Source organism: Gottfriedia acidiceleris (assembly GCF_050457485.1).
Classification (GTDB): domain Bacteria; phylum Bacillota; class Bacilli; order Bacillales; family Bacillaceae_G; genus Gottfriedia; species Gottfriedia acidiceleris_D.
This window is the reverse complement of sequence record NZ_JBCMJM010000010.1, coordinates 1-57,671: the sequence shown is the minus strand read 5'-3', so window position 1 is coordinate 57,671 and position 57,671 is coordinate 1. Positions and strand designations below refer to the sequence as shown.

Annotated in this window: 55 protein-coding genes, 7 tRNA genes, 2 riboswitches and 1 other annotated feature (1 of these 65 running past the window's edge); of the genes, 25 read left to right on the top strand and 37 right to left on the bottom strand. The window is 33.2% G+C overall.

Features of this window, described 5'->3' with window-relative positions:
• From leuS to ABEY15_RS11820, 4 genes are all read right to left on the bottom strand, one after another.
• Positions 1–1,320, bottom strand: the 5' portion of a protein-coding gene (gene leuS, locus ABEY15_RS11835; RefSeq protein ID WP_429890264.1) for a leucine--tRNA ligase. The gene continues 1,098 nt to the left of window position 1, outside the view; 1,320 of the gene's 2,418 nt are visible here — the first part of the coding sequence; its start codon is at positions 1,318–1,320; the stop codon falls past the left edge of the window.
• Positions 1,321–1,399: 79 nt separating this feature from the next.
• Positions 1,400–1,616, bottom strand: a binding site (T-box leader).
• Positions 1,617–1,681: 65 nt separating this feature from the next.
• Positions 1,682–2,881, bottom strand: coding sequence for an MDR family MFS transporter (locus tag ABEY15_RS11830; protein ID WP_429890263.1), 1,200 nt, complete (start codon positions 2,879–2,881; stop codon positions 1,682–1,684).
• 239 nt (positions 2,882–3,120) lie between these two features.
• Positions 3,121–3,270 (bottom strand): glycogen biosynthesis protein GlgD, encoded by a 150-nt coding sequence (locus ABEY15_RS11825; RefSeq protein WP_429890360.1) that lies wholly within the window; start codon positions 3,268–3,270, stop codon positions 3,121–3,123.
• A 61-nt stretch (positions 3,271–3,331) separates the two neighbouring features.
• The gene (locus ABEY15_RS11820) at positions 3,332–3,595 is read right to left on the bottom strand and encodes a DUF2524 family protein (protein WP_088013635.1); all 264 of its coding nucleotides are present in this window, start codon (positions 3,593–3,595) and stop codon (positions 3,332–3,334) included.
• A 192-nt stretch (positions 3,596–3,787) separates the two neighbouring features.
• On the opposite strand from ABEY15_RS11820, the gene ABEY15_RS11815 reads away from it, so the two are divergent.
• The 4 genes from ABEY15_RS11815 (at position 3,788) to ABEY15_RS11800 (ending at position 8,000) form a co-directional block, all read left to right on the top strand.
• Entirely contained in the window at positions 3,788–4,750 is a 963-nt protein-coding gene (locus ABEY15_RS11815; RefSeq protein WP_248268038.1) for a TIGR01212 family radical SAM protein, read from the top strand.
• A complete protein-coding gene (locus ABEY15_RS11810) occupies positions 4,747–5,322 on the top strand; it encodes a class I SAM-dependent methyltransferase (RefSeq protein WP_429890261.1) in 576 nt (191 codons plus the stop codon). Before ABEY15_RS11815 ends, ABEY15_RS11810 begins: the two co-directional genes overlap by 4 nt.
• 186 nt (positions 5,323–5,508) lie before the next feature.
• Positions 5,509–5,985, top strand: coding sequence for a hypothetical protein (locus ABEY15_RS11805; protein ID WP_429890260.1), 477 nt, complete (start codon positions 5,509–5,511; stop codon positions 5,983–5,985).
• 863 nt (positions 5,986–6,848) lie between these two features.
• Positions 6,849–8,000, top strand: coding sequence for a cation:proton antiporter (locus ABEY15_RS11800; protein WP_429890259.1), 1,152 nt, complete (start codon positions 6,849–6,851; stop codon positions 7,998–8,000).
• 57 nt (positions 8,001–8,057) lie between these two features.
• Here the strand turns inward: ABEY15_RS11800 and ABEY15_RS11795 are convergent, their stop codons facing one another.
• Entirely contained in the window at positions 8,058–9,152 is a 1,095-nt protein-coding gene (locus ABEY15_RS11795; RefSeq protein WP_429890258.1) for a tetraprenyl-beta-curcumene synthase family protein, read from the bottom strand.
• Positions 9,153–9,311: 159 nt separating this feature from the next.
• Between ABEY15_RS11795 and ABEY15_RS11790 the strand changes: the two genes are divergently transcribed.
• The 5 genes from ABEY15_RS11790 to speE all read left to right on the top strand — a co-directional run bounded on the left by ABEY15_RS11790 (position 9,312) and on the right by speE (position 15,285).
• Positions 9,312–9,839 carry a gamma carbonic anhydrase gene (locus ABEY15_RS11790; protein WP_429890359.1) on the top strand — a complete coding sequence of 176 codons (528 nt, stop codon included), beginning with the start codon at positions 9,312–9,314 and terminating at the stop codon, positions 9,837–9,839.
• Between the two features lie 374 nt (positions 9,840–10,213).
• On the top strand, positions 10,214–10,747 hold the full coding sequence (locus ABEY15_RS11785; protein ID WP_129691210.1) for a phosphatase PAP2 family protein: 534 nt from the start codon (positions 10,214–10,216) through the stop codon (positions 10,745–10,747).
• Positions 10,748–10,759: 12 nt separating this feature from the next.
• Entirely contained in the window at positions 10,760–11,911 is a 1,152-nt protein-coding gene (locus ABEY15_RS11780) for a glycosyltransferase family 4 protein (RefSeq protein WP_429890257.1), read from the top strand.
• A gap of 210 nt (positions 11,912–12,121) precedes the next feature.
• On the top strand, positions 12,122–12,958 hold the full coding sequence (gene speD / locus ABEY15_RS11775) for an adenosylmethionine decarboxylase (protein ID WP_069034739.1): 837 nt from the start codon (positions 12,122–12,124) through the stop codon (positions 12,956–12,958).
• On the top strand, positions 12,955–15,285 hold the full coding sequence (gene speE, locus ABEY15_RS11770) for a polyamine aminopropyltransferase (RefSeq protein ID WP_429890256.1): 2,331 nt from the start codon (positions 12,955–12,957) through the stop codon (positions 15,283–15,285). The genes speD and speE overlap by 4 nt, the downstream gene beginning before the upstream one ends.
• A gap of 89 nt (positions 15,286–15,374) precedes the next feature.
• Here the strand turns inward: speE and ABEY15_RS11765 are convergent, their stop codons facing one another.
• The 4 genes from ABEY15_RS11765 to ABEY15_RS11750 form a co-directional block, all read right to left on the bottom strand.
• Entirely contained in the window at positions 15,375–15,800 is a 426-nt protein-coding gene (locus tag ABEY15_RS11765) for an OsmC family protein (RefSeq protein ID WP_097979296.1), read from the bottom strand.
• Positions 15,801–15,838: 38 nt separating this feature from the next.
• A complete protein-coding gene (locus ABEY15_RS11760; protein ID WP_429890255.1) occupies positions 15,839–16,534 on the bottom strand; it encodes a pirin family protein in 696 nt (231 codons plus the stop codon).
• 202 nt (positions 16,535–16,736) lie between these two features.
• Positions 16,737–17,159, bottom strand: a complete 423-nt coding sequence (gene fosB, locus ABEY15_RS11755) for a metallothiol transferase FosB (RefSeq protein ID WP_429890253.1) — start codon at positions 17,157–17,159, stop codon at positions 16,737–16,739.
• 36 nt (positions 17,160–17,195) lie between these two features.
• Positions 17,196–18,233, bottom strand: a complete 1,038-nt coding sequence (locus tag ABEY15_RS11750; protein ID WP_429890358.1) for a DUF2332 domain-containing protein — start codon at positions 18,231–18,233, stop codon at positions 17,196–17,198.
• 119 nt (positions 18,234–18,352) lie between these two features.
• Here ABEY15_RS11750 and ABEY15_RS11745 point away from each other — a divergent pair, with 119 nt between their 5' ends.
• Positions 18,353–18,862: a DinB family protein gene (locus ABEY15_RS11745; protein ID WP_429890251.1), complete on the top strand. Its 510-nt coding sequence runs from the start codon at positions 18,353–18,355 to the stop codon at positions 18,860–18,862.
• A 51-nt stretch (positions 18,863–18,913) separates the two neighbouring features.
• Here the strand turns inward: ABEY15_RS11745 and ABEY15_RS11740 are convergent, their stop codons facing one another.
• The gene (locus tag ABEY15_RS11740) at positions 18,914–20,239 is read right to left on the bottom strand and encodes an amidohydrolase family protein (RefSeq protein WP_429890356.1); all 1,326 of its coding nucleotides are present in this window, start codon (positions 20,237–20,239) and stop codon (positions 18,914–18,916) included.
• A 55-nt stretch (positions 20,240–20,294) separates the two neighbouring features.
• A riboswitch (purine riboswitch) is annotated at positions 20,295–20,394 on the bottom strand.
• A gap of 87 nt (positions 20,395–20,481) precedes the next feature.
• Positions 20,482–20,937, bottom strand: a complete 456-nt coding sequence (locus tag ABEY15_RS11735; RefSeq protein WP_429890250.1) for a MarR family winged helix-turn-helix transcriptional regulator — start codon at positions 20,935–20,937, stop codon at positions 20,482–20,484.
• Positions 20,938–21,098: 161 nt separating this feature from the next.
• Here ABEY15_RS11735 and ABEY15_RS11730 point away from each other — a divergent pair, with 161 nt between their 5' ends.
• Positions 21,099–22,073, top strand: coding sequence for a hypothetical protein (locus tag ABEY15_RS11730; protein ID WP_429890249.1), 975 nt, complete (start codon positions 21,099–21,101; stop codon positions 22,071–22,073).
• Positions 22,074–22,174: 101 nt separating this feature from the next.
• The gene (locus tag ABEY15_RS11725) at positions 22,175–22,339 is read left to right on the top strand and encodes a hypothetical protein (RefSeq protein ID WP_175403511.1); all 165 of its coding nucleotides are present in this window, start codon (positions 22,175–22,177) and stop codon (positions 22,337–22,339) included.
• Between the two features lie 140 nt (positions 22,340–22,479).
• Here the strand turns inward: ABEY15_RS11725 and ABEY15_RS11720 are convergent, their stop codons facing one another.
• Complete coding sequence (locus tag ABEY15_RS11720; RefSeq protein ID WP_429890248.1) at positions 22,480–23,469, bottom strand: NAD(P)-dependent alcohol dehydrogenase; 990 nt, start codon at positions 23,467–23,469, stop codon at positions 22,480–22,482.
• A gap of 150 nt (positions 23,470–23,619) precedes the next feature.
• Entirely contained in the window at positions 23,620–24,816 is a 1,197-nt protein-coding gene (gene metK, locus ABEY15_RS11715; RefSeq protein WP_056473295.1) for a methionine adenosyltransferase, read from the bottom strand.
• Between the two features lie 209 nt (positions 24,817–25,025).
• Positions 25,026–25,139: riboswitch (SAM riboswitch) on the bottom strand.
• A gap of 312 nt (positions 25,140–25,451) precedes the next feature.
• Between metK and pckA the strand changes: the two genes are divergently transcribed.
• Both pckA and ABEY15_RS11705 read left to right on the top strand, forming a co-directional pair.
• A complete protein-coding gene (gene pckA / locus ABEY15_RS11710; RefSeq protein WP_429890247.1) occupies positions 25,452–27,038 on the top strand; it encodes a phosphoenolpyruvate carboxykinase (ATP) in 1,587 nt (528 codons plus the stop codon).
• Between the two features lie 205 nt (positions 27,039–27,243).
• A complete protein-coding gene (locus tag ABEY15_RS11705) occupies positions 27,244–27,771 on the top strand; it encodes a hypothetical protein (protein ID WP_429890246.1) in 528 nt (175 codons plus the stop codon).
• Positions 27,772–27,840: 69 nt separating this feature from the next.
• Here ABEY15_RS11705 and ABEY15_RS11700 read toward each other — a convergent pair whose 3' ends face one another.
• The gene (locus ABEY15_RS11700) at positions 27,841–28,284 is read right to left on the bottom strand and encodes a carboxymuconolactone decarboxylase family protein (RefSeq protein WP_429890245.1); all 444 of its coding nucleotides are present in this window, start codon (positions 28,282–28,284) and stop codon (positions 27,841–27,843) included.
• A 238-nt stretch (positions 28,285–28,522) separates the two neighbouring features.
• Between ABEY15_RS11700 and ABEY15_RS11695 the strand changes: the two genes are divergently transcribed.
• From ABEY15_RS11695 to ABEY15_RS11680, 4 genes are all read left to right on the top strand, one after another.
• The gene (locus ABEY15_RS11695) at positions 28,523–29,011 is read left to right on the top strand and encodes an RrF2 family transcriptional regulator (protein ID WP_429890244.1); all 489 of its coding nucleotides are present in this window, start codon (positions 28,523–28,525) and stop codon (positions 29,009–29,011) included.
• 179 nt (positions 29,012–29,190) lie between these two features.
• A complete protein-coding gene (locus tag ABEY15_RS11690) occupies positions 29,191–30,189 on the top strand; it encodes an ABC transporter substrate-binding protein (RefSeq protein WP_429890243.1) in 999 nt (332 codons plus the stop codon).
• 12 nt (positions 30,190–30,201) lie between these two features.
• Positions 30,202–30,966, top strand: a complete 765-nt coding sequence (locus ABEY15_RS11685; protein ID WP_429890242.1) for an ABC transporter ATP-binding protein — start codon at positions 30,202–30,204, stop codon at positions 30,964–30,966.
• The gene (locus tag ABEY15_RS11680; protein WP_429890240.1) at positions 30,959–31,765 is read left to right on the top strand and encodes an ABC transporter permease; all 807 of its coding nucleotides are present in this window, start codon (positions 30,959–30,961) and stop codon (positions 31,763–31,765) included. Before ABEY15_RS11685 ends, ABEY15_RS11680 begins: the two co-directional genes overlap by 8 nt.
• Before the next feature lie 391 nt (positions 31,766–32,156).
• Here the strand turns inward: ABEY15_RS11680 and ytkD are convergent, their stop codons facing one another.
• The gene (ytkD, locus tag ABEY15_RS11675) at positions 32,157–32,636 is read right to left on the bottom strand and encodes an RNA deprotection pyrophosphohydrolase (RefSeq protein ID WP_069034757.1); all 480 of its coding nucleotides are present in this window, start codon (positions 32,634–32,636) and stop codon (positions 32,157–32,159) included.
• Positions 32,637–32,802: 166 nt separating this feature from the next.
• On the opposite strand from ytkD, the gene ytzI reads away from it, so the two are divergent.
• Positions 32,803–32,949, top strand: coding sequence for a YtzI protein (gene ytzI, locus ABEY15_RS11670; protein WP_088013603.1), 147 nt, complete (start codon positions 32,803–32,805; stop codon positions 32,947–32,949).
• Between the two features lie 25 nt (positions 32,950–32,974).
• Positions 32,975–33,229, top strand: a complete 255-nt coding sequence (gene yidD, locus ABEY15_RS11665; RefSeq protein WP_429890239.1) for a membrane protein insertion efficiency factor YidD — start codon at positions 32,975–32,977, stop codon at positions 33,227–33,229.
• Positions 33,230–33,276: 47 nt separating this feature from the next.
• Here yidD and menC read toward each other — a convergent pair whose 3' ends face one another.
• From menC to ABEY15_RS11635, 6 genes are all read right to left on the bottom strand, one after another.
• The gene (gene menC, locus ABEY15_RS11660) at positions 33,277–34,386 is read right to left on the bottom strand and encodes an o-succinylbenzoate synthase (RefSeq protein WP_429890238.1); all 1,110 of its coding nucleotides are present in this window, start codon (positions 34,384–34,386) and stop codon (positions 33,277–33,279) included.
• An 11-nt stretch (positions 34,387–34,397) separates the two neighbouring features.
• Positions 34,398–35,840 (bottom strand): o-succinylbenzoate--CoA ligase, encoded by a 1,443-nt coding sequence (locus ABEY15_RS11655; protein ID WP_429890237.1) that lies wholly within the window; start codon positions 35,838–35,840, stop codon positions 34,398–34,400.
• Between the two features lie 207 nt (positions 35,841–36,047).
• Positions 36,048–36,866 carry a 1,4-dihydroxy-2-naphthoyl-CoA synthase gene (gene menB, locus ABEY15_RS11650; protein WP_056473277.1) on the bottom strand — a complete coding sequence of 273 codons (819 nt, stop codon included), beginning with the start codon at positions 36,864–36,866 and terminating at the stop codon, positions 36,048–36,050.
• Complete coding sequence (gene menH / locus ABEY15_RS11645; protein WP_429890236.1) at positions 36,863–37,690, bottom strand: 2-succinyl-6-hydroxy-2,4-cyclohexadiene-1-carboxylate synthase; 828 nt, start codon at positions 37,688–37,690, stop codon at positions 36,863–36,865. The genes menB and menH overlap by 4 nt, the downstream gene beginning before the upstream one ends.
• A gap of 18 nt (positions 37,691–37,708) precedes the next feature.
• Positions 37,709–39,448 (bottom strand): 2-succinyl-5-enolpyruvyl-6-hydroxy-3-cyclohexene-1-carboxylic-acid synthase, encoded by a 1,740-nt coding sequence (gene menD / locus ABEY15_RS11640; RefSeq protein WP_429890235.1) that lies wholly within the window; start codon positions 39,446–39,448, stop codon positions 37,709–37,711.
• On the bottom strand, positions 39,438–40,844 hold the full coding sequence (locus ABEY15_RS11635; protein ID WP_429890234.1) for an isochorismate synthase: 1,407 nt from the start codon (positions 40,842–40,844) through the stop codon (positions 39,438–39,440). The genes menD and ABEY15_RS11635 overlap by 11 nt, the downstream gene beginning before the upstream one ends.
• Positions 40,845–40,998: 154 nt before the next feature.
• Here ABEY15_RS11635 and ABEY15_RS11630 point away from each other — a divergent pair, with 154 nt between their 5' ends.
• The 3 genes from ABEY15_RS11630 (at position 40,999) to ABEY15_RS11620 (ending at position 43,344) form a co-directional block, all read left to right on the top strand.
• Complete coding sequence (locus tag ABEY15_RS11630) at positions 40,999–41,922, top strand: 1,4-dihydroxy-2-naphthoate polyprenyltransferase (protein ID WP_429890233.1); 924 nt, start codon at positions 40,999–41,001, stop codon at positions 41,920–41,922.
• A gap of 99 nt (positions 41,923–42,021) precedes the next feature.
• Positions 42,022–42,771 carry a TraR/DksA C4-type zinc finger protein gene (locus tag ABEY15_RS11625; protein WP_429890232.1) on the top strand — a complete coding sequence of 250 codons (750 nt, stop codon included), beginning with the start codon at positions 42,022–42,024 and terminating at the stop codon, positions 42,769–42,771.
• A 108-nt stretch (positions 42,772–42,879) separates the two neighbouring features.
• On the top strand, positions 42,880–43,344 hold the full coding sequence (locus ABEY15_RS11620) for a TspO/MBR family protein (RefSeq protein ID WP_429890231.1): 465 nt from the start codon (positions 42,880–42,882) through the stop codon (positions 43,342–43,344).
• Positions 43,345–43,403: 59 nt separating this feature from the next.
• Here the strand turns inward: ABEY15_RS11620 and ABEY15_RS11615 are convergent, their stop codons facing one another.
• Complete coding sequence (locus tag ABEY15_RS11615) at positions 43,404–43,604, bottom strand: cold-shock protein (protein ID WP_056473269.1); 201 nt, start codon at positions 43,602–43,604, stop codon at positions 43,404–43,406.
• A 474-nt stretch (positions 43,605–44,078) separates the two neighbouring features.
• Here ABEY15_RS11615 and ABEY15_RS11610 point away from each other — a divergent pair, with 474 nt between their 5' ends.
• Complete coding sequence (locus ABEY15_RS11610) at positions 44,079–44,867, top strand: TIGR00266 family protein (protein ID WP_429890230.1); 789 nt, start codon at positions 44,079–44,081, stop codon at positions 44,865–44,867.
• 81 nt (positions 44,868–44,948) lie between these two features.
• On the opposite strand, the gene ABEY15_RS11605 is transcribed toward ABEY15_RS11610, so the two are convergent.
• The 8 genes from ABEY15_RS11605 to ABEY15_RS11570 all read right to left on the bottom strand — a co-directional run bounded on the left by ABEY15_RS11605 (position 44,949) and on the right by ABEY15_RS11570 (position 55,882).
• Positions 44,949–45,743 carry a lipase family protein gene (locus ABEY15_RS11605; RefSeq protein ID WP_429890229.1) on the bottom strand — a complete coding sequence of 265 codons (795 nt, stop codon included), beginning with the start codon at positions 45,741–45,743 and terminating at the stop codon, positions 44,949–44,951.
• A gap of 63 nt (positions 45,744–45,806) precedes the next feature.
• Positions 45,807–48,215, bottom strand: coding sequence for a glycogen/starch/alpha-glucan phosphorylase (locus tag ABEY15_RS11600; protein ID WP_429890228.1), 2,409 nt, complete (start codon positions 48,213–48,215; stop codon positions 45,807–45,809).
• A 25-nt stretch (positions 48,216–48,240) separates the two neighbouring features.
• Complete coding sequence (gene glgA, locus ABEY15_RS11595) at positions 48,241–49,674, bottom strand: glycogen synthase GlgA (protein ID WP_429890227.1); 1,434 nt, start codon at positions 49,672–49,674, stop codon at positions 48,241–48,243.
• Positions 49,668–50,687 carry a sugar phosphate nucleotidyltransferase gene (locus ABEY15_RS11590; protein ID WP_429890226.1) on the bottom strand — a complete coding sequence of 340 codons (1,020 nt, stop codon included), beginning with the start codon at positions 50,685–50,687 and terminating at the stop codon, positions 49,668–49,670. The genes glgA and ABEY15_RS11590 overlap by 7 nt, the downstream gene beginning before the upstream one ends.
• 48 nt (positions 50,688–50,735) lie before the next feature.
• A complete protein-coding gene (locus ABEY15_RS11585; protein WP_069034771.1) occupies positions 50,736–51,863 on the bottom strand; it encodes a glucose-1-phosphate adenylyltransferase in 1,128 nt (375 codons plus the stop codon).
• Positions 51,811–53,742 carry a 1,4-alpha-glucan branching protein GlgB gene (gene glgB / locus ABEY15_RS11580; RefSeq protein WP_429890225.1) on the bottom strand — a complete coding sequence of 644 codons (1,932 nt, stop codon included), beginning with the start codon at positions 53,740–53,742 and terminating at the stop codon, positions 51,811–51,813. Before glgB ends, ABEY15_RS11585 begins: the two co-directional genes overlap by 53 nt.
• Positions 53,743–54,431: 689 nt before the next feature.
• On the bottom strand, positions 54,432–55,331 hold the full coding sequence (locus ABEY15_RS11575; RefSeq protein ID WP_429890224.1) for a DMT family transporter: 900 nt from the start codon (positions 55,329–55,331) through the stop codon (positions 54,432–54,434).
• The gene (locus ABEY15_RS11570; RefSeq protein WP_429890223.1) at positions 55,328–55,882 is read right to left on the bottom strand and encodes a bifunctional transcriptional activator/DNA repair enzyme AdaA; all 555 of its coding nucleotides are present in this window, start codon (positions 55,880–55,882) and stop codon (positions 55,328–55,330) included. The genes ABEY15_RS11575 and ABEY15_RS11570 overlap by 4 nt, the downstream gene beginning before the upstream one ends.
• 360 nt (positions 55,883–56,242) lie before the next feature.
• Between ABEY15_RS11570 and ABEY15_RS11565 the strand changes: the two genes are divergently transcribed.
• Positions 56,243–56,626, top strand: coding sequence for a hypothetical protein (locus tag ABEY15_RS11565; protein WP_429890222.1), 384 nt, complete (start codon positions 56,243–56,245; stop codon positions 56,624–56,626).
• A gap of 339 nt (positions 56,627–56,965) precedes the next feature.
• Here ABEY15_RS11565 and ABEY15_RS11560 read toward each other — a convergent pair.
• The 7 genes from ABEY15_RS11560 to ABEY15_RS11530 all read right to left on the bottom strand — a co-directional run bounded on the left by ABEY15_RS11560 (position 56,966) and on the right by ABEY15_RS11530 (position 57,568).
• Positions 56,966–57,037 (bottom strand) — tRNA-Glu (locus ABEY15_RS11560).
• Positions 57,038–57,048: 11 nt separating this feature from the next.
• Positions 57,049–57,139, bottom strand: a tRNA-Ser gene (locus ABEY15_RS11555).
• Positions 57,140–57,145: 6 nt separating this feature from the next.
• Positions 57,146–57,220 (bottom strand) — tRNA-Asn (locus ABEY15_RS11550).
• Between the two features lie 20 nt (positions 57,221–57,240).
• Positions 57,241–57,317: transfer RNA gene (locus ABEY15_RS11545), tRNA-Ile, on the bottom strand.
• A 16-nt stretch (positions 57,318–57,333) separates the two neighbouring features.
• Positions 57,334–57,404: transfer RNA gene (locus ABEY15_RS11540), tRNA-Gly, on the bottom strand.
• Between the two features lie 6 nt (positions 57,405–57,410).
• A tRNA-His gene (locus tag ABEY15_RS11535) sits at positions 57,411–57,486 on the bottom strand.
• A 9-nt stretch (positions 57,487–57,495) separates the two neighbouring features.
• Positions 57,496–57,568, bottom strand: a tRNA-Thr gene (locus ABEY15_RS11530).
• Positions 57,569–57,671 lie beyond the last annotated feature (103 nt).

Genomic DNA, 57,671 nt, shown 5'->3' with positions numbered 1-57,671 from the left:
AACAACTGTCATAGTACCATCTTCCCAGAAAATTACTGGAATTGGCTCGCCCCAATATCTTTGACGAGAGAATAACCAATCGCGTAGACGATACGTAATTTTTTTCTCACCTGCTTTTGAAGAATCTAACCATTCGATCATTTTTTCAAGTGCTTCTGCTTTATTTAAACCGTTTAAGAAACCAGAGTTAACATGTTTGCCATCTCCAGCGTAAGCTTCTTTTTGAACGTCTCCACCTTCAACAACTTCAACGATTGGTAATTTAAATTCAACTGCAAATTCGTGATCGCGCTCATCATGTCCTGGTACTGCCATAACTGCACCAGTTCCATAGCTTGCAAGTACATAATCAGCAATCCAAATTGGAAGCTTTTCGTTATTTACAGGGTTAATTGCATATGCTCCTGTGAAAACACCCGTTTTATTCTTCGCTAAATCAGTTCTCTCTAGATCACTTTTCGATTTAACTGAATCGATGTATGCTTCTACAGCATCTTTTTGATCAGCTGTTGTAATTTGATTAACTAAATCATGTTCTGGAGCTAATACTACATAAGTTGCACCAAATAATGTATCAGGACGTGTTGTAAATACAGTTACTTTTTCATCGAATCCATCAACATTAAAGTAAACTTCTGCACCTTCAGAACGGCCAATCCAGTTACGTTGCATTTCTTTTAAGCTTTCTGGCCAATCTAATTCTTCTAGATCTTCTAATAATCTATCAGCATAAGCTGTGATTTTTAAGATCCATTGCTTCATTGGACGACGCTCAACCGGATGTCCTCCGCGCTCACTTTTTCCATTGATTACTTCTTCATTAGCTAAAACTGTACCAAGAGCTGGGCACCAGTTAACTGGAATTTCATCTACATAAGCTAATCCTTTTTCAACCATTCTTACGAAAATCCATTGAGTCCATTTGTAATAATTAGGATCAGTTGTATTAATTTCACGATCCCAATCATATGAGAATCCTAGAGCCTGAATTTGATTACGGAAAGTATTAATATTCTTTTCAGTAAACTCAGCTGGATCATTACCTGTATCTAATGCATATTGTTCTGCAGGTAGACCAAATGCATCCCACCCCATTGGATGAAGTACATTATAGCCTTGCATTCTTTTCATTCTTGAAAGGATATCAGTAGCTGTGTACCCTTCTGGATGACCTACATGTAATCCCGCTCCAGATGGATAAGGGAACATATCAAGTGCATAAAATTTCGGCTTGCTTGTATCGTCAGTTGTTTTAAACGTTTTATTTTCTAACCAATACTTCTGCCATTTCTGTTCAATAGAACCATGATTAAAACTCATATTACTGCCTCCTTTTTTCATGTATAAATGGCTCGGCTGTGGCCCTAGCGGTCTACAAATAAAAAAATCCTCCCATCCCAAAAGGGACGAGAGGATTTCCCGCGGTACCACCCAAATTAATGTAAAAATACATTCACTTGTTTCCGTAACGTGGAACACGACATTTATTACTTGGTAAAAACCGTTCACAAATGTGGCTTATGGGCGAGTTCATGAATAGAATGGATTGACTTTCACCAACCGTCAACTCTCTAAACCTCTTCATATTCACTACTATTCCCAATCATTGCCGATCATTTAGATTTAATTTATACCATTTTATTATAACCAAAGAAAAAGGTCAATTATACATTGCCCATTTTTAAGAAGCAAAAGTTTGATTATCAGCTTTTACTACTTTTTTTGCTAATCTTTCATAAAGCACAGAGAAGACCATGCTTATTACTAAAAAGATAACTAATATGATAAATAATACCCTCATATTAAAAGTATCAACAAGTGCTCCTCCAATAACTGGTCCAAGCATTCTTCCAACCGTTGCTGCACTATTTACAATCCCTTGATACATCCCTATACGATCTTTTGGAGCAAGCATATTTGCAATAGTTGGTACTGCCGGCCAGACGAACATTTCTCCGATCGTTAAAATGACCATACCCGTCATAAACATTGAGAAATGATCGGCAGTGCTTACAAGAATAGTCGAAGCGATAAAGAATCCAATTCCAAACAACATTTGCTTTCTCATACTTAACTCAAATTTACGTATCGCAGTTGATACGATTGGTTGAGCTAAGACAATAAGCGCACCATTTACAGTCCATAACAGACTATATTTTTTTAATCCAATGTGTAGATTTTGCATTTCTGAAGCAATCGTAGTTTGCCATTGAACATAAACTAACCAACATAAAACATACGCAACACAAACAATCATCAGAGCCTTCATTGAAGGAGTAAATGAAAATTTTTGTTTCTCTGCTTTCTCTAAATGAGTTTCTTTTAATTGCTTAGGTTCACCAATATCTCTAAATCCAAATAAAGCTACTAAGAAGAAAATAATATATAATAGCAAATTAGCGGAGAAAATATAATTAATATTAGCAGCTGCAACAACGCCACCTAAAGCCGTACCAATCGCCACGCCAAGATTTTGAGCTACATAAATTGCATTAAAAGCTTTACGACCACCCTCTGGCCATGCCGCTCCAACCATTGCATACATTGATGGAAATACAATGCCAACACCAAATCCTAATATTACGAAGAAAAAACTGTAATATGTCCAAGAATGATTAATAACCAACCCTAATATCGACAAAAACGTAATACTAATACCAGTAAGGATTGACCTATATCCCCCAAATTTATCGAAAAGCCAGCCCCCTAGCATATTACCAAATACACCGGCCAATGAATTAAACATTAAAATAAGCCCTGCAACAGACAAGGACTTTCCTAAATAAATATGGATGTATACTGTATTGAATGGCCATAAAAAAGAATTACCTGTTACATTTAAAATCATACCGATTAACAAAAACCATAGTTTTTTTGGCATCCCTTACTCCCCTCAAAGCTGTCCCTTTTTATCTATTTTTATCTCGTTAACTCATTAATTGTAGAGGAGAATCTTCCTAGTTTCAAGAGGCACGCATTAAGTGAGGAAAGATAAGAAAGACAAAAAACCTAGAAAGTATAAGAAAAGCAATATACGAATCCTAAAATTACCAGGTGAAAAGAAAAAAGGAAGGCATGCCTTCCTTTTCTTTTGCTCTTCCTATTCCCTATTTTCTTGCCTTAACCTTGCTTTGATCTCTGTGGTTGACCTTTTTTAGAGTTATTTATTTTTACTTGATCTACTGCTGAAAGTTCACCTGAGAATTCTGTATTCGCTTTATTCTTTGTTGTTTGCTCAGGGTTATTACTTTTTGACTTCTTTTTTACCATTTTTGGTTTCCTCCCAAGGATTGCATATTCTTGTACATATTCTTGCATATTCTAATCTCCTTTAGTGCGGAGTAATAATCATCTGATGTTGTAGTTGTGTTAATTGTCTTCGCAATCGATAGAACTCATCTTTATTTTCTGCATTTGCAAGGTTTGCAACTTTTTCAAGCTCAATAAGTGCTTCTTCAATTCCTGCCTGTGCTTGTGAATATTCAATATCATTATAATGCTCTTGTCTCATACCAATTTCTAATTGCTCTACTGCGTAATCATAAGCTTCTTTTGCTTTTTGTACTTGTTCTTGTCCGAAATTGCGATCTGTTATTCCCAAGAAAATACCTCCTTCAGACTTTAATGAAGTATCCGATATGTAGGTTACCTCAAGGATAGTATTTCCGAACCTTTCAATCAGAGTACAATTATTTCTTTACAAATAAGAAAGGTTTTTCCATTTGGTTTTCTTTATAGAGCATGATAAAATCGATAATATTGACTTAAATTAAGGGAGGGATGAGGAATGACAAAAAACAATCCTTTTCCATATACAATAGATCATAAAAGATATCATTCGTGGAATTATCACTTAAGACAACAATTTGGCGAAAAAGTTTTTAAAGTTTCAATCGATGCTGGATTTGATTGTCCAAATAGAGATGGTACAGTTGCGTTTGGAGGTTGTACTTTTTGTAGCGCATCTGGTTCGGGCGACTTTGCAGGAGATCGAGCTGAAGATGTTGTAACTCAATTTCATAAAATAAAAGATAAAATGCATGAGAAATGGCAAAACGGAAAATACTTAGGCTATTTCCAAGCTTACACAAATACTCACGCACCAGTAGAAGTATTAAAACAAAAGTTCGAACCAATATTAGAGCAAGAAGGCGTTGTAGGTTTATCAATCGCAACAAGACCGGATTGTTTACCAGATGATGTTGTTGAATATCTTGCAGATTTAAATAAACGAACTTATTTATGGGTTGAATTAGGATTACAAACTGTTCACGAAAAAACTGCAAATATTATTAATCGTGCACATGATTATAAAACTTACGTAGAAGGCGTAGAAAAATTAAGAAAGCACAACATCCGTATTTGTTCACATATTATTAACGGGTTACCTCTTGAAACTCCAGAAATGATGATGGAAACTGCGATGGAAGTTGCTAAACTCGATATCCAAGGAATTAAAATTCACTTACTTCACCTATTAAAAGGTACTGCAATGATGAAGCAATATGAAAAAGGACTAGTTGAATTCATGGATTTTGACGCTTATATTAACTTAGTCGTTGATCAGCTTGAAATCATTCCAAGTGATGTAATCGTACATCGTATTACTGGAGACGGTCCACCTGACTTATTAATCGGACCAATGTGGAGCTTAAAAAAATGGGAAGTACTGAATGCAATTGATCGTGAGTTTGAACGTAGAAATAGCTGGCAAGGTAAATACGCAAATAATCGAGTACAATTAACATGATTCTAGATCGCATTTTACCGTACGCTAGAAAGCTTCTCCAATCAACTGTTAAAGAAGGTGATATTACCATTGATGCCACAATAGGTAATGGTCATGATACAGTATTTTTAGCAAAATTGGTTGGTGAAACTGGACATGTATACGGATTTGATATCCAAGTACTAGCGATTCAAAAGACGACCGAAAGAATAAATAATGAAAATTTAAGCAATCAAGTTACACTTTTGCAAAGAAGTCATGCAGAAGTAAAAAAAGTAATCCCAGCTTCATTACACGAGAAATTAAAAGGTGCAATTTTTAATCTTGGTTATTTACCTGGTAGTGATAAATCAGTTGTAACAGTACCCGAGTCTACCATTTCAGCAATAGAACAAATACTTGAAATGATGGCACCAGAAGGAATTATCGTAGTTGTAATTTATCATGGTCATGAAGGCGGAGAAATTGAAAAAGATGCATTAATGAACTTTGCTCAAAACCTCCCTCAAGACTTGGCACATGTACTAACTTATCGATTTATTAATCAAGCAAATAATCCTCCTTTTATATTAGCAATTGAAAAAAGAGCTTAAGAAAAAACTGTCTATTTTAAGACAGTTTTTTTATTTTGTCCTCAATTTCTCAATTATAGAATTTTGTTTTGACCTCCTCATAACCATTATGAACCTTAAAAATTCATTAAAAATTCATTAATGGTAAATTTTTCTTAGAGAATTGGTAAAGATAAGAAAATCAAAAAAAGAAAGAAGGTTTTCAAAATGAAAAAAGCAATTTTTGCAGGTGCAGTAGTTAGTCTTTTTACACTTAGTACAATTACAGTAAATGCCGAAAATATTACAGCAGCAAATTATTATGTACATCCCCATCATGATCATGATGCAACTACAGATGATGGTGAGCATCATAGACATCACCATCACCATAAAGCAAATAAAATGTTAGAAAAACACAAAAAAGAAGTTGTTAAATATATTTCAAATTATTTAAATCAGCCTGAAGCAAATATCAATAAAGCTGTTGAGCAACATAAAATGGAAATGAAGAATTTAATATTTATTGCAGTTGTATCAAAACTTTCAAATAAACCTTTAGAGAATATCATCGCTCAAAAAGGTAAAACAAAATCATTTAAAGAAATATTAGATAATAATAATATTAAACGTGAGCAATTTTTTGAAGAAATGAAAAGAGTTCATCGAGATATATTTACTCAAATTGAACCAACTAAAAATTAATTTAAACGGTGCGCCTCTTAAGTCATTGTACTTATTGGGCCTCTTTTTTTGTTTAAATTACATTTTCAATGAAGCTTCATAAACAGACACTCAAGTTTTTTATTAAGAACATATCCTCTTTAGATAAAACATAAAATTTATTTATCAAGTAACTTTATCTATCTATAAAAATTCACAAAAAATTATTAATAATACCTAATTACGGCGTATTCATGGAATCAATTGAATAGTATGTAAAGATATAACCACTTAATTGATGCGTTCATACAAACCAAATAGTAGTTGATCGATATCAACCAACTTGAGGGCGTGAAGAGTTGACTACAAACCTAAACAATTTGAATAAAATATTTCGTAATGTTTTTCAGTTCATTTTACGGAATTCGAATTGGATATTATTATTAATTGGATTAATTGCGTTCATCAATTACTGGTCAGTTTTTTACCTTGTTTCATTATATAGAGGATTTCATACAGAATCTTCACAAGTAAATCAGATGACCCTTTGGGTAATTTATGGTTATTTTTATGGTTTCTTCGGAAGTATGATTTTAATTTATTTGCACTCTTTCGTACTAAAACATCTGTTATGTTTTCGAAAAATTAAAAGTGCCATTTCGTTTATACTCCTTCATTTTGCTTATTTTATTTCACTTATTTTATTAATTCTACTAAACTAGGTTTCTGTTTAATTTGTTACCACTTAAATACTTAAACTTGTTTTCTATTTTAATTTTAGTTTATAATTAGATTAAATTTAATGCATTGTTCGGAGGAGCCTGTCACGATAGGGAGAAGTATGTAATTTACATACCCTATCGTGGTAGGTTCTTTTTTTATGCGTTCAGATAGGAGATGAGATTATGCTTTATGTGCAACTTGCAATTATATTGATTGCCTCTAAAGTTTTTGGGGATTTAAGTACAAAACTTGGTCAGCCTGCAGTTTTAGGAAAGCTATTAATAGGGATCATACTAGGTCCAGCTGTTCTTGGTATCATTACTGAAACTGAAACATTACATGAAATGAGCGAAATTGGCGTCATTTTACTTATGTTTATTGCAGGTTTAGAAACTGATCTAAATGAATTTAAACGAACTGGGAAAGCTTCTTCTTATGTAGGGGTTCTCGGAATACTATTCCCATTATTCTCAGGTTATCTTTATGGAATTTCCATAAACTTAAGTCAATTTGAAGCTATTTTTTTAGGGCTGATTCTTTCTGCTACTAGTGTAAGTATTTCTGTAGCTACATTAAAAGAAATGGGTAAACTTAAAACAAAAGATGGGGCAACCATTTTAGGGGCTGCCGTAATTGATGATATTGTTGTCATCATAGCATTAGCATTTGTTATGAGTTTCAGTGGTAGCGTCGTTAGTTTACCAATTCTTTTATTTAAAAAGTTTATATTTTTTACATTTGCCATATTAATCGGTTGGAAGATTGTCCCTTGGTTCCTAAAAAAGTTTATAAAACTCAACGTTTCAGAAACACTAATCTCTGCTGCTTTAATAATTTGCTTCTTATTCTCAGCCTTTGCAGACCAAACGGGTATTGCTGCAATAATCGGCGCTTATATCGCAGGAATTTCGATATCCGTTACTAAGTTTAAACAAGAGGTTTTTGAAAAGGTTGAAACTATAGCTTACTCTGTGTTTGTACCTGTGTTTTTCACCTTAATAGGCGTATCAGTTCAATTTACGGGGTTAAGTGATTCGATTCCGACTATTATTATGATAAGTATTATCGCTATTCTAACGAAACTAATTGGTGGAGCATTAGGAGCAAAACTGGCGGGATTTCCAACTAAAAATTCACTCGGAATTGGTTCAGCTATGGTATCACGCGGGGAAGTTGCCTTGATTATGGCATCAACAGGTTTAGCAAATAATCTTTTAAGTAAGGAAATGTTTGCGATTCTTGTTATAGTGGTACTAATCACAACAATTGTAACTCCACCACTTATGAAGTTATTTTTCACAGAAAAATGTGAAGCTTTAAATGAAAATGTGTAAATAAAAAAGGATAGTTTTATTTACTATCCTTTTTCATGTTTACCTGCTTATTCTTTTTTAAACTGATGCCTTCACTCTTCTATTGTTCGATTTTAATTCCTTAAATTTATAATATAACTTAGCATTTCCATAGAAAAAAATTGATGTTAATCCACCGTTTTTAACAATTCCTTTCTTAATCCCTTTCATTTCGTCTTGGCCTACCAATTTTTTATCAGCCAAGTAAATTCCAAGCAATCCTTGACAAATCATTCGATGAAAACGATAGTCTTTTAAATCTTTTAAAGCTTGATCACTTTTAGTGGAAAAATACTCTATTCGATTTAACATGACTTCTTTAGAAGGGTAATAACTACAAAAATTTAAATCCCCACCTTCTTCGTCTTCCTTTTGATCAATTACATAATCTAGTAGTATATGAAGACCTTGAACATATGGAAAATAACTCTTATAAACTTGTTCAAATAATTCTTTAGAAATCACTTCATTAAACGAATAAGAAACTAAACAAAAAATACCTAGAGTTGAACCTGCGCATGCAGAAAATTCATACCATTCTAAGTCAGAAAGCTCTGGTTGATATTTACTAAACCAATTCGTTAGTCTAGGAACTCGCTCTTCTTTTTTTACATGCTTATGTATTTGTAGCTTACAATAATAATCAGCAAGCTGAACTAAATACTCTTTAATTCCCTCATAATGCTTGGATTGGTTTAAGCTGCTATGACATTTCTCGACTAAAGCACGCAAATATCCACCATCATCTTGTTCTTCTCGGAAGCGATAATACATTTGATCTGATTTTTGACATTTTACTGCATCAATCATCGACTCATGTAGTGCTTCAAAATCAACTGGATCAAGCGAAGTACTACGATCACATAAATTATCTAAGTAATCACTAATCGTTTGATATGCAACGATGAACTCAATTATTGGTTTTAATTTTTTTTCAGAAAGTAATGCTAAAATTGCACCACCCTGACAATGGAATGTTTTAGTATCGATACTCATTAATGCTTGTTTTCTAAGTTCAGGATCGGGTATTGTCGTCGCAAAATTTCTCCAATAGTTTAATTCCTGATGCACAATAGGAAACACAGTCATAAAAACTTTCGGTACTAATTGTATTGGATTTTTAGGTAGTGACATTTTTTCACTCCTCCCTATTTTCATTAATTACATATTGGTAAAATAAGTTATACTCATATTGAAGTAAATATTATGGAGGTGAACTATGTTGCCTTGTTGTTTAGACAATTTCAACTAAACAATCAATCGTATTTTTTATATGCTTGGCAACGGTATAGTATGATATTACCATACAAAGGGAAGCAACCCAAAATCGAACCATCAGCTTTTATCGCTTCAACTGCAACTGTTACCGGTTCTGTCACAATTGGGGCAAATAGTAGTGTATTTTTTGGTGCAGTAATCCGTGGCGACGTTAATGATACAATCATTGGAAATGATGTAAACGTTCAAGATTTATCTGTTCTTCACCAAAGTCCAAAATGCCCTCTAATTTTAGAAGATGGCGTAACAATTGGACATAGTGTTATTTTACATAGCTGTACAGTTAAAAAGAATGCATTAGTTGGTATGGGTTCAATCGTTTTAGACGGTGCCGAAATCGGTGAAGGTGCAATGATTGGTGCAGGTAGCCTAGTTCCAGGAGGAAAAGTAATACCTCCTAACACATTAGCGTTTGGTAGACCTGCTAAAGTAGTACGTGAATTAACAGAGGAAGACATCATTGATATGGATCGAATTCGTAGAGAATATATTGAAAAAGGACAATTCTATAAAAAGGTAGAAGAAGAAAATCAGTCAAAATAATTAAGAGCGAATTTGAAGATTTAACTATAAATCAATCGTTACTTTTTCCACACTGAGAAGGGATTCATGCCTTCTCTTTTTATTTTCCTGACCTTGTTTCCTTTTGGTCTGCTCTGAATCTATTTTAAGTTTATTTCTTTCAATTTTAGTGCTTTCTGATCCATTTTTTTAGGATTAACTGTCTTATTTGCAGTTTGAGCGATTTTGCATTCTCAGACAAATGTGACGATCTCAGCGTACCTTATTCATCCCTGCTCCGATTCGTTTAATAAAAATTTACATATCTAAATTATTCATTTACAAAAGCTTCTATTTAAATCCATAAACCCTTTTTATAATGAAGTTACAAATATCAACATAATGGAGGATGAAAAATGAGCGCTATTCTTCAAAAGATTCACACATATGAATGTCAACTGTTTTATCGCGTTAATTCATTGTTCCAGAAGCGTTACTTGAATTTTTTCTTTCGTAATATTACACATCTTGGCGGAGCTACTTTTACAATTGCATCAGCACTTATTTTATTACTTTATTCCAAAGGTGAATTGCATGAAGCATCAATCTTATGTTGTTGTACCCTTTCTCTTAGCCATATTCCTGTTCATTTTCTTAAACGTTTTTATCCACGTAAAAGACCTTACCTAAAACTAGAAGGTACTTTTGTTCTAAAAAATCCTTTAAAAGATCATTCCTTCCCTTCTGGTCATACAACGGCAATTATTTCTGTTGCACTTCCTATTATGATTTATTTACCTTTTACAGCATTTATTTTACTTCCTTTAGTTTTGTGTGTCTCTTTCTCTCGAATTTATCTTGGCTTACATTATCCAACAGATGTGTTTTTCGGAATTTTACTTGGTATATTTACTACATTTATTTCACAATTTTTTATCTATCATTTGTAAGGAGGAGAAGTTATGAGAGTAGCTATTTTTACAGACACCTATATTCCTCAAGTGAATGGTGTTGCCAAAACCTTAAATCGATTTACAAATTACCTAAAAGATCATGGCCATTCATATCATGTTTTTGCGCCTGAAGACTACGGTTTATCATCGACACAAGAAGTAACAAGATTAAAATCTGTGCCATTTAAAATTTATCCAGAATGTAAAATTTCTTTTCCAAACCTTTCTAAAATGAAAAAGATGCTTAAAGAATTTAATCCTGATATTATTCATATCGCAACGCCATTTACGATTGGATTAAGTGGTCTCCATATTGCTAAAAAAATGAAAATTCCTTTAGTTGCTTCATACCACACAAATTTTGATCACTACCTTCAGTACTATAACTTAACGTTCTTAGAAAATATTTTATGGAAGTATTTAGATTGGTTTCATAAACCTACTCAAAAAATTTTTGTTCCTTCGAAGGATACATTCAATCATTTAGAGACAAAAGGTTTTAACAATCTCTCTATTTGGACCCATGGCGTTGACTGTTCGATCTTTCGTCCAACTTTGTATCATAATGAAATTAAACAAAAATATAATATTACTTCTAAATATACGGTTTGTTTTGTCGGCAGAATTGCACCCGAAAAGGATTTAGAAACCTTATCGAAAATAATAAACTACACTAAACAACGTTTTAACAAAAATTTAACTTGGTTAATCGTTGGAGATGGTCCCAAAAAAGAGGAAATGATTAAGAAAACTGGTACTGATCAAATTATTTATACAGGCTATCTTCAAAAAAAGGACTTAGTTGAAATTTATGGTGTGTCTGATTTAATGGTCTTCCCTTCTGATACTGAAACATTTGGAAATGTAGTACTCGAAGCAATGGCTTGTGGAACACCAGTTATTGGTGCAAATGCAGGCGGAGTTAAAAATATAATTAGAGATTATTCAACAGGTGTCCTTTGTGAGCCCCAAAATACATCTTCATTTTGCCAAGCAATTGAGGATTGCTTACATGGAAGCGAGATGTTAAAGCATATGTCAAAAAAAGCAAGAGACTATGCATTAACACAAGATTGGAATAGTATCTTTAAAAAATTAGTACAGGAATTTGAGCTAATCTTTTCACCACAACCACCGATCCTAATATCTAAGAAAGCTTAAAAATTTTTCGGAATTTTTATTTTCTGAATATTTTAAATAAAACAACAAAAACATTATCAATCAGTAACTCCTCAATCATCAACTTATGTGAATAATGAATAATTCAAAAACAAACAATATATATTGAGTAGTTACACTAGCGACTATTGTACAGTCGCTTTTACTTTTTCGTACGTACTTTTTTAATTTGTAAAATTAGGAGGACAATAGATGAATATTTCATCGTCAAATAATTTTCAACTTTATGGTTTTAACAACTTAACGAAATCTTTAAGTTTTAATATGTATGATATTTGCTTCACAAAAACAAAGGAAGAACGTGAAGCATATATTCAGTACATTGATGAACAATATAACGCTGACCGTTTAACAAAAATATTAACAGAAGTTACACATATAATTGGAGCGCACATTTTAAATGTAGCAAAACAAGATTATGATCCTCAAGGAGCAAGTGTTACGATTCTCGTTTCAGAAGGTCCGGTAGATAATCCTTCATCTGAAACTTTTTCCGAATCACCTGGCCCGTTACCGGAGCTAGTAGTAGCTGCTTTAGATAAAAGTCATATTACTGTTCACACCTACCCAGAATACCATCCGGATGATGGAATTAGTACGTTCAGAGCAGATATTGATGTATCTACTTGTGGAGAAATTTCTCCCTTAAAAGCCTTAAACTATTTGATTCATCAATTTGATGCCGATATTATGACAATTGATTATCGTGTTCGAGGATTTACTCGTGATGTTAGCGGTTATAAATTATTTATTGATCATGATATAAACTCAATCCAAAATTACATTCCTCAAAAAATAAAGGACATGTATCAAATGATTGATGTGAATGTGTTCCAAGAAAATATTTTTCATACGAAATGTAAGTTGAAACAATTTAATTTAGATAATTATCTTTTTGGCTACACAAAAGAAAAATTAGACGCGGATGAAATTTCACAAATAGAAGAAAAAGTTAAGTATGAGATGGATGAAATCTTTTACGGTAAAAATTTATGGAATGGTCCTGATGTGGAGGATATTGATGGATGATGGATCACAGTAAAACACCGCTTTTAACTGAATTAGTCCGTTATGCTAAGGAAGATATAACAAGCTTTGATGTTCCCGGGCATAAAAGAGGTAATTCACTCGAGGAATTAAGAGAGCTTTGGAGTGATATGGCTCTTAAAATGGATGTCAATTCTTCAAAGCGTGTTGATAACTTATCGCATCCAACAGGTGTAATCCAAGAAGCCGAAACTTTATTAGCAGATGCCTTTCATTCAGATAATGCTTATATGTTAGTAAATGGTTCGACTTCTGGAGTTCAATATATGATTATGAGCGCCCTTGAACATGGAGATAAAATTCTCCTACCAAGGAATGTACACAAATCCGCAATAAATGCATTAATCTTAGCAGGTGCTAAACCAGTATTTATTGAACCAGAAATCGATTATGAGTATGGAATTGTAAATGGCGTTTCAGTAAAATCTGTTCTTCATGCCCTAGATTTAAATTCGGATGTTAAAGCTATCCTGATTATAAATCCGACCTATTTTGGGGCTACTTCAGATTTAAAACAAATTATCGACATTGGTCATTCCAGGGGGATTCCTGTTTTAGTAGACCAAGCCCATGGTGCTCACTTTTCGTTCCACCCTGATTTACCAACTAACGCTGCCCTACTTGGTGCTGACCTTGTTACCCTTAGTTTGCATAAAACCGGTGGTGCTTTAACGCAAGCATCAGTTCTACTACATAATGAGGGGATCATTACTAAAAATAGAGTTCGATCTACAATTAATTTATTTCAAACAACATCTGCTTCCTATTTACTTATGTGTTCAATCGATGTTGCAAGAAAAAAATTAGTTTTAGAAGGTCAAGAGCGTTTTGACAAATTACTCAATTTAACAAGAAAAGCTAAAGAAGAAATTAACTCCATAAAAGGATTAAGATGTATTACGCAAGATTCATATCGAAATGGAGTTGGCGTATTCGATTACGATGAGTTAAAACTCGTTGTTAAAGTTTCAGATTTAGGAATGTCTGGTTTTAAAGTATATGACATGCTTGCAGATGAATACAAAATTCAAATCGAACTTGCTGAACCTAATGTCATTTTAGCAATTATCTCCCTAGGTGATAATGAAGACACCATTCAAACATTAATTGATGCATTAAGGGATATTAGTGACCGATATTACGGTAAACTTCCGAAACTTGAAACAGATATAAGTGTTGCATTAAAAAATCCTAAAATGGTCATGACTCCTAGAGAAGCTTACTATCATCCAAAACGTATTATTTCAATTCATGATGCTAGTGGATTAATTAGTGGTGAATCAATCATGATTTACCCTCCTGGTATCCCTCTTTGTATACCTGGCGAACTAATTTCAACCGAATTGATTCAGCATTATCTTTATTTAAAATCAGAAGGAACGATCACAATCAACGATGATGATGATCCTTATATAATAAAGGTCGTCGATCGAAGTTTGGAGGAAAATTTAATGGATTTATGGTATACAGAGAATCACCAGGAAGATACGAAGTTCTCCATAAAGGTTCAAGAACATATTCATTCTGAAAAAAGTGAATTTCAACAAATCGATTTCTTTAGAAGTGAAACATTTGGAACATTCTTTACTCTAGATGGTTATATGATGGTGACTGAAAAGGATGAATTTATCTACCATGATATGATTACGCACGTATCAATGGCCGTTAATCCAAACATTAAAAAAGTACTAATTATCGGTGGGGGCGACGGTGGTACTGCACGTGAAGTACTACGATACCCAGGTGTGGCAGTTGTTGATATGGTGGAAATTGATGAGCGAGTAGTAAGGCTATGCCAACAATACTTACCTTTAACAGCTTCAAAATTAGATCAAGATAATCGATTAACCTTATATTTCGAAGATGGACTAAAGTTCGTACAAGAAGCTGATGAAGGTTATTACGATCTGATTTTGGTAGATTCAACTGATCCTATTGGACCTGGTGAAGGGCTTTTTACAGTTGCTTTCTATAACAATTGCAAACGAGTATTAAGTGAAGAAGGTATTCTAATTAACCAGCATGAAAGTCCATATTACGCTAGTTACGCACACGAAATGAAACGTGCACATTCCAAAATTAAAGAAACATTTCCGATTTCAAAAGTCTATCAATTCCATATGCCAACTTATCCATCTGGTCATTGGTTATTCGGATTTGCTTCAAAAAAATACGACCCAATTAAAGACATTAAAGCTGATGAATGGAATAAGCTAGGGATCGAAACAAAATATTATAATACAGACCTACATGTTGGGTGCTTTATGCTTCCTACTTATGTAAAAAAACAATTAGATAATGAAGAGTAAATAAAAAACCAGCAAGTGCTGGTTTTTTTGAATTGCAATTAAAAAGGCTGCCTCAAAAGTACTTTAACTCTAGAGGCAGCTACATTTATTTAAAGTACTTCATCATCCTTTGTTCCATTTAAAGTGAAACTTGCTGTAATGTTAGCATTTAAAGAATGAGCTACTGAGCAATATTTATCCTTTGATAATTTGATCGCTTTTCGAACTTTTTCTGTATCTAACTCTCCACCTAAAATATAATGCAAGTGAATGTCAGTAAATCGCTTAGGATGCTCCTCAGCTCGTTCACCATTTACTTCAATTTCAAATGAAGTTAGTTTTAATCTCATTTTTTCAAGGATTAATACGATATCAATCGCTGTACATCCTGCGACTGCATTAATTAATAGTTCTACTGGTGTAGGTGCACTATTGTCTCCACCTAAAGACTCGGCAGTATCCATTTTTATCTCATGGCCAGATGGTGCAATTCCTGAAAAGGCTAACTTTCCATCCCATTTAATACTTGTTTTCATTACCTATTTCCCCTCCAATAATTAGATCATTTCATCTATTATTTTTTCATTTCTACTACTAAATAATGTGAAAAATCTTTTGATTTTATTTTAATATCTTCTTCAATTATTTTTGCAGCATCACTAGCTTCCATTAGTTCTCCATTCACAATGGCATTTCCTTCTAATAAGACTAAATACGCTTGTCGATCCTTTTTTATTTCAAAAGTAATTTCTTCATTTTCATTTAATGCAAGCGAATAAATATTTGCATCTTGGTGAATTTTAATTGGGGCACTCCCTTCAATAGGAGATACCATATGATACCATTTTCCTTCTCTCTCTTCCCAATCTGATATTAAGTCACCGTAATTTGGAGTATGACTTGCTTTGTCAGGAATAATCCATAATTGAATTAATCTTAATAAATCCTTGCCCATATTGTGTTCACTGTGATACACACCTGTTCCTGCACTCATGTACTGAATATCACCACGTCCGATTTCATGTTTATTCCCCATACTATCAGCATGAGTTAAATTCCCATTAATGACATATGTTATGATTTCCATATCACTATGTGGATGAGTACCAAATCCTCTGTGTGCTTTAATTAAATCATCATTTAATACTCTTAATACACCAAAGTTCATATTACTTGGATCATAATAATTTGCAAATGAAAAATGATGAATTGTTTTTAACCAACCGTGATCAGCCTGACCTAATTGTTTATTATTGATTTTTTCGAACATAGTTTATCGCTCCTTCTGTTTTTTTATCTCTAATTCGAGATATTAATTAAAGAATAATACATCTAGATTACTTATTAATTCGTTTGTTTAATACGATAATCCCTCTATCATTTTACCGAGCTCTTAACTATATTGTACCAAAAAATATCTTTAATTCAAGATATTTTTTCGTAGAAAGTTTATTTAAACTTTCTATCCAACACTAAATATAAAAATCCATATGTGGCTTTGTTTGCTTATAATATTCAATCCGATCTCGCAGGATACCAGTATGAAATTCAAATTTATGTCCATCTGAATCAGTAAAATAAATTGAATTTTTATCTCGTTTATCTCTTTCACGACCGTTCAATATATTCACCTTAAGTTTAACTAATTTATCATACATTTTTTCAAAGGAGTCTTCGTCTATTGTAAAAGCCAAATGGGTATATGAATGATGAATTTCATTTCTAGGAATAGCTTTCTCTTCATTTAATGCAAGCCATATTCCATTCAAATCAAAATAGGCTGTTGTTCTACCTTTCACTAAGAGAGTTGCATCAAATACGTTTCTATAAAAGTCGATCGCTAAATCAAGATTAGATACTGAAAACAACAAATGATTGATTCCTTTAATCTCCATTTTTACTCCCTCATTTCATTGTTATTTATTAATGTTTTAGTAAATCCTCCATTCAAACCATTTCCCATGACCTTCCGTTTCACCAATTACTTCTTCATGCTTTATCCCATCAATATAATAGTCAAGATGTAGCATTCGGTCCCAAATATTGTTATAAATATGAAACACATCCCTATTTTCACTAATACCTTCAATAGTTTTTAGTAAACTTTCTTTTCCCTTTACCGGTATTTGATTTGCGACATGTGTATGAAAAATACATACAATTGAATCATTTGATAATTGGTTGACTACTTCTGGAAGGATTTTAATACCGTCTGCTTCTATTAAATTGATTTCAATTTCCTTCATACATATAGCGGCTTTTTCAAATAATTCTCTTCGTTCAAAATGCTCCGGCCAAATTAAAGCTTTTAACCACAAAAAATCTTCTTCACTTGATAAATCATTTATGTGTAAATCTATTCCATATCGATCTACAACTGGAGGCACTTCGTCTAATAATGGGAGAATAGTTGGGTTTTTATCTTTTACCTCCGAATCGATAAGAACATTCGATTTTATATTCCCATAAATCGATTCGCTTGAGCTATAAGAATATTTATATTGATCAAATAATAGTTGAAGTCCAGCACTAGTTCCTATTTCTATTAACGAGATTGGTTTATTAACCTTTTGATAAATGTAGGAAAAGCATGGATAAAGATATGCACATCGTCTAACTTCATTTGTTTGAACAATTTTCGTTTGAATAAGCTGAATAATCTCGTTTCTAAATTTTTCACAAAAATCCTGAAAATATGGATAGGAATCTTCTACTTTCTTTGGTGTTTTTACTAGACTTGGATAGAACTCTCTTAAAGGATGATGCTTACCATTCATTAATAAATAATGAATCGAACCTAATAATAAATTTGGAATAGGCTGACCATCTTGCGCAAAAGTACATAAATCAAGAATCTTTTCGTCTTCTGCAATTTTTAATGATAAATATTCATATAATCTACTAGAATTTTCACATTCATTTATTGCAAATTGCGTAAAACGTTTCTTCAGCTGAATATTCATATTAATCCTCCTTACTATTTTTATTTTTCAAACTTCTATTTACAAAATTTTACCATTAGTTATAATTTCTTTATTGTACTACTTACTCTTTGAATCTTAAATAAATACTTTGGAGTGATTAATTGATGTCCAGACCAAATTCAAACGAATATAATCCACATTTTAAAGGTTATATTGAGCTAGTTCCTGAAGGGGACTTACAAACTATTTTGAAGAAGCAACTAGAGGAATCAATCAGTTTTTTTAAAGCAATCTCTAAAGAAAAATCCGAATATCGATATGCGGAAGGGAAATGGAGTATTAAGGAAGTTCTTGGACATTTAGTAGATACTGAAAGAATAATGTGCTATCGTCTTTTGGCAATCGCAAGAGGGGATCACAATCCTTTACCATCTTTTGATGAGAATGCCTATAATGAAAATGCAAATTTCAACCGACTTGAGCTAGAACAAATTATTTATGAATATCAAACTGTTCGTCAAGCGACTTTATCTATGCTAGAAAACTTATCTAATGAAACATTAGAAAATGAGGGAAATGTTCTAAATCACCCAACGACACCCCGTGCTATTGCTTATATTATTGCAGGTCATGAGTTACATCATTTAAAAATCATTAATGAACGATATTTTTAAATTAGAAAGAGCAGGACAATCCTTTTCCTGCTCTTCTTTGTATACTTGCTTTTAAGCAAATCTATTCTGTAATCGATTTACTTCTGCGATTACTTTTTCTTCATCAATTGTTAAACTAATACGGTCTTTTACAATTGCTTTCCCATCAATGAAAACATCACATACATCGCTACCACGTGCAGCGTATAGTAAGTGTGAATAGGCATTACTTAATGGTTGTAGATGCTCTTTATCAAATGGATAAATTGTAATAAAGTCTGCCTTTTTATTGACTTCAAGTGAGCCAGTATGTCCCATTCCTATAGCTTCTGCGCCACCTCGAGTAGCCAAAGTTAATGCAGTTTGTGCTGAGAATTTTGTCGCATCTTTATACATTCCTTTTTGTAGCAGTGCTGCTATTCTCACTTCTTCAAACATGTCAAGATTGTTATTAGATGCTGTACTATCTGTAGCTATACCCACTTTTACTCCGGCGTCTAATAAACTAACCACATCAGCAACCCCAGAGCCTAACTTTAAATTACTAATTGGATTATGAGCAACTCGTACATCATATTCCTTTAATATCGCTCTTTCTTCATCATTTAGAACTACACCGTGAGCCATTACTGTCGGCTGATTAAATACACCTAATTGGCGAAGATGTTCTACAGGTCGGTTTGAATAACGAGTTTCAATATCTTGAATTTCATAATCTGTTTCAGATACATGAATGTGCATCATTAATTCATTTTCTTTTGCAATACGTGCACTTTCAATTAAAGCTTCTGGTGTACATGCATATGGACTATGAGGTGCAACCATCGTTGTTAGACGGCCATCAGCAAACCTTTTGTAGTCTTTTGAAAATTGCTCAGCACCTTTAAGATTCAATCTTTGCTCTTCTTCTGTTCCAAAGCTAAATATTGAATATGAAAATGCTCCTCTAATTCCAGTTTCACCAATTGTCTCCATGACAACATTTGGATCGATTCCATTAGGGTTAAACATATCTGAGAATGTTGTAGTTCCCGATTTAACCATTTCTAAAATACCAAGCTGTGCACTTACAGAAGCAATTTCAGTTGTATATTGTCTTTCAATTGGCCATATTTTAGTTTCTAACCAAGGCTTTAGCAGCATGTCATCTCCTATACCACGTAAAAGCGTCATAAGAATATGAGAATGTGTATTTACAAGTCCTGGCATTACCCATTTCCCTTTAAGATTAACTACTTGATCCGCGTCATTCATTAGCTCATCAGAACGATTTCCGACATAAGTAATAAATTGATCTTGTACGATCATCATACCGTTATCAAAGATTTGGTTTTCCTTATCCATTGTAAAAAAAGTAGCATTTATATAGACTGTTTTCATTATTTTTTCCTCCCTAATCATTTTCAAAATTGTGCTAAAATAAAAAAAAATCCTGATTACGAAGAAGGATGTAATAAATTACATTCTTTTTCGTAATCAGGATTTTACGGTTCCTGGTAGAGACCCTCATACCATATCAATGAGGTTATACATTTTTGTATGTTGTTATATTAAAATATAATATACGATTAGTAAGTATTGTTCAAGGATTTCTATAATTTAACAAAAATAAGCATAGCCTAATCGGGATTCCTCCCTCTCTAATCTAATTTCCCAAGTATTTTTATGATTTTGTGCATTGAGTAGTCTAAATCAAGTAAGTCTTCCTCATCAAGCTGTCGGATCCGTTCACAAAAAATATGATAAAATTCTTCCCATCGTTTTGTGACAACTTTTTTTCCTTTTTCAGTAAGTATAATTTTTACACTTCGTTTATCATTCGGATCTTGAATTTTAGATACATATTCTTTTTCTTCTAATTTCATAATTAATGGAGTCATTTGCTGTTTAGAAATGCTTATATTTTGAGCTAGCTCTGTAATTGAAATTCCATCTACTGTTTGAAACAATTCTTCTAGTATATGACTTTGTAAATGAGTTAGCTCGGACTGCTTATTCTTTAAAGTATGTTTAGAGCCCGGCTTGTTAAACTTATTAAAAACTAGAGGAAGTAGTTGGATAAACTTCTCTGCGATTTGATTTGGATTTGAATTCATTTTATTACATACCTTTCTAGGAAAAAATTTCTAAATTGACATATAGTAAATAAAAGTTTATTATTTATTTGAGATATAATTCGATAATATCATAATTATATAAGTTAATCCAACTTAGTAAGTAAATAAATATTTACTATTTAACTAAAGGAGTGGTGTAGATGAATTCAACTGGATTAATTTTTGGTATCTATCCCCTTAGCGTAGCTGGTACACCTATAGGATTAGCTACTGGTCCAGATGATAATTATGTAAAAATAGCTTCTGCACTTAAAGAGCTACAGGGTAATACTAATCAGCTTTTACCAAGAATGTATGCTGTCTATATGGGACCTGAAACAGAAGAAAGAGTATTTAACGCTCTAAATCGATATAAAAACGCAGGTTTATTAGGTGATTTAACAATTGGGTGCCTCATGGATCCAAGCCTATCACTGGATTATTGGTTAAATTTTGTACGTAAAGTAATTAAAGAGTATGGTACCTTCCTTGATTCAATTCAAATCACGAATGAGCCTAATTTATCATTTATGGATGGCTCCAAACCATATGTATTAGAAGCGCTTGTACAAGGCGTTCTAACTGTAAAAGAAGAAATTGAAAAAAGCAATTTACCTATTAAAGTTGGATTTGGCTCGGTTCCTGAGGGAGAAAAAACAATTCCATATTTTTGGGAAAATTTAATGAAAATTGGTGGGGACGAATTAATTCACTCAATTGATTATGTAGGTCATAATTTTTATGTGGATGTATTTGAGGAACCATTAAAAATTGAGCAAGTTTCTGTTTCAGTAGAAAACATACTACGTAAATTTCGAGAAACATTGGATCGTAATGGTTTCCCGTCTACTCTTCCAATCCACATTACAGAGAATGGATGGCCTACAGGCAAAAATCCATTTATACAAATCGAAAGGTCATACAAGCAACAATCAATCGTACTTGAGGTAATTATTCGAACAGTCTATTCACTGCGCCAGGAACTAAATATTACTCATTATGAATTTTTTGGTTTAAGGGATGCTGATAGTTCAAAAGACGATCTATTTCATCAATTTGGAATTATGAAGGACGATTATACTATTAAGCCTGCTTATCTTACCTTTAAAAAATTAATAAGTGAATTAAGCGAGTAAATCAATTACTTCTTTAAATTTGAATGAAGTTAGTCAATTCGTTAAGACTAAAACAACGAGAGTTCCACCTACTTTCTACTATATATATGGAGGTAATAAAATTGAGCAAAAAAAATAACCCCATCAGAAACGAAGAGCAAATGAAAATACAAGCAGACCTTAATAATCTCGATCCAGGCCATTCCGTGGATGAGCACCGTAAAATTGAAACAGCCAATATAATATTAGCTGGAGAAGAAATCAGACAGCAAAATGAAAATCTATAAAAGAAATCCCTCAAAAGTTGATTTTGAGGGATTTCTTTGTGTAGATAAAAAGTTCGCTTATATTCCGAGACGAAAGAATAACTACAAATGATAATAAGCACCGCATATAGAGGCGAAGCAACAAAGAAAGTGACCATTTGTCAACAGTCTGAAATCCCTCGAATGTTAATAACGACATTCCCCTTCTTATGCCCTTTTTCTACGTAACGATGTGCTTCAACAATTTGTTCAAGCGAGTACTGTCGATCAATAACAGCTGTTAACTTATCTGCTTCAATAAGTGCTTTTATATAGTTTAAATCTTCATTATTCATATTTGCTATACCAAGTATGGCTTTTTTATTACTAATTAAATTACTCCATATAGCTTGAAAATAAACTGAAAGCTTCCATACAGCACTTAATAAATAGACGCCATCTTTGTTAAGCAATCTTTTACAATTAGAAAAGGAACTTTTACCTACCGTATCAAAAATAATATCATAAGTTTTCTTACTCTTAGCTAGATCTTCATTTGTATAATCGATTACTTCATTTGCGCCTAAAGCTCTTACCAATTCCAAATTTGATGTACTACATAATGCGGTAACTTCTGTACCAAAATATTTAGCTAGTTGGATTGCATATGTTCCAACACTTCCTGAAGCACCATAAATAAGTACTTTTTGTCCATTTTGAATAATACTTCTCCTTAGAAAGTGTAATGCAGTAAGCGCTCCAACAGGAACAGCTGTAGCTTGCTCAAATGACATATTTATTGGTTTTTTAGCTAGAACACTTTCCTCATGTAAAGAGATATATTCAGCATTAGCTCCAAAAGTAAATCCACTATATCCAAAAACTTGATCACCTGTTTTAAAATTTCTTACGTTTTTGCCAACTGTCACGATTTCTCCTGCAAGCTCACAACCTGGTATTTGATTTTTTGGTTTAGTAAGGCCAAACATAAGGCGTGAAGGCAGCCAATACATAAAAGGAAAATCAGAGCTTCGAAGTTTTACATCTCCTGCGGTCACAGTTGTTGCGTGTATTTTTATTAATACTTCATCATCTTTTATTTTTGGTTTTTCAACTTCTTTTATTTGTAGAACTTCTGGTGGACCATATTTTGTACATATAATCGCTTTCATAGGTTCCTCCATTACAAACTTTAATTTAGTCATTTAAACCTATGAAAAATGATTTTTAAGTATACCTATATGTAGAATAAAACAGTATGATTCTAACTAAACAAAAAAGACTGAATATAGCATATGCCATATTCAGCCTTAATCATTTTATTATAGACCTGCTTCAGTTTTTAAAACTTCTGCTTTATCAGTACGCTCCCAAGGAAGATCGATATCTGTACGGCCAAAGTGACCATAAGCAGCAGTTTGTTTGTAAATCGGACGACGTAGGTCAAGCATTTTAATAATTCCAGCTGGACGTAGGTCGAAGTTGTTACGAATTACTTCAACTAATTTTTCTTCTGAAACTTTACCTGTACCAAAAGTATCAATAGCGATTGAAACTGGTTTAGCTACACCAATTGCATATGCTAATTGAACTTCAGCTTTATCAGCTAAGCCAGCAGCTACGATGTTTTTCGCAACGTAACGTGCAGCGTAAGCAGCAGAACGGTCAACTTTAGTTGCATCTTTACCAGAGAATGCGCCACCACCGTGACGAGCATATCCACCGTAAGTATCAACAATAATTTTACGACCTGTTAAACCAGCATCCCCTTGAGGTCCACCGATTACGAAACGACCTGTTGGGTTGATAAAGAATTTTGTGTTTTCATCAATTAACTCAGCTGGTACAACTGGTTTAATTACAAGTTCTTTAATATCATTTTCAATTTGAGCTTGAGTAGCTTCTGGACCATGTTGTGTTGATACAACAATTGCATCAATACGAACTGGTTTGTTGTTTTCATCATACTCAACTGTTACTTGAGTTTTACCGTCTGGACGTAAGTAAGAAACTGTTTCATTTTTTCTAACTTCAGTTAAACGGCGAGCAATTTTGTGAGATAATGAAATTGGAAGTGGCATTAATTCAGGTGTTTCATTAACAGCAAAACCGAACATTAAACCTTGGTCTCCTGCACCGATTGCTTCAATTTCTTCATCTGTCATGCTACCTTCACGAGCTTCTAACGCTTGGTCTACACCTAGAGCGATATCTGCTGATTGCTCATCGATAGAAGTTAAAACTGCACATGTATCTGCATCAAATCCGTATTTTGCACGGTCATAACCGATTTCACGGATTGTTTCGCGAACGATTTTTGGGATATCTACATAAGTAGAAGTTGTAATTTCACCTGCAACAAGTACTAAACCTGTTGTAACTGAAGTTTCCGCTGCTACACGAGCATTCGGATCATTTGCTAAAATTGCATCAAGAATTGAATCTGAAATTTGGTCACAGATTTTATCTGGATGTCCTTCTGTAACTGATTCTGAAGTAAATAAACGACGTTGTGACATTGAGTCCCCTCCTAAATTGAATTGACGGATCTCTTTTTTCTCAACATAAGAATAAAAAGTTTGTTCCTATTCCTATGTTTCCCATTTAAGATAAAGATAACTCAGTGTAAATTACGAAATTGCCACTGTATTGAAGTTTTGAGCAAAAAAAAAGCCTTCCTCTTATCAAATATTACATGAGGAAAGGGTTCTTGGTTATTTGCCTTTCGCTCTTATCGTCCAAGACATAAAAAAAGTCTTGCATCAGGTTCAGCACCTTTCACTAAAAGTGAGGTTGCTGGGCTTCGTAGGGCCTGTATCCCTCCACCTACTCGGGATAAGAGAGTATCCGTATGAAAAGTATCATATTAAAAATTCACTTTCTTGTCAACAATTTTCATCATAACTTAGACATAATTCTACAATAACTTTATCTCTACATTCATTTCAATTTAATGGGAAATTACTAATTAATATACTTACATTTAAATAACTTACTTCATTTAATAAGTAAATTTTACTCAAATTTATTTTTTAATCAAATTCATAACACATTTTGCTAACTAATAGTATACACTATTAAAATAAATGTGTTATACTATTTATCGAGATACCTACATGGCAGACAAATTATATTTAAAGGATGGTATTAGTATATGAAGACAGTTGATGTAAACTTTGAATTAAACGAATTACTTACTAGTAATCAAGTGTATAACCAACTAAGCGTTTCTGAGTTAGTTGAAAAAGTCCTAACAAGACAAGAAGGAATTTTAACGTCAACAGGAGCAGTTAGCGTTTCAACAGGCAAATATACTGGACGTTCACCTAAAGATAAATTTATTGTTAAAGAGGCATCTGTTGAAAGTTTAATCGATTGGGGTTCAGTAAATCAACCAATCTCTGCTGACGTATTCGAAAAATTATATAGCAAAGTACTTAACTACTTAAAAGATCGTAACGAATTATTCTTATTTAAAGGATTTGCTGGTGCTGACACGGAGTATCGTTTACCTATCCAAGTAATTAACGAATTTGCATGGCACAACTTATTTGCTCATCAATTATTTATTCGCCCAACTGAGCAAGAGCTTCAAACTCATGAAGCAGAGTTTACAATTGTTTCTGCTCCGACATTTAAAGCAGACCCTGTAGTTGATGGAACAAATTCAGAGGCATTTGTTATTGTATCATTTGAAAAGAAAATTATTTTAATTGGTGGTACGGAATATGCTGGAGAAATGAAAAAATCTATTTTCTCAATCATGAATTTCCTATTACCACAAAATAATGTTTTACCAATGCACTGTTCTGCTAACGTTGGTAGCGAAGGCGATGTAGCATTATTCTTTGGACTTTCAGGAACTGGTAAAACAACATTATCTGCAGATGCAGACCGTAAGCTAATCGGTGATGACGAGCACGGCTGGTCAGATAATGGCGTATTCAATATCGAAGGCGGTTGCTACGCTAAATGTATCAATTTAACATTTGAAAAAGAGCCACAAATTTTCTCTGCAATTAAATTTGGTACAGTTTTAGAAAATGTAGTTGTTAAATCTGATAGCCGCTTAGCTGACTATGATGATACAACTTTAACAGAAAATACTCGTGCTGCATACCCAATGCAAGCAATTCAAAATATCATTGAGCCAAGCGTTGCTGGACATCCACACGCAATTATCTTTTTAACTGCTGATGCATTTGGAGTATTACCTCCAATCAGTAAATTAACAAAAGAGCAAGCTATGTACCACTTCTTAAGTGGATTTACTAGTAAATTAGCAGGTACTGAGCGTGGTGTTACTTCTCCACAAGTAACATTCTCAACATGTTTCGGATCACCATTCTTACCGCTTCCAGCTGTAGAATATGCAAAAATGCTTGGTGAAAAAATTGAAAAACATAATGTAAATGTATTCTTAGTAAACACTGGTTGGACTGGTGGAGAATACGGCGTAGGTAAACGTATGAATCTTTCTTACACAAGAGCAATGGTTCACGCTGCACTTGAAGGTGATTTAAATAACATTGAAACTACACAAGATGAGTTTTTCGGTTTAGCAATTCCAACTCATGTACCTGGTGTACCTGATAGCGTATTAGTTCCTTCAACAACTTGGGAAGACAAATCAGCTTATGATCAAAAAGCTCTTGAATTAGTAACTAAATTCAAAGAAAACTTCAAAAAATTTGAAGGCTTTGATGCTAAATTAGCTGAACTTGGTGGTCCTTTAAAATAATCTAATAAAGTAAGATGTAAGGGCTGTTCAAAAAGTCGGGGTTTCTGACTTTTTGGCAGCCTTTTTTTATTTAACAATCTCCAGATAACTCATTAAAAGGAAATTATTCACATTTAAAGAATAAGATTAAAGTAATTTTAAATTTAACTGAACATCATTAATAATCACCAGTTTTTAATCGAATTAGATGGAGGATTAAAATGAAATGAGATTAAAGATATTAACGCTGATTTTTTCATTTACTGCAATTTTATTAACTACCTTTTTTTTATATAATACTGGTTCCTCGTCTAAAAAATTAGATAAGCATGATTCACTATCTTCTAGAGAAAGCGAACCAAATATTGAATCATTATCCAAAAGATATTATGAGATCAAAGATTCTGTGGATAATCAATTACTGTATGGAGTTGATTATTATTTGGTCGTATCAGTACCAGATCGTTATAAAAACGATATAAAAAATGCTCGAATAGAAATCCTACTACCTAAAAAAGTCCAATCAATATTTGGAATCAGTATTGAAGAAATAAATCATAATGAAGTATATGAAATCATAAATGGTAGAGCCGTTTTTAATCTCTCTAGTTCTATTGCTACTTCAAATATAGCAATAGACCAAAAAAATTATATTAAAAATAATAATGATCTCTACACTATAAAAATTTATTCTAATAAAAATAAATTAATAAAAAGCGATGTTATAAAGGTACAAAATTTTAATAAGAATTGAAAAAATTACATAAAAAAATGAGCCAATCTTCGGCTCATTTTTTATTTTTTATCAAAGTTAATTAGAATCTTATTTTTCAGCTGGTCTATTCCCCATAGAAATAGAGATACGATTCCAACTGTTAATTTGATTGATTATGAATACAAGATTTACATATTCTTCTTCGCTAAAGTGTTTACTTACACGATTATATAGTTCTTCAGATACACCTTTATTCGAAATTTGTGTAATATGCTCAGTTAACTCTAAAGCTACTTTTTCTGCATCTGTGTAAAAATCGCAATCTCTCCATGCACTAATACAGTATAAACGTTGTTCCGTTTCTCCTATTTCTCTCGCTTCAGAGGTATGCATGTCAAGGCAAAATGCACAACTATTTATTTGTGAAGCGCGAATTTTTATAAGTTCACGAAGTTTATGGTCTATACCAGTTGATTTAATAAACTTTTCCATTTCCATCATTATTTTAAGTGCTACTGGTGCTAATTTTGAATAATTAATTTGTTTTTCCATTTTAATTCCCCCTAAAAAAGTTAATTCTAAAAATAATTGAAGTAATTGAAGTTTTTGGAAATATCAAATTGTCGACAAAGTTAATCGCCGATTTATATTATCTATATTAAATCGTTTATTTCATTATGTCAAACTTCTTTTTAACTTTGTATTGCTCCTAAAAGTAAATGTTTGACAAAGAAATAAAACATTTCTAAGATTAATTAAAAATAATCTCATTTATGAAGAAGGTGTTTTAATGCAGTATAGCGTTGGAGTTGAGTATGCACTTCACTGCCTTGTTTATCTTATTGACACTCCTGAAGATTCTCCGATTGGAATAAAAGACCTATCCTTCTTTCAAGGTGTTTCAGATACATATCTTTCAAAGATTTTTAGTAAGCTTTCTAAGGCCGGTATTGTCAGTTCAGTTCCAGGAGTTAAAGGTGGATTTAAACTAGCTAAATCTCCAGAAGAAATTTCTTTTTGGGATGTAATTGAAGCAATTGAAGGTTCTAAGCCTATATTTCAATGTAAAAATATTAAAGATAACGGCTATCTTTTTAGAGAAAAAGGTTGTACTCCAAGTGCCACCTGCACAATCAATTTAGTGATGCTCTCTGCAGAAGAAAAAATGCATGAGTATTTACGCAGTAAAACACTGTCATGGTTAAACAAAGAATTAGAAAGTGTTTTACCTAACGAAATACGTGAAGATACTCAAAAATATTTTTCAAAGAGTAGATAAAAACCTCTCTAATTTCCTAAAAAGGAAGTAAGAGAGGTTTTTCTTTATTTAACCATCTTTTCCTGTTCAACCTAGATAAACCATAAGTAACCGAGCGATTTTAGCACTGAGTACTCCGCATTCACCCATTTTCTCCTATTGCATAGGCTAATTGTATATTTTCGATTAGGAGGGATTAAATGAAAATCAAATGGCTCGTTATTTTGTTTTTATTAGTTGCTTCTATTTTAGGTGCATGTTCGAAAGATAAACCTAAAGATGGTACCACAAAGGTGAGAGTTGCAGAAGTAACGCATTCATTATTTTATGCACCTCAATATGTGGCTATTAGTGAAGGAATCTTCAAAAAGCATGGATTGGATGTTGAAATAACAACTACTGCTGGTGGAGATAAGACTATGACTGCTGTATTGTCAAACGGTGCAGATATAGGATTAGTTGGGCCAGAAACAACTATATATGTATACGCTCAAGGTGCAAATGACCCAGTAAAAAGCTTTGCCCAATTGACTCAAACTGATGGAACTTTTCTTGTAGCTAGAAATCAAACTGTACCATTTAATTGGGACCAACTAAAAGACAAAACATTTTTAGGTCAAAGAAAAGGTGGAATGCCACAAATGGTTGGCGAATATGTCCTAAGTAAACATGGGATCGATCCACATAAAGATTTGAACCTTATTCAGAATATTGACTTCGCAAATATCGCGAATGCATATGCTTCAGGTACTGGAGAGTATGTTCAATTGTTTGAACCTACAGCAAGTATTATGGAAAAAGAAGGAAGAGGTAAAATCGTTGCTTCATTCGGCTTGGAGTCTGGAAAAGTTCCTTACACTGCTTATATAGCAAAAGAAAGTTATTTAAACAAGAATGCGAAAACAGCTCAAAATTTTACAGATGCAATTTATGAAGCTGAACAATGGGTTGATACTCATTCTGCAGAAGAGATTGCAAAAAGCGTTGCACCATTCTTTAAAGATACTCCTTTAGACATTTCAATAAAAGTTATTGATCGTTATAAGTCTCAAAATTCTTATTCAACAAATCCAATATTAGAAGAAGATGAGTGGAATAATCTTCAAAAGATTATGAAGAACTCTGGTGTATTACCAAAAGAAGTTCCACACTCAGTTTTAGTTGATACAAAATTTGCCGAAAAATCTACGGAGAAGTAGTAGGTTAACAAAATGAGTTATCTAACAGTTAATAATATTTCTCATGTATTTTTATCGAAGGAAAAGGCAATTAAAATATTGGATGGCTTAACGTTTGAAGTTGAAAAAGGTGAATTTGTATCTGTTTTAGGTCCAAGTGGCTGTGGAAAAAGCACACTTTTATCGATCATTTCTTCATTGCTTACACCATATGACGGTTCAGTAAAGTTTAAAGGTAAGCCTTATGATATAAAATCGGGGGAAATTGGTTACATGCTTCAGCATGACTATTTATTCCCTTGGAAAACAATTAAAGAAAATATCTTTCTAGGTCTTCAGATTCTAGATAAGGATTCCGAAGAAAATAAAAATCGAACGCTAGAATTGCTAAATGAAGTTGGATTAAAGGATTATGAAAATGCGTACCCAAGAGAATTATCAGGTGGGATGAGACAACGCGTTGCATTAGTGAGAACTCTTTCTACAAGCCCTTCAATTGTATTATTAGATGAACCATTTTCCGCTCTAGACTATCAAAATAAAGTAAAGCTTGAAGAATTAGTTTTCAATTTATTTAAGAAGTTAAATACTACTGCTATCTTAGTAACTCACGATATTGAAGAAGCGGTAGCTATGTGTGATCGGGTTATTACCCTAACAAATGCTCCTACAAAAATATCAGAAATTTTCAATTTACCAGAAGAATTACGTATTCGCTCTCCTTTTGAAACACGACACAAATCACTCTTTTCTTCTTATGTTTCTGCGATTTGGAAGGAGTTGGAGAAACGTGGATAAAGTAAATGACGAACTAAAATCCTATCACGCCAGTATCGTCAAAAAAAATCGCCGTAAAAAGCTACTCATATTTTTCTTCCAACTATTAATTATTATTATCTTTTTTATAGTTTGGGAGCTTTTAAGTCATCGAAAACTAATTGATCCATTATTGTTTAGTTCACCTACTAAAATTTACGATTTACTCATCGCAAAATTGGGAGATGGCTCCATTTATCATGATGCTATGACTACAATCACTGAAACACTCGTTGGATTTATTTTAGGCACAATTATCGGGGTCGTTCTAGCAATCATCCTTTGGTGGTATCCATTTGCCTCAAAGGTACTTGATCCATTTTTAGTAGTCTTTAATGCCATGCCAAAAGTCGCGCTTGGACCAATTATCATTGTAATTTTTGGTCCCTCATATTCGTCCATAATTGCCATGGGGATCATAATAAGTTTTGTCATAACAGCGCTGGTTATTTATCAAGCCTTCTTACAGGTAGATGAAAATTATGTAAAAGTCATTAAAAGTTTTGGAGCTACAAAATCTCAAATCTTTAAAAATGTCATCTTTCCTGCTAGTATACCTACCGTCATTTCAACATTAAAAGTAAATGTCGGATTAGCTTGGGTAGGAGTGATTGTCGGAGAGTTCTTAGTTTCAAAAAACGGACTTGGCTATTTAATCGTTTATGGCTTCCAAGTATTTAATTTCACTCTTGTTCTAATGAGTGTATTAATCATAAGTGTATGTGCTGCTTTGATGTATATTATTGTTGAATATATTGAGAGAAAAACAATAAAGAAATAATTTGGTGTAATATGAGTTAAAGCTCACCTAATATAGTGAGCTTTTTTCACGTTGTTTTACCTTCCTCATGAGGAACCTGTTTTCTTTTTTTAGCTGTTTTCTTCCTCATGAACCCTTTATGAGGAACCTATTTTCTTTTTTGCGCTGTTTTACTTCCTCATGAATCCTTTATGAGGAACCTATTTTCTTTTTTGCGCTGTTTTACTTCCTCATGAATCCTTTATGAGGAACCTGTTTTCTTTTTTGCGCTGTTTTACTTACTCATGAACCTCTCATGAGTAACCTATTTTCTTTTTTACGCTGATTTACTTCTTCATGAACCCTTTATGAGTAATTTATTTTCTTTTTTACGCTGTTTTACTTACTCATGAAACTACAAAAAAAGCTCACATTATAAAAGTGAGCTTTTTTTAGTATTCAAGTAACTTAAACTTTGTGAAAATACTTCGTCGCGCATGATAAAACTAAATCGGCGATCTTTTTTTATGTTTGGTGGAAATTCGTCTAACAATACTGGGCCGTTTGTTTCAAAATAGTGCTTTTGTGTTAAAAGTTCTCCTATTTCGGCAAAATAAATATTTTTTATGATAATTTTATCCTTACCTGTAACACGGTATTGCCCTAAATAATTAATTTTAGATACATTTCCACCTGTTTCTTCTAAAACTTCACGTTTTGCTGCTTCTTCAGGTGATTCGCCTTCTTCGACTTTTCCGCCTGGGAATTCGTATCCTCTTCTTTGATGGTCTGTGAGTAACCATTGGTCATTGTATTTACATATAACCCAAACATGTTTTGGAGCGGGTGAAAATGGATGTTTCTCAAACGATAATTCAACTGTATTATGGTAAAAATCTTTAAATATGTACATTTTAACCTTCCTACATTCATACTTGTTTTTCCATTGTACTATTTCTATTAAAATGTTTCATCATTATTGAAATAATATTCCTGAAACTTTATGAAAATATTTGATTGCCTTGCATATTGGACAGTATACTATATCATAGTAGTATAACTATTTAGGAGGATATAGGATGACTGGAGTATTTGTTGTTAGTGGAATTATTATCGTTGTTGTATTCGGTGCTTTCGTACTTACTGTAAATAAAGGCTATGGTGTCCAACATAAAGTCGATAAGCTAGAAGATGTAAAAATGAAAAATAACCATGATGAGAAATAATTCTAGCAGACGAAAAGGTTTGTATATGAATAAAATTTTAATTGGAATCATTAGATTTTATCAAAAATGGATTTCACCTGCAACGCCACCATCATGTAGATTCTATCCTACTTGCTCTAATTATGGACTAGAGGCAATACAAACCCATGGTGCGCTTAAAGGAACTTATTTAACGACTAAAAGAATACTTAAGTGTCACCCACTACATCCAGGTGGATACGATCCTGTACCTGATAAAATAAATAAGGAATCAAAAAAAGATACGGTCAAAGAAACTTGAAACGAATAACAAGTTTAATTTGATCGTATTTTTTTATTTAGTTATTTCTATTGAAAAGTATATTTATAAATCTTTTTAGAAATGCTTTGGATTCGTTCTTCATCCACTTCTACCCCTAAGCCAGGGCTAACTGGTACTTTAACTTTTCCATTTATTAAAGCTACCTCTGGAATAATGAGATCATGCTCCCAATGTCTAGATGAAGCCGAAATATCTCCAGGTATTGTAAATCCCGGAAGAGATGCTAATGCAACGTTTTGAATTCTAGATATCCCGGTTTCAATCATACCTCCAACCCAAATTGGAATATTCTTTTCAACACAATAATCATGAATTTCAATTGATTTAGTTAATCCTCCGACTCTCCCAGGCTTTACAGTAATGATTTTGCATGCGTTTAATTCATACGCAATTTGAACATCCTCTAAGGAACATATACTTTCATCTAAGCAGACTGGAGTAGAAATTTCCTTTTGAAGAATAGCGTGCTCGATGAATTGGCGTTCGCCGAAGGGCTGTTCAATCATTAACAGATTAAATTCATCTAATTTTTTTAGTTTCGGAATGTCTTCAATTGAATAATCTGAATTGGCATCAATCATTAGAGGGATTGTTGGATAGCTATTTCGTATAGTTGATACAATTTCGTAATCATTTTCCTTTGAAACTTTAATTTTAAATCGTTCATATCCTTCCGCTACATATGCACTAATTTGTTTCAACATTTTTATTGGCTTGTCTATACTAATTACAACCCCTACTGGTATCTCTGCCTTATTGCCCCCTAAAGCTTGTGCTAAAGTGATTGAATTCAGTTTACTATACAAATCCCAATATGCACCTTCAAGCCCAGATTTAGCCATTTGATTGCCTTTAAATTGATTTAATTGTGTAGCGACTTCACTTGGATGATTAAACTTCTTTTTTAATAAGATCGGTATAAAGAAATCCTGTAAAGTATGAAGAGCTGTTTGAATCGTTTCCTCTGTATACCAAGGCTCTGAAAAAGCAACGACTTCTCCATAACCGCATATTCCGTTTGTATCTAAAATTTTAACAATTATACTTTCACGTTTTTCATATGTACCATAGCTTGTTTTAAAAGGTACTTTTAGAGGCTGTTCAATTAAAAATAATTCAATTTGCCTTATCAACATGTTTATTCCCCTTATAAAAGCTTAAGTAGCTCTCTTCTAACTAGCTTGTTTGTTGCATTTCTTGGTAGGTTGTCTACAAAAAATATTTCCTTTGGAATTTTATACCCTGCGATTTTATCTCGGCAAAACTCAATTAGTTCTACTTGAGACGGAGGATTAGAGGATTTACTAACAACAAATCCAATAGGTACTTTGCCCCAATTTGGGTCTTCTTTGCCTGTTACACCAGCTTCACTGATATCTGGATGCGATAATAATACTGATTCAATCTCTGCTGGATATATATTCTCTCCACCGGAAATAATTAGATCACTTCGACGATCAACTACAAATAAAAAACCATCCTCATCTACATAACCCAAATCTCCTGTATATAGATACTCAGACGAATCAGTTAACTTGGTAAGTTTATAATAACCTTTACTCACGTTCGGCCCCTTGACTACAATTTCTCCTACTTCTTTTGGTAAACATGTTCGTTGATCGTCTCTTATTTCTAGCGTACATCCAAATAAAGCTTTACCAGCCGAACCAATTTTAGAAAGCATATATTCAGGAGAAAGCGTTGCAATTTGTGAACAAGTTTCAGTCATTCCGTATGTTTGATAGACTGGCACATTTAATGCTCTTGCCTTTTGTAAAAGAGGTACCGGAGCGGGTCCTCCACCAAGTAAAGCTGCTCTTACGCTGTTTAAATCATTTGTACCCTCAACAATAGTTAATAAATCATTTAATACTTTTGTTACAACAGATAAAATTGTTACATTATGCTTTATGACACAGTCCTTAATGGTATGTGCATCAGCTTTATTCGTTAATACAATTTTCATGCCATAAATCGCACTTTTATATACTGTAGATAAACCACCCACATGGAACATTGGCAAACAGACTAGCCATACATCTTTATGATCTAATCCTAAATTTAATACTGAAGCAATTGCACTGCTCCAATGATTAAAATAAGTTTGTAAAACTGCTTTTGGGAAACCTGTTGTACCAGATGTGTACATCATAGTTGCAATTTTATCGCCATCAAAATTAGACTTAACCGGAAATTCCGTTGATTTACTGTTCTCTATTTCATTTATATTTAACAGTTTTATATTTTCAGGAATCTTCACCGTATTTGATTTCGCTACGATTAAAAATTCAGCATCACTATTTTCTAATTGATATACTATTTCGTCATCACTTAATCTTATATTCAGTAAAATTGTAGTTGCTCCGATATAATGAAGTGCATAAACAACTTCAATAAATTCAACGGAATTATTCATTAAAACCGAAACGTGAGATCCGTCTTTTATGCCAAAATGGTGAAATTTATATGCAAGATTTATAACTCGATCATGTAAATCCTTAAACGTAATTTCTTCTCCATCTGTTGCAATTGCTATTCGATTAGGAGTTAATCTGACTCTCTCAAGCAAAAAATTCGGAATTTGATTCATCAAAAACACTTCCTGACTATTATCAAAATTTACGAAAGTTCATTTTAAAAAAGCTCTCCGATTGGTGAGCCTTTAGACATAGAGAAGCGTAGTTGTCCTTATACTTAATTCATAAAATGAGCAACTACGTTAAGGTTTCTTCTCGTTGCAAATTTAATGTGCAAAAAAAGCTTGATGATTTCTCATCAAGCTTTATCTTCTTTCAAATCAAGGAAAACGTGGGAATTTATCGAAATCAGGTGTACGTTTTTCTTTAAATGCATCGCGGCCTTCTTTTGCTTCCTCAGTTGTGTAGTAAAGAAGTGTTGCATCTCCAGCTAGCTGTTGAAGTCCAGCTAAACCGTCTGTATCTGCATTCATTGCTGCTTTTAAGAAGCGAAGTGCAGTTGGACTTTTTTCAAGCATTTCCTCAGCCCATTTAACTGTTTCAGCTTCTAATTCTTCTAATGGTACTACTTTATTAACTAGGCCCATATCTAATGCTTCTTGTGCATTATATTGACGGCATAGGTACCAAATTTCACGAGCTTTTTTGTGCCCTACAATACGAGCTAAATAGCCTGAGCCATAACCAGCATCAAAGCTACCAACCTTAGGACCAGTTTGTCCAAATTTAGCGTTTTCAGCTGCGATTGTTAAGTCACATACTACGTTTAATACATTACCTCCACCAATTGCATAACCAGCTACCATTGCAATTACAGGTTTTGGAATAACGCGAATTAAGCGTTGTAAATCTAATACATTCAAGCGAGGAATGCGGTCTTGTCCAACATAACCACCGTGTCCGCGAACACTTTGGTCTCCTCCAGAACAGAATGCTTTTCCACCTTCACCTGTTAAAATAATAACACCAATTTTTTCGTCGTCTCTTGCATAAGCAAAAGCATCAATCATTTCTGATACTGTTAATGGTGTAAATGCGTTATGTACGTGTGGGCGATTGATTGAAATTTTAGCAATTCCATTATATGTAGAATATAAAATTTCTTCATATTTTCTTTCTTGTACCCATTCAATAGTCATGAAATTTCCTCCTTTTCACTTTTCAATAAAAACCCAATTACTATTGTAGCAAATTTTTCCGAATGTTCCACATGAATTGCATGCCCTGCATGTGGAATTTTAATAATTTCGCTATTTTCTAGCCTCTCGTTCATTTTCCCCATTATTAAGCAAAACTTTTCATCATATTCTCCACAAACTAATAATGTAGGTTTTTTAAATTGCTTCAAGTCACTCCATAAAGATGGTTGAATGCCCGTGCCCATCCCTTTTAGACTATTACTTAAGCCAATTGGTGACTGATTTAATCTTCCTTGTTTAATCTTTTGTTGTGACTCTGATGTCAAATTCTTTTGAGTTGAAAATAACGGAATGTTTTCCCAATAATTAACAAATACTTCAATACCTTCATTTAAGATCATTGAAGATAAATGTTTGTCTTGTTCGATTCGAGCTAATCTTCCATTTTCAGTTTTAAGACCAGCCGTGCAGCTTTCTAAAATAAGCGATTTAATTTTTGTTGGATAGGCTAAAGCGAAATAGAGGGCTAGTCTACCTCCCATCGAATAGCCTAATAGATGCACAGAATCAATTTGCTTTTGCTCTAAAAAATCATGTAAATCTTTAGCAGCAAATTCCATTCTGTACCGCTCATCATTAATTGGACAATCTGTATTTCCATGTCCTAATAAATCAATTGCTATTACATGATAATTTCGTTCTAGTTTACTTATTAAACTTCCCCATGTCTCCTTTGAACCTGTGAAACCATGCAATAATAATATAGTTTGCCCTTGGCCAGATTCAATGTATGAATATGTGACCTCATTTATTTTAATTTCCATGAACAAGAACACCTAATTTCATTTCTCGTATTCTGCTTTTACAAGTCTCCAAACTTTTTGATGAAGATCATAATTTTCTTTACGATTTGTCTGAATTTCAATTACATGTAATCCATTATTCTTTTTAGCTAATTCATCTTCAAGATCAAACCAATTATGAATTTTTGTATGAAGTCCACCAAAAAGGGCAGTTGCATGCTCGAATTCCAATCCTAGAGGAGTTCCGAATAAATCTTCGAAATGTTTTTCTTCTTTTGATTGAGGTAAAAATGAGAAGATTCCTCCCCCATCATTATTAACAAGGATAACTCTTAAAGGTAAATGATGTAGTTTAGAAAGGACTAGACTATTTAAATCATGATAGAAAGATAAATCTCCAATTAATAATGTGACACTCTCTCCAGCTGCTGCCATCCCTAATGCGGTTGCAATTGTCCCATCTATTCCATTTACCCCTCGATTACAAGCAATTTTTAACTTTTTAGATTGATTATGTAAAAACGTATCCACATCACGAATAGGCATACTGTTTGAAACAAATAATGTACTTTCTTCAAGTAAATTTTTTGCTAAAACTTGAACGATTTTCCCTTCAAAAAGTTCATCAAACTGTTCTGCTTGTTGTAGTCCATTTTTTGTTTTTTCATTAATTGTTTTCCATTTATTCAACCAATCTATTTCTAGACTACTTGTTTTCTGATATGACTCCAAAATTGCATTACAAAACTGGATATCATCACAAGAAACCATTTGAGTTGCTTTTAACGTCGGATCCCTCCATAAGTCTCCTTCATCAATTACAATTAGCTCGCAATCTTTTTGCTTTTGTATATATTGACTAAACGTTTTAGATACAGGCATTGCTCCGAATCGTACGATAACTTCAGAATCAAGCGAATCAACAATGTCTTCAAAACGAAGAAATGTATCATATGTATCAATTACATTCGAGTCTTCTTTACCACTAATCGTTCTTCCATTTGAAAGAGGATCACATAGAACTGGATAGTCTAATAAATTCCCTAAAGATTTAATCTTCTTTAAAGCTCCTTCTTCAACATAAGGACCACAAACTAATAAGCCTTTTCTTTTTGATTGAAAAAGCTTGGTGAACTCATTACTTGTTTCATTTGAAATTGTCGCAAGAGTTTCAGTAAGTATTGTACGAGCAGAATTTTTACGCTTTCCTGCTGAGAATAAGTCATCAATCGAAAAATTTGGAACCAATGGTTCTCGAAGTGGCACATTCATATGTACGGGCCCCATGGGAGCAGTCACACATGAACGGTACAGTCGATTAACGCTTGAACGCGCGTATTCGTACATAGCTTCCGAAGCCTCTGGTAAGGCTAGCTCAATGAATTTTTTTACAAATGAACCGTATAAACCAATTTGATTCATAGCTTGTGGTGCACCTATATCTCTAAGCTCGTGTGGTCGATCGGCTGTCAGTACGATTAGTGGGATTCTAGATTCCTTTGCTTCAGAAATAGCTGGCATATAATTAGCAGCAGCTGTTCCTGAAGTACAGATTAAAACTGTAGGTTGTTTCGTACTTTTAGCGATCCCTAAAGCAAAAAATGCCGCCCCTCTTTCGTCTACTGCAATATAAGACTTTAATTTTGGATGTTCATTTACTAACATCGATATTGGTGTAGAGCGTGATCCAGGACTTATTACAACGTTTTTAATATTTAATGCACTTATTTCATCTACAAGAGCACCAATATACTTTGTTAGTGCTTCATTATCTTTCATTTCGTAACCCTCCTAATGCATTTAGCATTGGCAGAAACTTTACACCAGTTTCAAAAAATTCTTCCTCTGGTTTTGAATCTTGTACAACACCACAACCGGCATATAATTTTGCTTTATCTTCTTTAATTAAGGCGCTACGTATGCCTACAGCAAAATCACCATTTCCGTTTAAATCAATCCACCCTATCGGTGCACCATACCATCCGCGGTCCACAGGTTCAAGTTCACGAATTAATTTACATGCCTCTTCCTTAGGAAATCCTCCAAGTGCAGGGGTTGGATGTAATGCTTGAATTAATTCAAATAAAGAAACATGATTATATAAATTCCCTTCAACTGGCGTAAATAAATGCAATAAGCTTTTAGTAGCCATTATTCTTGGTGTTGAAGGTATTGATAATTCATTACAATATTGTTGTAGCGTTTCTCGTATATAGTTTACAACAAAAGCATGTTCATCTTTATTTTTTTTACTATTTAATAACCAATTGGCCGCTTCTGTGTTTTCTTCCTTAGTTATTCCTTTTGCGGCAGATCCAGCAAGACACATCGAAGAAACTGTATTATTTTTCTTAGAAATTAATCGCTCGGGTGTAGCACTAATAAATACAGTATCTTTTAATTGATAAGAAATAACATAGTTAACATTTCTTGTTGCTTCTAATTCATAAATTACTTTTGTTGAATTTACTTCTGCAGAAAATGTTGCATTTAAAGTTCGATTTAAAACAACTTTTTCTAATTCTTCGTTTTTCATTTGATGAATTGCTTCTTTTACACTTTGAATCCATTCATTTGGTTCAAATTCATCTTTGTTAATACATTCTGATTGTGTAAAGCTTGGTTGCTTCATTCCAAACTTTTCTAAAAAGTCATCATATTCTTTATATTGAAGCAATAAATCCTCTACTGTAGTTTGTTCATTAATTTCATAATTAGAGGTGATGAATGTCCCTTCGTTTGTAACCGTCACCATTAATTTAGGTACATAGAAATGAGAGGTACCAAAATTCTTCCAATCTTGATCATTTTTATAGTTATCAAAAAAAGAGAAACCCCCAAGAGCTATCGATCCTGTACCAAAGCAATTTTCTTGCTCGATATACACTTGCTCTCCAAAGCGTTTCCATTCTTTTTCTATTGCAGAATACTGTTCTTCTGTACTATGATGAAAAGGAACTAAAGTACCAATTCCTGTGAGAATTAACGAGTTTTCTTGGTTTGACCAATAAAAGCGTTCAGTAAAACCCAATTCATGATAAAAATGGTAAACACTTAGGGGATGGATATTCATTATTTTTTCCACTTTACAAATGAAGCGTTTTGAACAAGCTTTTGCCTTTTGAAGAGAATGCTCAAAGAAGGCAATCGATTCCAGTTGACCTGTTCTAAGCATAATAGTTCCCCCTAGCTTAAATATACGTTAAATACATGATATAACTAAAGATACAACGATGAATGTAGACTGTCAATTTTATGAAGTTCGTCCATACTTTTTTAAAGTAAAATGACCTACATTTTCAAATAATATTAAAAAGGAGGATGTTAAAATGCAACCAACTGTTCAATCTCCAACTTCCTCAACAGGTTTTAGAACATGGTGGAATTTATTAAGACCACATACATTAACCGCAGCGTTCATTCCTGTTGCGATTGGAACAATGTTAGCGCACATAGCTCACTCATTTCATTTATTTTTATTTCTTTCAATGCTTATTGCAAGTTTACTTATCCAAGCCGCTGCAAATATGATTAATGAATATTATGATTATAAAAGAGGGCTAGATCATGAAGGTTCTGTCGGTATCGGTGGAGCAATCGTAAGAGATGGTATTAAACCTTCAACTGTTCTAAATCTCGCTTTTACTTTTTTTGGTATCGCCCTTCTATTAGGCATTTATATTTGTATTCAAAGTAGCTGGTGGATAGCAGTTATTGGACTTATTTGTATGGCAGCAGCTTATTTTTATACTGGAGGACCACTTCCAATCGCATACACTCCATTTGGTGAGTTAGTAGCGGGCTTTTTTATGGGAGTTGTAATTATTGGTATTACTTACTATATTCAGGCTGGAAATTTACCATCAAATGTAATTTTACTTTCTATCCCTACTTCAATTACAATTGGAGCAATTTTAACAGCAAATAATATTCGTGACCTAGATAATGACAAAGAAAATGGACGTAAAACACTTGTTATCTTATTAGGTAAAAAGAATGCAATTATCTTTATTGGTTCATTATTTGCAGTTGCATATGCTTTAGTTATATTATTTGTTATCATGAATTTAATTACACCTTTTGCACTTATTTCATTAATAAGTATTCCTGTTGCAATAAAAGCAACAAAAGGATTTATAGGTAAGACCCAACCAATGGAAATGATGCCAGCCATGGCAGCAACAGCAAAAACAAATACTATAATGGGATTCCTTCTTGTTATAGGCTTAATAATTGGAAATATTTTTTCCTAATTAAGGCAGAACAATTCCTCAAAAAACTTAATTCATGTTTTCCTCCTTTTTGAACAAAATATGGATAGTCATATTCATTTATTGAAAAGGGGGAGCATGATGCTTTCACAATCACAAATCCAAACATTTAAAAACGAACTACTGAAACAAAAAAACCATATAGAAGAACGACTAAATGATCCAGCTTTTACACCATATTCACTTAGAGATTCTGTTGATGAGCTTTCACTTGCAGACAACCACCCAGGTGATTTAGGTACTGAATTATTTGAGCGTGAAAAGGACATATCTCTTCATGAACATTTAAGAAACGAACTAGATGACGTTAATACAGCGTTACAAAAAATTGAAAATGGAACATATGGTATATGTGAAGTAAGTGGTGAAGAAATACCTTTTGAACGATTACAAGCTCTTCCTACAGCAAAAGCGATGATCGAACATACTCACGATCAGCATATTTCAAGTTCTAGTATAAGATACGATCGTCCTGTTGAGGAAGAAGTATTAAACCCTCCATTTAGTAGAGATCCTAAAGATCGCTCAATGATGTATGACGCTGAAGACGCACTGCAAGATGTTGAAAGATATGGAAATTCACAAACACCGTCAGATTTTGAATTTAATAATATTGAGGAGTACGGAAGCACATTTACTGAGAGCTATGAAAATGTAGGTTATGTTGAGGAATTTGAAAACTTTATCGGTACTGATATTTACGGAAAAAATCGAACTGTCTACCCTACAAAAAAACATGAACAATATGAACAAGATCTTGATGACTATGAAGAACAAGCTTTAAACGGAGAATTATCTGAAATTGATGTGAAAGACATTGATAAGTACTAAATAAGTTAAAATTTCTTTAAAAAACGATTACTACAATGTAGTCGTTTTTTTTATATTTTAAAATTAAATACATATACTTAATCAAGACAACTTACTTGAGGAGGTTTTATGAATATTAAGTTAATTGTTTTATTTTTCTCCTTATACTGTTTATTTTTTATTTCTTCTATTTTATTTCCGACTGACTCCGATTGGTATAGTCATCTAAATAAACCTAGCTATACTCCTTCAGGAAAAACAATCGGAATCATTTGGGCATTCTTGTATTCTTTCATTTCTTTAAGCGTATGTATAATCGTTTCTTTAGGAGAATCCTTAAAAAAAACAAAAGGGTTTTATATTATATTTATTATTAATTATGTATTTAACCAGTTGTTTAGCTATTTTCAATTCAAACAAAAAGATTTACTTATGGCTACAATTGACTGTGGACTCGTCTTTGTTACAGCAATTCTTTTAACGATCATCGCATATAAACATTCAAAAACTTCTTTTGTATTACTCATTCCCTATTCTATTTGGTCATTATTTGCAACCTTTTTGAACTATAATATCTACGTACTAAATAGATAGATTTTTAGATTAATATAAAAAAGGCATCCTAAAATAGGATGCCTTGAACATAACAAAAATTATTTTTTGTTTACGTTAGCTGCTTGTGGTCCACGGTTTCCTTCGATGATTTCGAATTGAACTTCTTGACCTTCTTCTAAAGTTTTGAAACCTTCGCCTTGAATTGCAGAGAAGTGTACGAATACGTCGTTTCCACTTTCAGTTTGGATGAATCCAAAACCTTTTTCGCTGTTAAACCATTTAACTTTACCGAATTCCATCGATAATACCTCCTAGAAATACATATATACACTATTAATGCGTGCATAAAAGAGGGGTAAAGAAAAAGAACGTCATTGTCCAATCGGCTAATGGATTGCTACAACATTGAAAGTGGTCAAAACTTCTTTTCAAGACAAAGAAAAATGAGCGTTACTAAAAATTTTGTAGTGCAAATGTATCGTTAATTTCTTACCTTCAAATAAATATGCAGTTAATAGTAACTTAAATATATCATATCTAAAAAAGTGCGTCAATGACACTTAGGCTTAATTGAGAGAATTTTTTATATAATTCTTATAATTTATTTTTTATACATTTAGACCTACCTAGCTTCCTATAAAAATGGTATATTTTTTCATTAAATAGTCAAAATAAATGAGGATTATGTAATAATTTATCAAATTATTTATTATTAAATAACTAGATTTTAGTATTACAATATTTGTATAGTTAAACTAAAAGGAGGCATAAAAATGAAAAATTCTCATGAAGTTACATATAAAATTCATGGCCATGATATGCAGTTTGTACAAGTAGAGCTTGATCCAAAGGAAACAGTCGTTGCTGAAGCTGGAGCAATGATGATGATGGATGATGGTATCGAGCTTGAAACAATTTTTGGAGACGGTGCACAGCAATCAGGTGGTTTATTTGGAAAATTAGTTGGAGCTGGTAAGCGCCTTGTTACAGGTGAGAGCTTGTTTATGACTAGTTTTACAAACCGATCAAGCTCATTAAAAACAGTCAGTTTCTCGGCACCATATCCTGGAACGATCATACCTTTAGATCTACATGAGTATGGAAATAAAATTATTTGTCAAAAGGATTCTTTCTTAGCCGCAGCAAAAGGCACTTCAGTTGGGATCGAGTTTAGAAAGAAATTAAGTACCGGCCTATTTGGTGGCGAAGGCTTTATCATGCAAAAACTCGAAGGTGATGGTCTTGCTTTCTTACATGCTGGTGGTTCCATTTACCAAAAAACTCTTCAACCGGGTGAAAAAATTAAAATCGATACCGGATGTATTGTTGGCTTCACTGGTGATGTTAATTATGAAATTGAATATGTTGGAAATGTAAAAACTGCACTTTTTGGAGGAGAAGGTCTATTCTTCGCTACATTACAAGGTCCTGGAACAATTTGGGTTCAATCATTAACTTTAGCAAGATTAGCTTCTCGAATTGGTCAATACTTACCAAATTCTTCTAAGGAAGAAGGAAGTATATTAGGTGGCCTTGGAAATCTACTGGATGGTAATGATTAATTCAGACTACTTTAAAAGCGTTATTTTGTTTACATGCAAAAAACTAGTCAACGAAATGTTGACTAGTTTTTTTCTGTACTATTAGATTACTTCTTCTTCTGCTGGTTCTGCCTCACGTAATTTGTAAGTAAAGGTTGGAGTATAGTCATAATCCAACTGCATTTTCTTAACGCCTTCAATATAAGCCGATAGTAGGTGACTATTCTTAATAGAGCCTTTATTTAGTGAAAAAGTGATTGGATGTTTCACTTGAACGTATTCTAAATAAATGTTTAATGGCTTTACCTCTACTTTAAAGGGTGGGCTTAAAGGGACCATATCATATAAATTTACAAATCTTAAACTATGCCTAACATTTTCATCGTAGTTTTCTTTAAACTTTATATTTCCTACTTTTGGAGAGCCAAATGAATAGACATTTGGGTTACAAATTCCAGTCATTGCTATTTCATATCCTAATAACGTGGCCAATGAACCACCTAAGCTATGCCCCGTTATGAATAATTTTTTTGAAAGAGCCTTTTCCTTCACAATTGCTAAAAGCATGTCTCGACAAGATTGATAAATTGATAGAAACCCCGAATGGACACTCCCACCGTTCATCACATAAGGAAATAAGTCTTGATCAATTTTTAAATCAACTAACCAATCCAAATCTGATTTCGTTCCTCGAAACACAATGATTACAGATTCATCATTTTCAATAATATAGCCAAACCATTCAAGCTGGCTAATTGCACATGCTTTAATTGTATCTACTAATGAATAGCTTGCTGGAATCATAAATTTACCATCATTATCAAACTGAACATATGCCTGTTCAATGCAAAGTAATAATTCTAAGGACTTATCATAGTCAACTGAAAGGAATTTCAACGTATCTCTCCTTTCTTGCTTTTCGTCATTATAGGAAAAACCTCCTAATAAACTAAGAGGAGGTTAAGAATGGTGTAATGTTCTTTGATGAATATTCCATATTTCTGATGCGTATTGACGAATCGTGCGATCACTCGTAAAAAATCCCGATTTCGCAACATTGTTAAGACTTTTTATAGCCCAATCCCTTTTATTTTGATACGTATGATTGATACATTCATGTGCTTTTACATATGAAGAGAAATCTCTAAGTAAGAAATACTCATCATTATAAGACATGAGCGAATCAAAAATTGGTTCAAATTCTTCTCTAGGTAACGGAAATAACCCGTGAAGCATTTGATCTAATACTTTTTTTATTCGCGGATCATGATGGTAATAATCACTGCTTTTATATCCGCCGTATTGGTAATAATTTAATACCTCGTCAGCTGTAAGCCCGAATGTAAAAATATTCTCCTCGCCAACTTCTCTTAAAATCTCAATATTTGCACCATCAAGTGTACCAAGCGTTAAAGCACCATTCATCATAAATTTCATATTCCCAGTACCCGAAGCTTCTTTACTTGCTGTCGAAATTTGTTCACTAACATCCGCTGCTGGAAAAATAATTTCACCTAATGAAACACGGTAATTTTCAATAAAAATTACTTTAATAAATTGACTTATATAGCGATCATTATTAACAATATCAGCTACTGAATGAATTAATTTAATGATCTTTTTAGCAAAGTAGTAGCCAGGAGATGCCTTTGCTCCAAAAATAAAAGTTCTAGGATGCATTTTAAAATGTGAATCTTCCTTCAAACGATTATATAAATACATGATATGTAAAACATTTAGTAATTGTCTTTTATATGCATGCATCCGCTTTACTTGAATATCAAAAATTGAATCTGTATCTAAAGCAATTCCATTTGTATAGTGAACATAATTTTCGAGAACTTCTTTTCTCTTTTTCTTTACATTCATAAATTGCTCTAAGAATGCATCGTCAGTTTGATATTCTAATAGATTCTCAAGTTGAGTTGGTTCGTGTATCCAACCGTCTCCGATCGTATCATTTATTAAGCTACTAAGCTCAGGATTACATTGGAGTAACCATCTTCTATGAGTAATACCATTTGTTTTATTATTAAATTTGAATGGTTCATACTCATAAAAAAGCTTCATTTCTCTTTGTTTTAAAATTTCAGTGTGGATTTCAGCAACTCCATTAACGCTCTTACTGCCTACAATTGCTAAATGAGCCATTTTAACGACTCCATGAGCAATAATAGCCATTTGTTCAATTCGATCCCAATCACCTGGGTATTTGCTCCAGAGCTCTTTACAATATCTTTCATTTATTTCTTCTACAATCATATAAATTCTTGGCAATAAAGGCTTAAATAAATCAACTCTCCATTTTTCAAGTGCTTCCGATAAAGTTGTATGATTCGTATATGAAATCGTTTGAGTTGTAATTTCCCACGCTTCATCCCAGGATAACTTTTCGACATCGATTAAAATTCTCATTAACTCTGGAATCGCTAAAACGGGATGTGTATCATTTACATGAATAGCAATTTCTTCATGGAGCTTACGAATATTACCGTACTGCTCCTTATATGAATCTACTATTCTTTGAATACTTGCAGAGACTAAAAAATATTGCTGTTTTAGACGTAAAATCTTTCCTTCATCATGTGTATCATCTGGATATAAGAATTCTGAAACTGCTTCAGCCTCTCGCTTATATTTCATCAGTGATTTATTTGAAGAATGAGTAGACGCTTCAGCACTCCATAATCTTAATGTATTTACCGTGTTTGTATGATAGCCGATAATCGGTAAATCATATGGTACCGCTGTGATTGCTTCTGCACCATGAAGGCGGAATTCCAATCGATTTTTATTATTAAATGCTTCTACTTCTCCACCGAATAAAACTTCAATTGCTTCATCATCTCTTCGAACTTCCCAAACATTTCCGTATTTTAGCCATTGCTCAGGTAGCTCGACTTGATATCCATCAACAATTTTTTGGTCAAATAGGCCATGTTTGTAGCGAATGCCACATCCATGACCAGGCAAGTCTTGCGATGCTAGCGAATCCAGAAAACAAGATGCTAGCCGTCCAAGTCCACCATTTCCAAGACCAGCATCGCTTTCAAACTCCTCAAGAGCACTTAAAGAAATTCCTAATCTTTCGAGGCCAGATTCACATAACTCTCTTAGCCCCAGATGAATTAAGTTACTTTTCAAAAGCTTTCCTAATAAGAATTCAATTGATAAATAATAAACTTGTTTTTTTCGCTCTAAGCGGTATTGTTCACTCGTACCTAACCAATTACCGCTTATATGTTCACGAATCATCGTTCCAAGTGTTTGAAATTGCTCTTGAGTAGTGCTATCTGCAGTACTCTTTCCATGCATACTTTCTAGCTTCTCTTTAAAACACCACTCAAACTCCTCCACACTAGAAAACATGGAATCACCTCGCCCTAAAAGATTTTTACTTTGAAGACTGCATATATAGTTTTGCATATTCTTTAGCAGATTTTAACCAACTTGAATCTCTTCTAATTGCATTCCTTCTGACTGATTTCCATTGTTTTTTATTCTCATAAATACTCAATCCACGTTCAATTGTGTGAAGCATATCGTGAGCATTATAGTTAGTAAAAGTAAAACCATTTCCACTCTTCGTCTCTTCATTATATGACTGGACAGTATCATTTAGCCCCCCAGTCTCTCTTACGATTGGAACACACCCGTATTTCATCGCAATAAGCTGACCTAGTCCACATGGCTCAAATAGTGAAGGCATTAGGAATAAATCTGCACCTGCATAAATCTGATGAGCAAAGCGTTCATCAAATCCAATGTAAGCTCTAACTTTATCGTAGTAGTTATGCTCCATTGCTTTAAAAAAGTTCTCGAATTCTTCATCACCAGAACCTAAAATTACTACTTGGACATTATAATCCATAATTTGAGGGAATACGTGTTGAATAAGATCAATGCCTTTTTGACTTGTTAATCGGGAAACCATTGCAATAATAGGAATATTTTCATCCATTTTTAATGCAAGTGACTCCTGCAATTTCAATTTATTTTCAGTCTTATTTTCGATTGTAAATTCATCGTAATTAGATTGAATTTTACGATCAGTAGCTGGATTATAAATTGTTTCATCAATTCCGTTTACAATTCCAAAAAGTTTGTGATCTTGCTCACGTAATAGCCCATCTAATTGCTCTCCAAAAAATTCATGCTTAATTTCTTCTTTATATGTTGGACTAACAGTTGTTACGAAATCACTTGAAATGATTCCAGCCTTCATAAAGTTGATACAATCGTAAAATTTCAAATAGTCATCGCGAAAATATTGTTCATCAATTCCTAACATATCGTCCATTACTTCTTTTGAAAATACGCCTTGGAATTGAAGGTTATGGATTGTAAATACAGATTTCATTTTTGGATTAATATCTTTTAAAGCGCCATATTCTTTCATGAAAAATGGGATCATTGCTGTATGCCAGTCATGACAGTGAATAACATCAGGTTTAAAGTCTAATTCTTTAATACATTCAATTGCAGCTAGTGAAAAGAATGCAAAACGCTCTCCATCATCAAAATGACCATACAACTTATCCCGATTGAAATAATACTCGTTATCGATAAAATAATAAGTTGTTCCTTCTACTTTCAATTCAAATAAACCACAATACTGTTTTCTCCAGCCTAGATTTATAGATAGCTCTTTTACTAGCTTAGCTTCATCTCTATATTTAGCGGGAATTAACGAGTAGAATGGAAGCATTACTCTTACATTCGTATTTAGTTTATTTAAATACTTAGGGAGAGCGCCTGCAACATCTGCAAGCCCTCCCGATTTAACAAACGGTACACATTCTGAAACAATATATAAAACATTTACCACTGAATCAACGCTCCTTGGACTGAACCTTTTTGAAGCACTACTGGCTCACTTAAGCTTCCTTTTATTTCAACACCATCTTCTATTCGAACATCTTTATCTAATATAACGCCATCTAATATACAATTATCTCCAATGTTTGATTTTTGCATAACAACACAATTTCGAATAATTGTATTTTTTCCAATTTTCACAGCTCTTGAAATAATACTATTTTCAACCGTTCCCTCAATTTCACATCCATTAGCTACAATTGAATTTTTTACAATTGCATCTTTTGAATATTTTGTTGGTGGCTCATCTTTAACCTTAGTAAAGACAGGATAAGATTTTAAGAATAATTGATTCCATATCTCAGGATTTAATAATTTCATACTTTGCTCGAAATAATCCTCAATTGTTTGAATGATTGAAACTTGTTGAGGTATTTCATACGCACTTAGTTCAACCTCATTATTTTGATCGCGTACAACGTCCATAATTGTTTCATAGCCTTTTTCGTGGAAGTTTTCAAAAAGCTTTAATAATAACTCTTTTTCAAGGATATAGATATTTAAAGATTTACCGAACTGCTTTAACTCAGTAATTTGTGCATTTGTTTCGATATGTCTCTTTAAAACTGGTCTAAAATCCACTGAGCAAATCGTATAAGTATTTGCTACTACTACATACTTTTGAGAAGAACGTTGCAAAAATTGAATATGCTTTTCGATGAAATCGAATGTACCAAAAGCTCCATCAGTTGGTTCTGGCGTAAAAATAAATAGTCCATCCTTTTTACGATTTAAGTCCCAATGTTTACCGGAGCCTAAGTGATCAATAATTGATCGATAAGGTTGATCAGGAAATACAGCGACACTCGTAATACCAGAGTTCACCATATTACTTAACATAAAATCGATTAAACGATATCGACCTGCATAAGGAAGTGTTGCTAATGGTCGATGCTGTGTTAACGGCTTTAAAGATTCAAAATGTGTTGACGCCTCAATTATTCCTAGCATAGTATGTTTCATCAAATAACCCTCTCAATCTATTTTTCTATTTGAGGAATGAGCCACCTCTTATTCTTCGCTTGTAACTAGAATTACCTCTTCATAATCTTTCTCAGGACCTAAAAGGCTTCCATCAGGAATAACCATTCCAGGAGCTACTACAGCACTTTCAATTCGAACATCTTTTCCAATAACACAACCTGGCATAACGACAGAATCTTTTATCATACTGCCTTCTCCGATTGTTACACCTTGGAATAATACAGAATGTGATATAAACCCTTCAACAACACACCCCTCATTAATTAGAGAGTCTTCAACAATTGCTGTAGGTGCAATATATTGTGGCGGTTGGTTTGGATTAACTGAATATATGCGCCAATCACGGTCATATATATTTAGTTCACTATCTTCATTTAACAAATCCATATTTGCTTCCCATAAGCTTTTTACTGTACCTACATCTTTCCAATAACCTTTGAAAGGATAAGCAACTACTTTTTTCTTTTCTTCTAATAAAAGAGGAATAACGTCTTTACCAAAGTCATTACTTGATTCTGGATTACGATCATCCATCTCTAAAAACTCTTTTAAAACATTCCATTTAAAAATATAAATTCCCATTGATGCTAAATTACTCTTCGGATATTGAGGTTTTTCTTCAAATTCTATAATATCCATTTCATCATTAGTATTCATAATTCCGAAACGGCTAGCTTCATCAATCGGAACTTCGATAACTGAAATAGAAACGTCTGCCTCTTTTTCAATGTGATAGTCTAGCATTTTACTATAGTCCATCTTATAAATATGGTCACCTGAAAGAATCAAAACATATTCAGGCTGATATTGCTTTATATAATTTAAATTTTGATAAATTGCACTTGCAGTACCTGTATACCATTTAACTCCAGATGCTTCTGAATATGGCGGTAAAACAGTTACCCCACCATTTAAGCGATCTAAATCCCATGCACTTCCTATACCAATATATGAGTTTAGTACTAGTGGTTGATATTGAGTTAGCACCCCAACAGTATCAATACCTGAATTTGTGCAATTACTTAAAGTAAAATCTATTATTCGATATTTACCTCCGAAAGCTACGGCTGGTTTTGCTAGTTCTTTTGTTAAAGAACTTAATCTACTCCCTTTTCCCCCTGCTAGTAACATTGCTACGCATTTTTTCTGAACCATTGCTGCTAATCCCCTTTCGCATTTTAACTGGACGAATGATTGTAAAACTAAAGGCAGGTAATGCTATTTCAATACTGTATGGTAAACCATGGTATGGTATTTCTTCTGATTCAATGGCAGAACGATTTATTTTACTCTCGCCACCAAATTGTAAATAGTCACTTGAAAGCAATTCTTTATATCGATGCTTTGCAGGTACTCCAATTCGATATGTGTCATAAGAAATCTCTCTAAAATTACAGATTACGATGACATAATCTTCTTTGTTTTTTCCTTTACGGATAAATGAAAATACACTTTGATCTGCATTATTTGCATCAATCCATGAAAATCCATCCCAATGATTATCAACTTCATAAAGTGATTTATTTTTTTTATAAATCGATAATAATTCTTTGAAATATTTGTTCATCTTGGAATGATATTCATAATCTTTAATCATCCAATCAACTTGCTCTAAATCCTTCCACTCATCAAATTGCCCAAATTCACTTCCCATAAATAGGAGCTTCTTACCTGGATGAGATAAATAATATCCAAATAGTACCCTTAATTGAGCAAACTTTTCCTCATATGTACCTGGCATTTTATTTAACAAAGATTTCTTACCATGTACTACTTCATCATGTGAAAAAGGTAAAACAAAATTTTCTGAGAAGGCATATAAAAACGAGAAAGTCATCTTATTATGATGATGCTTTCTTTCCGTTGGGTGAGTCTCCATATAAGTCAAAACATCATTCATCCAACCCATATTCCACTTAAAATTAAAACCTAATCCACCTTCGTATGTAGGTGCAGTAACTAATGGCCAATCAGTAGAATCTTCAGCAATCATTAATACTTGTGGATCATGTTCGAATACTGCTTCATTTAATCTTCTTAAAAACTGAGTTGCAAAAGGATTCTCTTCATTTCTATTTTTCCAATATAATATATTTGCAACAGCGTCTACTCTGAAACCATCAATATGAAAATATTCCATCCAATATAAGGCGTTTGAAATAAGAAATGATTTTACTTCTGGTTTTGATAAATCAAAATTCGCTGTTCCCCATACTTCATTTTCTCTAGCATCATAACCTTCATATTCATATGTCGGTTCACCATCAAACATGTATAATCCATGAGAATCCTTACAAAAATGACCAGGCACCCAATCCATAATGACTCCTAATCCGTTCTGGTGACATTCGTCTATAAAGCTCATTAGCTCATGAGGATTTCCATATCGACTAGTAGAAGAAAAATATCCTACTCCTTGATACCCCCAAGAACGATCATATGGATGTTCGACTAATGGTAATATTTCAATATGTGTAAAACCATGATCTTTTACATATGGAATTAGTTCTGTCGCTAATTCTGCATAAGTGTAGAAATCACCGTTTTCCTTCTTTTTCCAAGAACCTAAATGTACTTCATAAATTAAAACTGGTTCTTCATATACTGACTTTTTAAATTTCTGCTTACGATATTTAGCATCTTTCCATTTATACCCCGAAAGATCATAAACTATCGAAGCTGTGCTTGGTCTTAGTTCACTATAGAAAGCAAAAGGATCACTTTTTAATAAAACTTCACCACGCTTGGTTGAAATTTCATATTTGTATATCGTCCCATGACCAATTTCGGAGATATATATCGTCCAAATCCCTTGATCGTTCAACTTTTCCATTTTATGTTCAGTACCATCCCAATTATTAAAGTCCCCAACAACTGAGACACCTTTCGCATGTGGAGCCCACACTGTAAAAGTAGTTCCAACTTTATCCCCTTTTTTTACAACATGTGCCCCAAAGCATTCATGGCTATGGAATAAACTTCCCTCATGGAATAAATGCACATCAAACTCAGTTGGCCGTGTCAAAAGCAACATCCTCACCTCATTACAATCTCTTAAATTCTTCTATCTCTTAATATTCTACAAATATATATATTCACCTTGTTTTTATGCAAAAAAAATTCAAAAATTTTTTCCAGAAAATGAATAACCATTCATGAAACCGTTGTCATTATTGCGTTTGTCGTAAAAATGTCGAATTTGTCGAACGAATATCTATGCATATTTATACATCATATTTCGAAATTCCCTTGTAACAATTTGTATTTATTTGATTTTTCATAAAATTTCATACATATTTCACCCTTTTATAACATATAAACTTTATTTTTAAAAAGAATTGTAGAAGATTGTCGGATTAAGTAGAAGAGTTTTTTTTGAAAACATTTAGAAACCATTAGCAAATTATTTGGAAATTATTAGGGAATATAGATGAAAAAAAAATCTCTAAACCGAATTCAATTTATTTGGTAATATGGAAAACCATGCAACAATACATATTGATCAAAATAGTGAATTTAAATTACCTGACTTACATTTTTGGCAATTCAACAAAATTTATTTAGATTCATGTAGATTCGCTTCAAAGTTACTAAAGCTTGATTTTATTTACCTACTTTAGTAAGTCTTATTATTAGCTCAATAGAATAACAATCGTAATATAGTAAAAAGGATCTTCGTTTTTTTTACGAAAATCCTTTTTTGTCTTATTATTTAAAAGCTTATTAGACTTGCATTCGCTTACTTGATCTTATTACACGAAAACGAATATCTGAAATAAGGAATACACCACATAAAATGACAAGAAAGCCAAACAACATCCCTAATGTAATATGTTCTTTCAAAATAAGAACACCCCAGATTATTCCAAACACAGGAATTAAAAAAGTAACACTTAATGTTTTAGTAGGCCCAACGCTTTCGATAAGATAAAAATACAATAAATATGCTATAGCAGTACAAAATAATGCTAATCCTAGAACTGCCAAAATCGCAACTCCTGATACTTTATCTGTAGATGCAGTGAAATTTAGGAATGTAAAAGGTAAAAGTAAAATTGCAGCACCAATTTGTTGACCAGCTGCAAGTGAAAGTGGTGGTACCCCATCAAAGGCTTTCTTTGCATACACACCTGCTATTCCATATGAAATAGTCGACAAAACTGCTAGTCCAATTGCTATTTTAACATCATAAGTAAACGGAATTGAACTCCATCCTACTAACAAGATCACTCCTAATACTCCCACTATTATTCCAGATAACTTTCGAATACTCAACCTTTCTTTCGTCCATAAAAAAACAACCAACGCTGTAAATAATGGCGTCAAAGAGTTTAGAATTGATGACATTGAGGCTGGCAAATATAATGCTGATGTAGCAATTAATGTAAATGGAATTGCTGCATTTAATGCCCCTATTATTAAATATTGTCTCCATCTCTTTTTAAAGAGTAATGACTTTTTAGTAATAACCAAATATAGCACAAGTGCAAACGCAGCAATTATAACTCTTCCCTGTATTGTTAAAATTGGTCCAAAAACAGGTGAAGCTATCCTAATAAATAAAAATGAAGCTCCCCATAATGCGGCTAGGCTCAATAAAGCTATTCCATCTTTTAACCTCATTTATTTACCCCCTTTCTGAATGTAGTTGGAGTGTAATTAAAATGATGACGAAACATGCTTGAAAAATGTGCCGAGCCTTTAAAACCAAGATTATGCGCTATTTCAGTTATTGTTTTCTCAGTATCTCGTAATAATCTCAAAGCTTCTTTCATTCTTAACTTAGTTGCGTATTCTAACGGCGATAAACCTGTGGATTTTTTAAATAATCTTTGCAAATGAAATTTACTTACTCCTACTTCAATTGCTAACCGATCCAATGTTAAGCTATTTCGATATTCTTTTTCAATAAAATGTTTGGCAGATAAAATAATATCCTCCTCATTTGAGTGAAGTAAATCAGGACGACATCTTTTACATGGACGGTACCCATCTTTAATTGCCAAAGAAAATGACGGATAATAAGACACATTTTCTTTTAATGGGGTTCTTGACTTACACGAAGGTTTGCAACAGATTCCAGTAGACTTAACTGCATAAATAAACACTCCATCGTAGTTTTCATCGCATGATTCAACTGCATCCCACATGACCTGATTTTTTAATCCGTTCATTTAATCACCTCATCTTTAGCTATTCACATTTTAACACTATAATCATGCGCTTGCTTTCAATTTCTTGCTTTCTAATTTCTTTGGAAGAAAGAGAATAGTTAGTAGAGCATCTGATCATTTTGAATAAAACCTACAACTTTCTAATCTCAGTCAGCCTCTTTATTTCCCAATAATTTTACAATCTTAAAAAATGAAAAACATAACTGAGCTACTTTATAAATACTAAATAATATCAATTTTTTACTTTAACAAAAAACAACTTAATATCTGGCTGTATAATACACTCTAGTAATATTATTTGAAGTATACTTGAAATAATGAAAATTAACGACGTTGTAACTAAAGGGTGAGGATATAATGATGTTAGAATTTAAAATGAGTGAAAAGGCTATAAGTTTTGAAAATGAAGAATATGTAACCCGAATGAAAATTAATGGAAAAGGAGAAGGCCGAGACCATGGAGAACTAAGACTGAGATGTGCCGTTTCCATTACTTTATTTGTAAAAGAGACAGAAAATATATTAAATCTACGAGGGAATATTTATTGGGATGCTGCTTACCCAAAAGCACATATTTTCTTTACAGGTGGCAGTTTAGTTGATTTTATTGAAGAGCAGGGATATGAATATAACGATTTTAAAGAATACTGGAGTCGAGTGAAACGATTAGCAACTAATGTCTTTTCAGATGATGAAATTAAAGCGTATCAAAAAATGTTAAAAAATCACCAAATAACTGTTTAAAGCAAAGTTTACTAAAATTCGGATTAGCAATTCAGTTAGTCCGTTTTTTTGCATATACATGGGAAAATTAACTATTAAATTACGCTTTAAAGAGTATTAAGCTAAAACAACAACTTTTTTCTATTCCGAGTATATGAAATAGGCTTCTATCCTTTGGTACTAAGATAAAAGCTCAAAATTAAAACGATATAAGGTCCTGTACATCTTAAAACGAACGAAGAACCTTCTAATATAATGGAGGAAGGCGAATTCAGTAATTATCTCGATCTGAAAGTCCTAATAAAAGACAAATAAAAAACTCAGTTACCTGTGTTATCACAAATAACTGAGCTTTAGATATGACCCGTACGGGACTCGAACCCGTGTTACCGCCGTGAAAGGGCGGTGTCTTAACCGCTTGACCAACGGGCCAAAAAAAAATATGGCAGAGAAGAAGGGATTCGAACCCTCGCACCGGTTACCCGATCTACACCCTTAGCAGGGGCGCCCCTTGAGCCACTTGGGTACTTCTCTATCATATGGCTCCGCAGGTAGGGTTCGAACCTACGACCACTCGGTTAACAGCCGAGTGCTCTACCACTGAGCTACTGCGGAAAAATTAATTTTAAATTTAATGGTGGGCCTAAATGGACTCGAACCATCGACCTCACGCTTATCAGGCGTGCGCTCTAACCAGCTGAGCTATAGGCCCATTAAATTTTAAAAAAAGCGGGTGATGGGAATCGAACCCACGACCGAAGCTTGGAAGGCTTCTATTTTACCATTAAACTACACCCGCACAATATGGGGCGACCGATGGGAATCGAACCCACGAGTGTCGGAACCACAATCCGATGCGTTAACCACTTCGCCACGACCGCCATAAAGAGTGCCGACTAGAGGACTTGAACCCCCAACCTACTGATTACAAGTCAGTTGCTCTACCAATTGAGCTAAGTCGGCTTAGTAAGAATTATATTAGTTAATTTTATTGATTGCCATATTTAGTTCATCTCTTAGTCGTCCTTGTCTCAGGAAGAATTTCAAGATGGTGGCTCGGGACGGA

What these genes read in the sequence shown, in the direction of transcription:
- menB (WP_056473277.1), bottom strand. Translation starts at nt 36,866, where the DNA reads ATGACTATTGAATGGGTACAAGAAAGAAAATATGAAGAAATTTTATAT.
- yidD (WP_429890239.1), top strand. Translation starts at nt 32,975, where the DNA reads ATGAATAAAATTTTAATTGGAATCATTAGATTTTATCAAAAATGGATT.
- menH (WP_429890236.1), bottom strand. Translation starts at nt 37,690, where the DNA reads ATGGAAATTAAAATAAATGAGGTCACATATTCATACATTGAATCTGGC.
- ytzI (WP_088013603.1), top strand. Translation starts at nt 32,803, where the DNA reads ATGACTGGAGTATTTGTTGTTAGTGGAATTATTATCGTTGTTGTATTC.
- ABEY15_RS11630 (WP_429890233.1), top strand. Translation starts at nt 40,999, where the DNA reads ATGCAACCAACTGTTCAATCTCCAACTTCCTCAACAGGTTTTAGAACA.
- ABEY15_RS11575 (WP_429890224.1), bottom strand. Translation starts at nt 55,331, where the DNA reads ATGAGGTTAAAAGATGGAATAGCTTTATTGAGCCTAGCCGCATTATGG.
- glgB (WP_429890225.1), bottom strand. Translation starts at nt 53,742, where the DNA reads ATGTTGCTTTTGACACGGCCAACTGAGTTTGATGTGCATTTATTCCAT.
- metK (WP_056473295.1), bottom strand. Translation starts at nt 24,816, where the DNA reads ATGTCACAACGTCGTTTATTTACTTCAGAATCAGTTACAGAAGGACAT.
- ABEY15_RS11730 (WP_429890249.1), top strand. Translation starts at nt 21,099, where the DNA reads ATGAATTCAACTGGATTAATTTTTGGTATCTATCCCCTTAGCGTAGCT.
- ABEY15_RS11815 (WP_248268038.1), top strand. Translation starts at nt 3,788, where the DNA reads ATGACAAAAAACAATCCTTTTCCATATACAATAGATCATAAAAGATAT.
- ABEY15_RS11635 (WP_429890234.1), bottom strand. Translation starts at nt 40,844, where the DNA reads ATGCTTAGAACAGGTCAACTGGAATCGATTGCCTTCTTTGAGCATTCT.
- ABEY15_RS11785 (WP_129691210.1), top strand. Translation starts at nt 10,214, where the DNA reads ATGAGCGCTATTCTTCAAAAGATTCACACATATGAATGTCAACTGTTT.
- speE (WP_429890256.1), top strand. Translation starts at nt 12,955, where the DNA reads ATGATGGATCACAGTAAAACACCGCTTTTAACTGAATTAGTCCGTTAT.
- ABEY15_RS11655 (WP_429890237.1), bottom strand. Translation starts at nt 35,840, where the DNA reads ATGAATCAAATTCCGAATTTTTTGCTTGAGAGAGTCAGATTAACTCCT.
- ABEY15_RS11810 (WP_429890261.1), top strand. Translation starts at nt 4,747, where the DNA reads ATGATTCTAGATCGCATTTTACCGTACGCTAGAAAGCTTCTCCAATCA.
- ABEY15_RS11685 (WP_429890242.1), top strand. Translation starts at nt 30,202, where the DNA reads ATGAGTTATCTAACAGTTAATAATATTTCTCATGTATTTTTATCGAAG.
- ABEY15_RS11695 (WP_429890244.1), top strand. Translation starts at nt 28,523, where the DNA reads ATGCAGTATAGCGTTGGAGTTGAGTATGCACTTCACTGCCTTGTTTAT.
- ABEY15_RS11705 (WP_429890246.1), top strand. Translation starts at nt 27,244, where the DNA reads ATGAGATTAAAGATATTAACGCTGATTTTTTCATTTACTGCAATTTTA.
- ABEY15_RS11620 (WP_429890231.1), top strand. Translation starts at nt 42,880, where the DNA reads ATGAATATTAAGTTAATTGTTTTATTTTTCTCCTTATACTGTTTATTT.
- pckA (WP_429890247.1), top strand. Translation starts at nt 25,452, where the DNA reads ATGAAGACAGTTGATGTAAACTTTGAATTAAACGAATTACTTACTAGT.
- ABEY15_RS11565 (WP_429890222.1), top strand. Translation starts at nt 56,243, where the DNA reads ATGTTAGAATTTAAAATGAGTGAAAAGGCTATAAGTTTTGAAAATGAA.
- ABEY15_RS11720 (WP_429890248.1), bottom strand. Translation starts at nt 23,469, where the DNA reads ATGAAAGCGATTATATGTACAAAATATGGTCCACCAGAAGTTCTACAA.
- ytkD (WP_069034757.1), bottom strand. Translation starts at nt 32,636, where the DNA reads ATGTACATATTTAAAGATTTTTACCATAATACAGTTGAATTATCGTTT.
- ABEY15_RS11760 (WP_429890255.1), bottom strand. Translation starts at nt 16,534, where the DNA reads ATGTTCGAAAAAATCAATAATAAACAATTAGGTCAGGCTGATCACGGT.
- ABEY15_RS11805 (WP_429890260.1), top strand. Translation starts at nt 5,509, where the DNA reads ATGAAAAAAGCAATTTTTGCAGGTGCAGTAGTTAGTCTTTTTACACTT.
- ABEY15_RS11735 (WP_429890250.1), bottom strand. Translation starts at nt 20,937, where the DNA reads ATGAATTCAAATCCAAATCAAATCGCAGAGAAGTTTATCCAACTACTT.
- ABEY15_RS11690 (WP_429890243.1), top strand. Translation starts at nt 29,191, where the DNA reads ATGAAAATCAAATGGCTCGTTATTTTGTTTTTATTAGTTGCTTCTATT.
- ABEY15_RS11800 (WP_429890259.1), top strand. Translation starts at nt 6,849, where the DNA reads ATGCTTTATGTGCAACTTGCAATTATATTGATTGCCTCTAAAGTTTTT.
- fosB (WP_429890253.1), bottom strand. Translation starts at nt 17,159, where the DNA reads ATGGAGATTAAAGGAATCAATCATTTGTTGTTTTCAGTATCTAATCTT.
- ABEY15_RS11765 (WP_097979296.1), bottom strand. Translation starts at nt 15,800, where the DNA reads ATGAAAACAAGTATTAAATGGGATGGAAAGTTAGCCTTTTCAGGAATT.
- ABEY15_RS11825 (WP_429890360.1), bottom strand. Translation starts at nt 3,270, where the DNA reads ATGGTAAAAAAGAAGTCAAAAAGTAATAACCCTGAGCAAACAACAAAG.
- ABEY15_RS11830 (WP_429890263.1), bottom strand. Translation starts at nt 2,881, where the DNA reads ATGCCAAAAAAACTATGGTTTTTGTTAATCGGTATGATTTTAAATGTA.
- speD (WP_069034739.1), top strand. Translation starts at nt 12,122, where the DNA reads ATGAATATTTCATCGTCAAATAATTTTCAACTTTATGGTTTTAACAAC.
- ABEY15_RS11795 (WP_429890258.1), bottom strand. Translation starts at nt 9,152, where the DNA reads ATGTCACTACCTAAAAATCCAATACAATTAGTACCGAAAGTTTTTATG.
- ABEY15_RS11570 (WP_429890223.1), bottom strand. Translation starts at nt 55,882, where the DNA reads ATGAACGGATTAAAAAATCAGGTCATGTGGGATGCAGTTGAATCATGC.
- ABEY15_RS11780 (WP_429890257.1), top strand. Translation starts at nt 10,760, where the DNA reads ATGAGAGTAGCTATTTTTACAGACACCTATATTCCTCAAGTGAATGGT.
- ABEY15_RS11615 (WP_056473269.1), bottom strand. Translation starts at nt 43,604, where the DNA reads ATGGAATTCGGTAAAGTTAAATGGTTTAACAGCGAAAAAGGTTTTGGA.
- ABEY15_RS11700 (WP_429890245.1), bottom strand. Translation starts at nt 28,284, where the DNA reads ATGGAAAAACAAATTAATTATTCAAAATTAGCACCAGTAGCACTTAAA.
- menC (WP_429890238.1), bottom strand. Translation starts at nt 34,386, where the DNA reads ATGTTGATAAGGCAAATTGAATTATTTTTAATTGAACAGCCTCTAAAA.
- ABEY15_RS11590 (WP_429890226.1), bottom strand. Translation starts at nt 50,687, where the DNA reads ATGAAACATACTATGCTAGGAATAATTGAGGCGTCAACACATTTTGAA.
- ABEY15_RS11610 (WP_429890230.1), top strand. Translation starts at nt 44,079, where the DNA reads ATGAAAAATTCTCATGAAGTTACATATAAAATTCATGGCCATGATATG.
- ABEY15_RS11745 (WP_429890251.1), top strand. Translation starts at nt 18,353, where the DNA reads ATGTCCAGACCAAATTCAAACGAATATAATCCACATTTTAAAGGTTAT.
- ABEY15_RS11600 (WP_429890228.1), bottom strand. Translation starts at nt 48,215, where the DNA reads ATGTTTTCTAGTGTGGAGGAGTTTGAGTGGTGTTTTAAAGAGAAGCTA.
- ABEY15_RS11790 (WP_429890359.1), top strand. Translation starts at nt 9,312, where the DNA reads ATGATATTACCATACAAAGGGAAGCAACCCAAAATCGAACCATCAGCT.
- ABEY15_RS11625 (WP_429890232.1), top strand. Translation starts at nt 42,022, where the DNA reads ATGCTTTCACAATCACAAATCCAAACATTTAAAAACGAACTACTGAAA.
- ABEY15_RS11585 (WP_069034771.1), bottom strand. Translation starts at nt 51,863, where the DNA reads ATGGTTCAGAAAAAATGCGTAGCAATGTTACTAGCAGGGGGAAAAGGG.
- menD (WP_429890235.1), bottom strand. Translation starts at nt 39,448, where the DNA reads ATGAAAGATAATGAAGCACTAACAAAGTATATTGGTGCTCTTGTAGAT.